This is a genomic window from Amycolatopsis mongoliensis (assembly GCF_030285665.1).
Classification (GTDB): domain Bacteria; phylum Actinomycetota; class Actinomycetes; order Mycobacteriales; family Pseudonocardiaceae; genus Amycolatopsis; species Amycolatopsis mongoliensis.
The window spans coordinates 959790-1015826 of the sequence record NZ_CP127295.1; the positions used below are offsets into that span (position 1 = coordinate 959790).

55 protein-coding genes and 1 pseudogene (2 of these 56 running past the window's edge) are annotated in these 56037 nt (G+C 71.1%); 32 read left to right on the forward strand and 24 right to left on the reverse strand.

Annotated elements, in window-relative coordinates; all coding sequences use genetic code 11:
* Positions 1-338 carry the start of a 3-oxosteroid 1-dehydrogenase gene (gene kstD, locus QRX60_RS04390; protein ID WP_285999514.1) on the reverse strand. It extends 1396 nt beyond the left edge of the window, so only the first 338 of its 1734 coding nucleotides appear in the window; it begins with the start codon at positions 336-338; its stop codon lies beyond the left edge, outside the window.
* A 205-nt stretch (positions 339-543) separates the two neighbouring features.
* Between kstD and QRX60_RS04395 the strand changes: the two genes are divergently transcribed.
* Both QRX60_RS04395 and QRX60_RS04400 read left to right on the forward strand, forming a co-directional pair.
* A complete protein-coding gene (locus QRX60_RS04395; protein ID WP_285999515.1) occupies positions 544-1254 on the forward strand; it encodes an SDR family NAD(P)-dependent oxidoreductase in 711 nt (236 codons plus the stop codon).
* 10 nt (positions 1255-1264) lie between these two features.
* Positions 1265-1990, forward strand: a complete 726-nt coding sequence (locus QRX60_RS04400) for a nucleotidyltransferase family protein (protein ID WP_285999516.1) — start codon at positions 1265-1267, stop codon at positions 1988-1990.
* On the opposite strand, the gene QRX60_RS04405 is transcribed toward QRX60_RS04400, so the two are convergent.
* Both QRX60_RS04405 and QRX60_RS04410 read right to left on the reverse strand, forming a co-directional pair.
* Positions 1987-3267, reverse strand: coding sequence for a 6-phospho-beta-glucosidase (locus QRX60_RS04405; protein WP_285999517.1), 1281 nt, complete (start codon positions 3265-3267; stop codon positions 1987-1989). The genes QRX60_RS04400 and QRX60_RS04405 overlap by 4 nt on opposite strands.
* Positions 3264-4007, reverse strand: coding sequence for a DeoR/GlpR family DNA-binding transcription regulator (locus tag QRX60_RS04410; protein ID WP_285999518.1), 744 nt, complete (start codon positions 4005-4007; stop codon positions 3264-3266). The genes QRX60_RS04405 and QRX60_RS04410 overlap by 4 nt, the downstream gene beginning before the upstream one ends.
* Before the next feature lie 113 nt (positions 4008-4120).
* Between QRX60_RS04410 and QRX60_RS04415 the strand changes: the two genes are divergently transcribed.
* From QRX60_RS04415 to QRX60_RS04435, 5 genes are all read left to right on the forward strand, one after another.
* Positions 4121-5149 (forward strand): carbohydrate kinase family protein, encoded by a 1029-nt coding sequence (locus tag QRX60_RS04415; RefSeq protein ID WP_285999519.1) that lies wholly within the window; start codon positions 4121-4123, stop codon positions 5147-5149.
* Positions 5149-5871 carry a heavy metal-binding domain-containing protein gene (locus tag QRX60_RS04420; protein WP_285999520.1) on the forward strand — a complete coding sequence of 241 codons (723 nt, stop codon included), beginning with the start codon at positions 5149-5151 and terminating at the stop codon, positions 5869-5871. Before QRX60_RS04415 ends, QRX60_RS04420 begins: the two co-directional genes overlap by 1 nt.
* Positions 5872-6121: 250 nt before the next feature.
* Positions 6122-6919, forward strand: a complete 798-nt coding sequence (locus QRX60_RS04425; protein WP_285999521.1) for a heavy metal-binding domain-containing protein — start codon at positions 6122-6124, stop codon at positions 6917-6919.
* Between the two features lie 9 nt (positions 6920-6928).
* Entirely contained in the window at positions 6929-7747 is an 819-nt protein-coding gene (locus tag QRX60_RS04430) for a heavy metal-binding domain-containing protein (RefSeq protein WP_285999522.1), read from the forward strand.
* The gene (locus QRX60_RS04435) at positions 7747-8145 is read left to right on the forward strand and encodes a hypothetical protein (protein ID WP_285999523.1); all 399 of its coding nucleotides are present in this window, start codon (positions 7747-7749) and stop codon (positions 8143-8145) included. Before QRX60_RS04430 ends, QRX60_RS04435 begins: the two co-directional genes overlap by 1 nt.
* On the opposite strand, the pseudogene QRX60_RS04440 reads toward QRX60_RS04435, so the two are convergent.
* Together QRX60_RS04440 and QRX60_RS04445 are read right to left on the reverse strand one after the other, a co-directional pair.
* Positions 8142-8834, reverse strand: a pseudogene (locus QRX60_RS04440) (PQQ-dependent sugar dehydrogenase); the annotation flags it as partial. The gene QRX60_RS04435 and the pseudogene QRX60_RS04440 sit on opposite strands and share 4 nt — an antisense overlap.
* Positions 8835-8842: 8 nt before the next feature.
* Positions 8843-9694 carry an alpha/beta fold hydrolase gene (locus tag QRX60_RS04445; protein WP_285999524.1) on the reverse strand — a complete coding sequence of 284 codons (852 nt, stop codon included), beginning with the start codon at positions 9692-9694 and terminating at the stop codon, positions 8843-8845.
* 75 nt (positions 9695-9769) lie between these two features.
* Here QRX60_RS04445 and QRX60_RS04450 point away from each other — a divergent pair, with 75 nt between their 5' ends.
* Positions 9770-10372 carry a CGNR zinc finger domain-containing protein gene (locus QRX60_RS04450; RefSeq protein WP_285999525.1) on the forward strand — a complete coding sequence of 201 codons (603 nt, stop codon included), beginning with the start codon at positions 9770-9772 and terminating at the stop codon, positions 10370-10372.
* A gap of 127 nt (positions 10373-10499) precedes the next feature.
* On the opposite strand, the gene QRX60_RS04455 is transcribed toward QRX60_RS04450, so the two are convergent.
* Positions 10500-11336: an oxidoreductase gene (locus tag QRX60_RS04455; protein WP_285999526.1), complete on the reverse strand. Its 837-nt coding sequence runs from the start codon at positions 11334-11336 to the stop codon at positions 10500-10502.
* 111 nt (positions 11337-11447) lie between these two features.
* Here QRX60_RS04455 and QRX60_RS04460 point away from each other — a divergent pair, with 111 nt between their 5' ends.
* Together QRX60_RS04460 and QRX60_RS04465 are read left to right on the forward strand one after the other, a co-directional pair.
* On the forward strand, positions 11448-12008 hold the full coding sequence (locus tag QRX60_RS04460) for a TetR/AcrR family transcriptional regulator (RefSeq protein WP_285999527.1): 561 nt from the start codon (positions 11448-11450) through the stop codon (positions 12006-12008).
* A 72-nt stretch (positions 12009-12080) separates the two neighbouring features.
* Positions 12081-12488, forward strand: coding sequence for a VOC family protein (locus tag QRX60_RS04465; protein WP_285999528.1), 408 nt, complete (start codon positions 12081-12083; stop codon positions 12486-12488).
* A gap of 351 nt (positions 12489-12839) precedes the next feature.
* Here the strand turns inward: QRX60_RS04465 and QRX60_RS04470 are convergent, their stop codons facing one another.
* The 4 genes from QRX60_RS04470 to QRX60_RS04485 all read right to left on the reverse strand — a co-directional run bounded on the left by QRX60_RS04470 (position 12840) and on the right by QRX60_RS04485 (position 16547).
* Positions 12840-13595, reverse strand: coding sequence for an SDR family NAD(P)-dependent oxidoreductase (locus QRX60_RS04470; RefSeq protein WP_285999529.1), 756 nt, complete (start codon positions 13593-13595; stop codon positions 12840-12842).
* Positions 13596-13659: 64 nt separating this feature from the next.
* Positions 13660-14505: an SCO6745 family protein gene (locus QRX60_RS04475; RefSeq protein WP_285999530.1), complete on the reverse strand. Its 846-nt coding sequence runs from the start codon at positions 14503-14505 to the stop codon at positions 13660-13662.
* Positions 14506-14515: 10 nt separating this feature from the next.
* Positions 14516-15721 carry a cytochrome P450 gene (locus QRX60_RS04480; RefSeq protein ID WP_285999531.1) on the reverse strand — a complete coding sequence of 402 codons (1206 nt, stop codon included), beginning with the start codon at positions 15719-15721 and terminating at the stop codon, positions 14516-14518.
* Positions 15722-15818: 97 nt separating this feature from the next.
* The gene (locus QRX60_RS04485; protein WP_285999532.1) at positions 15819-16547 is read right to left on the reverse strand and encodes an SDR family oxidoreductase; all 729 of its coding nucleotides are present in this window, start codon (positions 16545-16547) and stop codon (positions 15819-15821) included.
* A gap of 173 nt (positions 16548-16720) precedes the next feature.
* Between QRX60_RS04485 and QRX60_RS04490 the strand changes: the two genes are divergently transcribed.
* Positions 16721-18304 carry a discoidin domain-containing protein gene (locus QRX60_RS04490; RefSeq protein WP_285999533.1) on the forward strand — a complete coding sequence of 528 codons (1584 nt, stop codon included), beginning with the start codon at positions 16721-16723 and terminating at the stop codon, positions 18302-18304.
* Positions 18305-18379: 75 nt separating this feature from the next.
* Positions 18380-19000: an SAM-dependent methyltransferase gene (locus tag QRX60_RS04495; protein WP_285999534.1), complete on the forward strand. Its 621-nt coding sequence runs from the start codon at positions 18380-18382 to the stop codon at positions 18998-19000.
* 65 nt (positions 19001-19065) lie between these two features.
* Here QRX60_RS04495 and QRX60_RS04500 read toward each other — a convergent pair whose 3' ends face one another.
* Entirely contained in the window at positions 19066-20082 is a 1017-nt protein-coding gene (locus QRX60_RS04500) for a S1 family peptidase (RefSeq protein ID WP_285999535.1), read from the reverse strand.
* 162 nt (positions 20083-20244) lie between these two features.
* Positions 20245-20541, reverse strand: a complete 297-nt coding sequence (locus tag QRX60_RS04505) for a GNAT family N-acetyltransferase (protein WP_285999536.1) — start codon at positions 20539-20541, stop codon at positions 20245-20247.
* Between the two features lie 141 nt (positions 20542-20682).
* Here QRX60_RS04505 and QRX60_RS04510 point away from each other — a divergent pair, with 141 nt between their 5' ends.
* The 7 genes from QRX60_RS04510 to QRX60_RS04540 all read left to right on the forward strand — a co-directional run bounded on the left by QRX60_RS04510 (position 20683) and on the right by QRX60_RS04540 (position 27792).
* Positions 20683-22845 carry a terpene synthase family protein gene (locus QRX60_RS04510; RefSeq protein ID WP_286003500.1) on the forward strand — a complete coding sequence of 721 codons (2163 nt, stop codon included), beginning with the start codon at positions 20683-20685 and terminating at the stop codon, positions 22843-22845.
* A gap of 246 nt (positions 22846-23091) precedes the next feature.
* Entirely contained in the window at positions 23092-23883 is a 792-nt protein-coding gene (locus QRX60_RS04515) for an MBL fold metallo-hydrolase (protein ID WP_285999537.1), read from the forward strand.
* Positions 23880-24473 (forward strand): DedA family protein, encoded by a 594-nt coding sequence (locus tag QRX60_RS04520; protein ID WP_285999538.1) that lies wholly within the window; start codon positions 23880-23882, stop codon positions 24471-24473. Before QRX60_RS04515 ends, QRX60_RS04520 begins: the two co-directional genes overlap by 4 nt.
* Positions 24470-26587 (forward strand): phage holin family protein, encoded by a 2118-nt coding sequence (locus tag QRX60_RS04525; protein WP_285999539.1) that lies wholly within the window; start codon positions 24470-24472, stop codon positions 26585-26587. Before QRX60_RS04520 ends, QRX60_RS04525 begins: the two co-directional genes overlap by 4 nt.
* Positions 26584-26814 (forward strand): glutaredoxin family protein, encoded by a 231-nt coding sequence (locus QRX60_RS04530; RefSeq protein ID WP_285999540.1) that lies wholly within the window; start codon positions 26584-26586, stop codon positions 26812-26814. Before QRX60_RS04525 ends, QRX60_RS04530 begins: the two co-directional genes overlap by 4 nt.
* Positions 26811-27041: a putative acetyltransferase gene (locus tag QRX60_RS04535; RefSeq protein ID WP_285999541.1), complete on the forward strand. Its 231-nt coding sequence runs from the start codon at positions 26811-26813 to the stop codon at positions 27039-27041. The genes QRX60_RS04530 and QRX60_RS04535 overlap by 4 nt, the downstream gene beginning before the upstream one ends.
* Before the next feature lie 10 nt (positions 27042-27051).
* On the forward strand, positions 27052-27792 hold the full coding sequence (locus tag QRX60_RS04540; RefSeq protein ID WP_285999542.1) for a methyltransferase domain-containing protein: 741 nt from the start codon (positions 27052-27054) through the stop codon (positions 27790-27792).
* On the opposite strand, the gene QRX60_RS04545 is transcribed toward QRX60_RS04540, so the two are convergent.
* Entirely contained in the window at positions 27770-28564 is a 795-nt protein-coding gene (locus QRX60_RS04545) for a TetR/AcrR family transcriptional regulator C-terminal domain-containing protein (protein WP_285999543.1), read from the reverse strand. The two genes, QRX60_RS04540 and QRX60_RS04545, sit on opposite strands and share 23 nt — an antisense overlap.
* A gap of 76 nt (positions 28565-28640) precedes the next feature.
* On the opposite strand from QRX60_RS04545, the gene QRX60_RS04550 reads away from it, so the two are divergent.
* From QRX60_RS04550 to QRX60_RS04565, 4 genes are all read left to right on the forward strand, one after another.
* On the forward strand, positions 28641-30914 hold the full coding sequence (locus QRX60_RS04550) for an excinuclease ABC subunit UvrA (RefSeq protein ID WP_285999544.1): 2274 nt from the start codon (positions 28641-28643) through the stop codon (positions 30912-30914).
* Entirely contained in the window at positions 30911-31705 is a 795-nt protein-coding gene (locus QRX60_RS04555) for a siderophore-interacting protein (protein ID WP_285999545.1), read from the forward strand. The genes QRX60_RS04550 and QRX60_RS04555 overlap by 4 nt, the downstream gene beginning before the upstream one ends.
* Before the next feature lie 208 nt (positions 31706-31913).
* Positions 31914-32804, forward strand: coding sequence for a phosphotransferase family protein (locus QRX60_RS04560; RefSeq protein ID WP_285999546.1), 891 nt, complete (start codon positions 31914-31916; stop codon positions 32802-32804).
* A gap of 55 nt (positions 32805-32859) precedes the next feature.
* Entirely contained in the window at positions 32860-33279 is a 420-nt protein-coding gene (locus QRX60_RS04565) for a nuclear transport factor 2 family protein (RefSeq protein ID WP_285999547.1), read from the forward strand.
* On the opposite strand, the gene QRX60_RS04570 is transcribed toward QRX60_RS04565, so the two are convergent.
* From QRX60_RS04570 to QRX60_RS04580, 3 genes are all read right to left on the reverse strand, one after another.
* On the reverse strand, positions 33269-34432 hold the full coding sequence (locus QRX60_RS04570; protein WP_286003501.1) for a cytochrome P450: 1164 nt from the start codon (positions 34430-34432) through the stop codon (positions 33269-33271). The two genes, QRX60_RS04565 and QRX60_RS04570, sit on opposite strands and share 11 nt — an antisense overlap.
* Before the next feature lie 99 nt (positions 34433-34531).
* Positions 34532-35095, reverse strand: coding sequence for a TetR/AcrR family transcriptional regulator (locus tag QRX60_RS04575; protein ID WP_332845847.1), 564 nt, complete (start codon positions 35093-35095; stop codon positions 34532-34534).
* Positions 35096-35246: 151 nt separating this feature from the next.
* Positions 35247-35948, reverse strand: a complete 702-nt coding sequence (locus tag QRX60_RS04580) for an SDR family oxidoreductase (RefSeq protein WP_285999549.1) — start codon at positions 35946-35948, stop codon at positions 35247-35249.
* A 102-nt stretch (positions 35949-36050) separates the two neighbouring features.
* Between QRX60_RS04580 and QRX60_RS04585 the strand changes: the two genes are divergently transcribed.
* Together QRX60_RS04585 and QRX60_RS04590 are read left to right on the forward strand one after the other, a co-directional pair.
* Positions 36051-36542 carry a winged helix-turn-helix transcriptional regulator gene (locus QRX60_RS04585; protein ID WP_285999550.1) on the forward strand — a complete coding sequence of 164 codons (492 nt, stop codon included), beginning with the start codon at positions 36051-36053 and terminating at the stop codon, positions 36540-36542.
* Between the two features lie 175 nt (positions 36543-36717).
* Positions 36718-37281, forward strand: a complete 564-nt coding sequence (locus QRX60_RS04590; RefSeq protein WP_285999551.1) for a snapalysin family zinc-dependent metalloprotease — start codon at positions 36718-36720, stop codon at positions 37279-37281.
* A 129-nt stretch (positions 37282-37410) separates the two neighbouring features.
* On the opposite strand, the gene QRX60_RS04595 is transcribed toward QRX60_RS04590, so the two are convergent.
* The 7 genes from QRX60_RS04595 to QRX60_RS04625 form a co-directional block, all read right to left on the reverse strand.
* A complete protein-coding gene (locus QRX60_RS04595) occupies positions 37411-38082 on the reverse strand; it encodes a GntR family transcriptional regulator (protein WP_285999552.1) in 672 nt (223 codons plus the stop codon).
* A 28-nt stretch (positions 38083-38110) separates the two neighbouring features.
* Complete coding sequence (locus QRX60_RS04600; protein WP_285999553.1) at positions 38111-39463, reverse strand: ABC transporter substrate-binding protein; 1353 nt, start codon at positions 39461-39463, stop codon at positions 38111-38113.
* A 1-nt stretch (position 39464) separates the two neighbouring features.
* Entirely contained in the window at positions 39465-40424 is a 960-nt protein-coding gene (locus tag QRX60_RS04605) for an acetylxylan esterase (protein ID WP_285999554.1), read from the reverse strand.
* Positions 40424-42709: a glycosyl hydrolase family 95 catalytic domain-containing protein gene (locus tag QRX60_RS04610; RefSeq protein ID WP_285999555.1), complete on the reverse strand. Its 2286-nt coding sequence runs from the start codon at positions 42707-42709 to the stop codon at positions 40424-40426. The genes QRX60_RS04605 and QRX60_RS04610 overlap by 1 nt, the downstream gene beginning before the upstream one ends.
* Complete coding sequence (locus QRX60_RS04615) at positions 42706-43584, reverse strand: carbohydrate ABC transporter permease (RefSeq protein WP_285999556.1); 879 nt, start codon at positions 43582-43584, stop codon at positions 42706-42708. The genes QRX60_RS04610 and QRX60_RS04615 overlap by 4 nt, the downstream gene beginning before the upstream one ends.
* A gap of 8 nt (positions 43585-43592) precedes the next feature.
* Complete coding sequence (locus tag QRX60_RS04620) at positions 43593-44474, reverse strand: carbohydrate ABC transporter permease (RefSeq protein ID WP_285999557.1); 882 nt, start codon at positions 44472-44474, stop codon at positions 43593-43595.
* Positions 44475-44549: 75 nt separating this feature from the next.
* Entirely contained in the window at positions 44550-46550 is a 2001-nt protein-coding gene (locus tag QRX60_RS04625) for a fibronectin type III domain-containing protein (protein ID WP_285999558.1), read from the reverse strand.
* Positions 46551-46741: 191 nt separating this feature from the next.
* On the opposite strand from QRX60_RS04625, the gene QRX60_RS04630 reads away from it, so the two are divergent.
* Positions 46742-47899, forward strand: a complete 1158-nt coding sequence (locus tag QRX60_RS04630; RefSeq protein WP_285999559.1) for an AAA family ATPase — start codon at positions 46742-46744, stop codon at positions 47897-47899.
* Positions 47900-47997: 98 nt separating this feature from the next.
* Positions 47998-48360, forward strand: coding sequence for a hypothetical protein (locus tag QRX60_RS04635; RefSeq protein WP_285999560.1), 363 nt, complete (start codon positions 47998-48000; stop codon positions 48358-48360).
* A 4-nt stretch (positions 48361-48364) separates the two neighbouring features.
* Here the strand turns inward: QRX60_RS04635 and QRX60_RS04640 are convergent, their stop codons facing one another.
* Positions 48365-49366 (reverse strand): LacI family DNA-binding transcriptional regulator, encoded by a 1002-nt coding sequence (locus QRX60_RS04640; RefSeq protein ID WP_285999561.1) that lies wholly within the window; start codon positions 49364-49366, stop codon positions 48365-48367.
* Positions 49367-49521: 155 nt separating this feature from the next.
* On the opposite strand from QRX60_RS04640, the gene QRX60_RS04645 reads away from it, so the two are divergent.
* The 5 genes in view from QRX60_RS04645 to QRX60_RS04665 are tightly spaced (at most 29 nt apart) and all read left to right on the forward strand, a layout consistent with a single transcriptional unit that may run on beyond the window.
* Positions 49522-50598, forward strand: a complete 1077-nt coding sequence (locus QRX60_RS04645) for an ABC transporter substrate-binding protein (RefSeq protein ID WP_285999562.1) — start codon at positions 49522-49524, stop codon at positions 50596-50598.
* Positions 50598-52154: a sugar ABC transporter ATP-binding protein gene (locus tag QRX60_RS04650; protein ID WP_285999563.1), complete on the forward strand. Its 1557-nt coding sequence runs from the start codon at positions 50598-50600 to the stop codon at positions 52152-52154. Before QRX60_RS04645 ends, QRX60_RS04650 begins: the two co-directional genes overlap by 1 nt.
* A complete protein-coding gene (locus QRX60_RS04655; protein ID WP_285999564.1) occupies positions 52147-53109 on the forward strand; it encodes an ABC transporter permease in 963 nt (320 codons plus the stop codon). The genes QRX60_RS04650 and QRX60_RS04655 overlap by 8 nt, the downstream gene beginning before the upstream one ends.
* On the forward strand, positions 53106-54086 hold the full coding sequence (locus tag QRX60_RS04660; protein WP_285999565.1) for an ABC transporter permease: 981 nt from the start codon (positions 53106-53108) through the stop codon (positions 54084-54086). The genes QRX60_RS04655 and QRX60_RS04660 overlap by 4 nt, the downstream gene beginning before the upstream one ends.
* Before the next feature lie 29 nt (positions 54087-54115).
* Positions 54116-56037: the 5' portion of a LamG-like jellyroll fold domain-containing protein gene (locus tag QRX60_RS04665; protein ID WP_285999566.1), read on the forward strand. Its footprint extends 574 nt past the window's final position; only the first 1922 of its 2496 coding nucleotides appear in the window; its start codon is at positions 54116-54118; its stop codon lies off the right edge, out of view.

A 56037-nucleotide genomic window follows, 5' to 3' on the forward strand; every position in this document is an offset into this window, starting at 1 on the left:
ACGGCGGCGAGGTACTGCACGGCCTTCGCGGGCGTGTCCGGGACGCCGGCGGCGAGCAGCACCGGGTTGTTCGGGATCCAGATGCCCGCGCCGGAGCGCGCCGCGGACCCGCCGAACGTCGGCGCCTTCTCGAGGACGACGACGCTGAGCCCGCGCTTGGCCGCCGTCAGCGCCGCGGTCATCCCGGCCGCGCCGGAGCCGACCACGACGACGTCGTACTCCCCCACGAGGGGCGCGGCGGACGCGCCCGGTGCCGTCGCGAGGCCGGACGTCACGGCGAGGCCCACGCCCACCGCGGTGCCGCGCAGGATCTGGCGGCGGGTCAGGTCGGCATCCATGGCGCACTCCTCGCTCGCGGAACGGCGAAGGTCATGGTGTCGGTCCACACCGGAAACTGGAACATGTTCTACCCGCTTGGAGCAGCACCGTAGGCCACTGGCCCGAACCCATGACGACATTCGCCGCACACGACATGGAAGTTGACGGCATCCTCACCTTATGGATAACTTGAGAGCAGTCTCACTTTCTCTCGAGGAGGTTCCCTTGCCGAAAGTCATCGCCGTCCTGGGTGCGGGGCCCGGGCTCGGCCTGTCGATCGCCCGTCGCTTCGGCCGCGAAGGCTTCACGACGGCGCTGGTTTCGCGCACCGAAACCCGGCACGCGAGCTACCGGGAGTCCCTGGCCGGGATTCCCACGCACACCTACGCGGCGGACGTGACCGACCCTGATCGACTGGAAGCGGTTCTGGCGCGCATCACGGCCGAAGCCGGCGAGCTCGACACGGTGTACTTCGGCCCGGCGGACATCGCCGGACCCGGTCCCGTCCCCCTCACGACGGCCGGCGCGGACACCGTGCGCGCCGCGTTCGACGCGATCGTTTCCCCGGCGGTCCGGCTGGTCGAGACGGTGCTGCCGGGCATGCTGGAGCGCGGCTCGGGTTCGCTGCTGTTCGCCGGCGGCCTGAGCGGCAAGTACCCGATGCCGATGCTCGGCAGCCTGGCGCCGGCGTCGGCGGCGTTGCGCATGTTCGTCCTGACGCTGAACGCGGCCCTGCGCGAAACCGGTGTCTACGCGGGCACGCTGACGATCGGCGGTCTCATCGAGCGCGGCGACATCCACCGCGAGTTCACCGAGCAGGACCACGGCTTCGCGGTGGGCACCCTCGATCCCGACGACATCGCCGGCAAGGCGTGGTCGCTGTACGCCGAGCGCGGCGACGCGGAAGCGGAGTTCACCGCGATGGCCACGGTCTGACCTGGAGATCATGTTCACCCCGGGGGATCGGAACCTGCTCCGCGAAGCCCTGATCGAAGCCGCCCGGTCGGACGAGCGCGTCACCGGCGCCGCGCTCACCGGCTCGGCCGCGCTCGACGCCGAAGACGCGTGGTCGGACATCGACCTCGCCTTCGCCGTCGCCGGCGAGCCCGAGCCGGTGCTCGCGGACTTCACCGCGCGGATTTACCGCGAGCACGGAGCGGTGCACCACATGGACGTCGTGTTCGAGCGGACCGTGTTCCGCGTTTTCCTGCTGGCGAACACCTTGCAGGTCGACCTGGCGTTCTGGCCGGAAGCGGACTTCGGCGCGACGACGCCGAAGTTCCGGCTGCTGTTCGGCACGCCGCAGGACCGCCCGCAGTCGCCGCCACCGGACGCCCGGCGGCTGGTCGACCTGGCCTGGCTGCACGCCCTGCACGCGCGGTCGAGCATCGAACGCGGCCGCGGCTGGCAGGCCGAGTACATGATCGGCCGCGTCCGAGAGTACGCGCTGGCGCTCACCTGCCTGCGCCACGGCGTGCCCGCGGGCGAGGGCCGCGGCCTGGACCAACTGCCCGCCGACGTCACCAGGCCGTTCGAGGCAACGCTGGTCGGCGGGCTCGGGAACCTCGCCGGGCCGTTCCACGCCGTCACCGAGTTGCTGATCGGCGAGATCGAGGCCGTCGACGCGGACCTGGCGGCCCGGCTGGCCCCGCTCCTGCGCGAGATTTCCTAAGCCAGGTAAGCGAGTTCCGGGTGCGCGGCGGCGTAGGCGTCGAGCAGCCGCCGCGCCACGGAGACCGAGTCGACCAGCGGGTGCAGCGCGAACGCCCGTAGTGCCGCCTCGCGCGAACCCGTCGTCGCCGCTTCGATCGTTGCCCGCTCGACAGCCTTGACCGCCGTCACCAGGCCCAGCGCGTGGTCGGGCAACGGCCCGGTGGCCAGCGGCCGGGCGCCATTCGCGTCGACGACGCACGGGACCTCTACGACCGCGTCCGCGGGCACGCCGGGGAGCACGGATCCGTTGCGGACGTTGAGGATCAGCGTCGTGCGTTCGCCGTACGCGATGGCGCGCATCAACGCCAGCGCGACCTTCTCGTAGCCGCCGCCTTCGAGATCGTCACGCTCGCCTTCGCGCGTCTCGGCCATGTACGTCGCTTCGCGCTCCAAGCGCGTGCGTTCCCACGCGGCCAGTGAAGGTTCCGCGTAGAAGCCGCGTTGCTGCTCCAGCAGCTGGGCCCCGCGCGACTGCGGGCTCGTGGCCTCGCGCGCGAAGTAGTAATAGTGCAGGTACTCGTTGGGCAGGGCACCGAGGGCACGCAGCCAGTCCGCGCCGAAGAGTTTCCCCTCCTCGAACGACTCCAGCGCGCCGGTGTCGGCGAGCAGCTTCGGCAGGACGTCCTCGCCGCCGACGCGGACCGCGCGGAGCCAGCCGAGGTGGTTGAGGCCGGCGTAGTCGAACCACGCCGTCGCCGGGTCGATGCCGAGGGCCCGCGCGACGCGGCGGCACAGCCCCACCGGCGAGTCGCAGATGCCGAGCACCCGGCCGCCGAGGTGCGCGGCCATCGCCTCGGTGACCATCCCGGCGGGGTTGGTGAAGTTGATGACCCACGCTTCCGGGGCCAGCTCGGCGATCTTCCGCGCGAGGTCGACGGCGACCGGGACGGTCCGCAACCCGTAGGCGATCCCCCCGGCGCCGACGGTCTCCTGGCCCAGCACGCCTTCCGCGTGCGCGATCTGCTCATCGAGCCGACGGCCGCGCAGCCCGCCGACGCGGATGGCGGAGAACACGAAGTCCACATCGGACAGTGCGTCGGCCAGCCCGGTGGTGGTCCGCACCCGCGGCGCGTCCGGGACGCCCGCGGCCTGCTCGGCGAGAACTCGTTCCACCGCCGCGAGCCGCCCCGGCTCGACGTCGTGCAGGACCAGCTCGGTGACCCCGCCGTCCGCCAGCAGCGCACCGTGCACCAGCGGCACGCGGAAGCCGCCACCGCCCAGGATCGCCAGCCTCATCGCAGCACCTCGACGCCCGCCTCGCGCAGGGCCGAGCAGGTCGGCTCGTCGGCTCCGGGGCTCGTGACGACGACGTCGAGCGCGTCCGGCCCGCAGACCCGGGCCAGCCCGGTGCCGGGGAACTTGCCGGCGTCGGCGAGCAGCACCACCCGGTCGCCCGCGGCGACCATCGCGCGCTTGACCGGCACCTCGACGACCGTCGAGTCCATGACGTGGCCGTCGCCGCGGACGCCGCTGGTGCCGAGGAAGACGGTGTCGGCGTGCACCTGGCGCAGCGCGTCCTCGGTCAGGAATCCCACCATCGAGTGATAGCTGCGCCGGACCACGCCGCCGAGGAGGACGAGCTGCACGTCGTCGGCGTCCTTCAGCTCGGCGTAGACGGCGAGGCTGCTGGTGATCACGGTCAGCGCGCGGTCGCGCAGGTGCCGCGCCAGCCGGTGCGCGGTGGTGCCGATGTCGAGGAGCACGGTGTCGCCGTCGGCGACCAGTCCGGCCGCGCGCCGGGCGACGGCGTCCTTGTCGTCGGCCCGCTCGGCGGCCACGCGCGCGAACGGCTCGTCGTCGGCGGCCATCGCCCCGCCGTAGACGCGGGTCAGCCGGCCTTCGCGGTCGAGCTGCACCAGGTCGCGGCGCACGGTGGCCTGGCTGACGCCGAGCCGCTCGGCCAGCACGCCGACCGGCGCCGGGCCCTCCGCACGGAGAGCCCGCAGGATCAGCTCGTGGCGACGCTGGGGCAGCATGCGGGGACAATAGCAGTCAAACTCGCTCACCAGACGAACGAGTTTGCGCGTCTCTTGCGCATTCTGCGCACCTGAAGCACGCTCGTGCGCATCCTCGATTCCGGGAGGCGCCCGTGCCGGCCGAGTCCGCACCCGACATCGATGTCTTCCTGTCCGGTCTGCTGTTCTTCGACCTGGTGTTCACCGGGCTCGAACGACCGCCGGAGCCCGGCACGGAAGTGTGGACGGGCGGCATGGGCTCGGGGCCGGGCGGCATCGCGAACTTCGCGGTGGCGCTGAGCCGCCTCGGCCTGCGGACGTCGCTGGCGGCCGCGTTCGGCACCGACGTCTACGGGCGCTACTGCTGGGATGTGCTGTCTCGGCAGGAGCACATCGACCTGTCGCGCTCGCGGCGGTTCCCGGAGTGGCACTCCCCCGTCACCGTCTCGCTGGCCTACGCCGGCGACCGGGCGATGGTCACCCACGGCCACCCGCCGCCCGTCCCGGTCGCCGAGCTGGCCGGCTCCCCGCCGCCGAGCCGCGCGACCGTCGCGCACATCGGCCTCGACACGGCCGACTGGGTCCACACCGCGCACCAGGCGGGCAGTCTCGTCTTCGCCGACGTCGGCTGGGACCCGTCGGAAGCGTGGTCGGCGGCGCTGCTCGACCAGCTGGCGTGCTGCCACGCGTTCCTGCCCAACGACGTCGAAGCGATGCGCTACACCCGCACCGACACCCCGGAAGCGGCGCTGGCCAAGCTCGCCGACCTGGTCCCGGTCGCGGTCATCACCCGCGGCGCCGCGGGCGTGCTCGCCGTCGACGGCACCACGGGCGAGACGGCGGACATCCCGGCGCTGCCGGTGAACGTGCTCGACGCGACCGGCGCGGGCGACGTCTTCGGCGCCGGGTTCGTCGCGGCGACCCTGACGGGCTGGCCGCTGGCGGACCGGCTCCGGTTCGCGGGCCTCACGGCCGGCCTGTCGGTCCAGCACTTCGGCGGCGCGCTCGCCGCACCGGGCTGGCACGAAATCGCCGAGTGGCACGTGCGGAACCGGCGCCCGGACTACGAGTTCCTCGAGGACGTCCTGCCCGCCGAAACGATCGCCGAGACGTCCCGCCGCGGCCCGGTGACGCTCGGCTTCGGCGACGACGGCTGGCGCTAGTGCACCCGCGCGCCGGCCGCTACACGGCGTCGGGGCTGCGGACGTCGCTGCTGTCGGTGCCGGGCGTGGTCGGCGCCGAAGCGGTGGGGCTGCGGCCGATCGGCGAGGTGATGGGCTGCGTGGTCGAGCACGCCGACGACCTGGCCGCGAGCATGCGGCGCGGTTACGCGACGGCGCTGGACCGGCTGCGCGCGGAGGCGTCGGCGCTGGGCGCGGACGGCGTGCTGGCGATCGGCTGCACGGTGACCCGGGTGAGCGCGACGGTCCGCGAGTTCGTCGTCCTGGGCACGGCGGTGCGTGCTTCCCGCGGGAAGCGGCCGCCGCAGCCGTTCACGACCGGGCTGCCGGGTCCGGACGTGGCGAAGCTGATGCTGGCGGGCTGGGTCCCGGTGACGCTGGCGATCGGCATCGACGACGGGACGGCGTACGACCTCGCCATGACGGGCCGGCCGGGCGAGGAAGCCACGGTGCCGACGGAGCTGGTGACGCGGGTCCGGGCGGCGGCGCGAGCGGAGTTCCTGGCGTCGGTGCACCGGTCGGGCGCGGACGGCGGCCTGGTGACGTCGACGACGTTGCGGGCGTGGGCACTGGGCCACACGGGAGCCGCGGCGGTGGCGAGCGTGTTCGGCACGGCGGTGGCCCGGTTCGGTGCGGGTCCCGTGCCGACGGCGTCGCTCCCGGTCCTGCCGCTGGACGGGAACCCACCGGGGGTGGGGCGCTGACGGCCGCGCCCCGAGGCTTCGCACGCCATCGCGGCGACCCGCGCCAGTGCACGGCCGGCCACCGCCCTCCCGGCCCACCGCCGGCACCCTGCATCTCCCGCCCGCGCCACTGCGCCGCGTCCCTTTCCGCGGTCTCGCGCCACCTGCGACCGGACCTTCCGGACATACCCGTTGATCGCTCCGCGCGCGCCGTCCGCCCGCGCGGATCCGTGCCACGATGGAAGCGAGACCGGTCGAAGGAGGTCAGCCAGTGCCCGAGTGGGACGGTCGTGGCCTGCCGCCCGTCGCGCGGGCCCGCGTCGAGCGCTACGCCGCGTCCGGGCTGAAGACGTCCTTGCTCAGCGTGCCCGGCGCCGTCGGCGCCGAAGTGGCCGGCTTCACCCCCATCGGCGAGGTCATGGGCTGCGTCGTGCAGCAGGTCGGCTGGACCGGGCCGGGCTCGTGGGCCGCCGACCAGGTCAAGCTGCTCTCCGGGATGCTGCGCCAGGGCTACGCGACCGCGCTCGACCGGCTCGGGCAGGAGGCGACCGCGCTCGGCGCCGACGGTGTCCTCGGCATCACGGTCACGATCACCGCGCTCGACGACGTGATGCAGGAGTTCACCGCCCTCGGCACGGCGGTCCGCGCCGAAACCGGCCGGCGGCCGCGGCGGCTGTTCACCACCGACCTGCCGGGCCAGGACGTCGGCAAGCTGATGCAGGCCGGCTGGGTGCCGGCGCGGATGGCGGTCGGCGTCGCCGGCCGTGCCCTGTTCGACTACACCATGCAGTACCAGATCAACCCGCTGGCCGGGAACACCGAAGTCGACGCGCCGACGAAGGTCGTCACCGAAGTCCGTGCCGCGGCGCGGGCGGAGTTCGCCCGCGCGATCCGCGACTGCGGCGCCGACGGCGGCATCGTCTCGGGCATGACGCTGCGGATGTGGCCGGTGCAGCAGATCGCGGCGGCCGGCATCGCGACCGTCACCGGCACCGCGATCGCCCGGTTCCACGAAGGCCCCGCCGCGCCGACCAGCGCGCTCAAGATCCTGCCCTTGAACCGTTCCTGAGGAGGCTTCGTGACCACCGCGGATCCCGCCGCGCAGCACATCCCCGAGGATGCGATGCGCCGGCTCGCCGAGATGCGACCTGGCCAGAAGACCAGCCTGTTCACGTCCGACCTGAGCGTCAACGAGTTCCTCCTCGTGCGCGAAGCCGGGTTCCGGCCGCTCGGGCTCGTGCTCGGCTCGAGCATCTACCACGTCGGGTTCCAGATGGGACGGTGGAGCAAGAACCAGGAGATGGACCGGCTTTCGCAGGCGATGTACCACGCCCGCGAGCTCGCGATGTCCCGGATGGAGGCGGAGGCGGACGTCCTCGGCGCCGACGGCATCGTCGCGGTCCGCCTGGAGATCGAGTTCAAGGAGTTCGGCAGCGACCTCGCCGAGTTCATCGCCATCGGCACCGCGGTCAAGGCCGACGAACCCGGCGAATGGCGCAACAACACCGGGAAGCCGTTCACCTCGGACCTGTCCGGGCAGGACTTCTGGACGCTGGTGCAGGCCGGTTACGCGCCGCTGGGCATGGTGATGGGCACCTGCGTCTACCACATCGCGCACCAGCGGTTCCGGCAGATGATGGGCAACATCGGCCAGAACGTGGAGATCCCGCAGTACACGGAGGCGTTGTACGACGCGCGCGAGCTCGCGATGTCGCGGATGCAGACGGAAGCCGAGCAGCTGGAGGCGGAGGGCATCGTCGGGGTGCAGCTGCTGTCGCTGCCGCACCGGTGGGGCGGTCACACGACCGAGTTCTTCGCGATCGGCACGGCGGTGAAGCCGTTGCGCGCCGACCACCACATCGCCAAGCCGCAGCTCGTGCTGCCCCTGACCGACTGATGGGCGAGCTGGACTTCCACCTGCTGGTGGCGGCACTGCGCACGGACCGCGCCGATGTCGAGTCCTACCACCGGGTCCTGTCCGAAACGCTGGGCGACGCGTTGCCGGCGGGCATGGTCGAGGTGTCCCGGCGGCGCACGTTCGCCGACCGCGTCGCGGGCCGCGACGGCCAGGCGATCGCGGTGCGGGTGACCACCCCGGACCGGGTACTGGTGCTGAGCGCGGGCGAGCACGGCGGGGTCGCCGCGGAGATCCACCAGGTCGTTCGCGGGGTGGTGATCAGCCGCAAGCAGGCCGCCGTCGACGACTGGCTCACGGCGCTGGCCCGGGAGTTGACGACGCTGGCCGAGAAGGACGCGAGAGCGCGGGATGCGCTCTCGCGTCTCCTCGGCGGCTAGCCCACCGTCACCCGCAGGATCTTGTTGTGGCTGTTGTGCGGCGTGCTGTCCTTGTCGCCGTCCACACTGGTCGCCAGCCACATCCGGCCGTCCGGCGCCGGCTCGACCGTGCGGAGCCTGCCGTACGTCCCGTCGAAGAACGTCCGGAAGTTCGTCAGCGAGCTGCTGCTGATCACCGCGCGGTAGAGCCGCGTGCCGCGCTGGCAAGCCACGTGCAGCGCGTCGTGGATGATCGTGATCCCGCTGCACGAACCCTGTGCCACCGGATACGTCTTCTTCGGTGCGATGAACCCGGCGGTGCCGCACGAACCCGACGTCCCCTCGCACGACGGCCAGCCGCAGTTGCCGCCCTTCACGATCAGGTTCGTCTCGTCCATGATGCTGTTGCCGAACTCCTGCTCCCACAGCCGGCCCCGGCCATCGAACGCCAGGCCCTGGACGTTCCGGTGCCCGTAGCTCCACACCGCGTTGTGGAACGGGTTGTCCGCGGGGATCGAGCCGTCCGCGTTGATGCGCAGCACCTTTCCGTTGGGGCTGCCGGTGTTCGACGCGTTGTCGCCGTTCTGCGCGTCACCCGTGCCGGCGAACAGGTACCGGCCGTCCGGGCTGAACCGCAGCCGGCCGCCGTTGTGGAACTTGTTGCGCGCGATGCCCGTCAGCAGGATCTGCTCGGTGCTCGTGGTCAGCGACAACGACTTCAGCCCACCACCCGGCCCAGGAACCCGCGGACGCGGCCGGCGATGACGGCCAAGTGCGTTTCGAGCGCGAAGTGGCCCGAGTCGAGCAGGTGGATCTCGGCGTCGGGCAGGTCGCGGGCGTAGGCGCGGGCGCCGTCGGCGACGAAGATTTCGTCGTTGCCTCCCCAGACGGCCAGCAGCGGTACCCGGCTGGTCCGGAAGTACTCGTGGAACTTCGGGTACAGGTCGATGTTGTGGTGGTAGTCCGCGAGCAGCGCCATCTGGATTTCGGCGCCGCCGGGCCGGTCGAGCAGGGCCTGGTCGTGGACCCAGACGTCCGGGCTGACCAGCTCCGGGTCGGGCGCGCCGTCGAGGTACTGCGCCTGGGTGGCTTCGAGGCTGACCATGCCGCGCAGGTCCTCCTCGGTCAGCGTGCCGGCCGCTAGCTTCTGCGGCAGCCCGGCGCCCAAGCCGTCGACGTAGGCGTTGCCGTTCTGCGTGACGATCGCGGTGACCCGCTCCGGGTTCCCGGCCGCGATGCGCAGGCCGACCGGGGCACCGAAGTCCTGGATGTAGAGCGCGAAGCGGTCCAGGCCGATCTGGTCGAGCAGGCCGAGGGTGAGCTCGGCGAGGGCGTCGAAGGTGTAGGTGAACTCGTCGACCGACGGCGCGTCGGACGCGCCCGCACCCAGGTAGTCGGGCGCGACGACGTGGTAGCGGTCGGCCAGCGCCGGGATGAGGTGCCGGTACATGTGCGAGCTCGTCGGAAACCCGTGCAGCAGCACGATCGTGGGCGCGTCGGCGGGCCCGGCCTCCCGGTAGAACAGCCGGCGCCCGGCGACGGTGGCAAAGCGGTGGTACACGGCGACCATCGGTCTCTCCTCACGTCTCATGGATACTTGCTCATTTATCCATGAGAGAATGGAGGCTGTCAACGAGCCGGGAGAATGAAGGACGAGTTTCGGGAGGCGAACGTGGTCACTGCGGCACCCGGCGAGGAACGCTCGCCCGCACTGGCGCTGGTCAACACCCGCCGGCTCGGCGCGGGCGGCGAGATCGACGACCTGGCCGAGCCACCCGCCACCGCCGAGTGGCTGCGCCGGCACGAGCTCCCGGCCGCCTCGTTCGGCGCGGACGACCTGCGCCGCGTCACGGACCTCCGCGCGGCCGTCCGCGAACTGCTGGCCGCACTGGCGGAGAACCGCGCCCCGGACCCGGCCGCGGTGGAGACGGTGAACGCGGCCGCCCGCTCCGACGCTGCCGCACCCCAGCTCACGTGGCCGTCGGGGCCACGCCGCGAGTGGCGCAGCACCAGCCCGGGCAGCGTGGAGGAGGCCTTGGCAGCACTGGCCCGCGACGCGATCGACGTGGTCACCGGCGACCTCGCCCACCTGGTGCGCCCTTGCGAGGCCCACGGCTGCGTGCGGTTCTTCTTCCGCGAGCACGCCCGCCGCCGCTGGTGCTCGACAACCTGCGGCGACCGAGTGCGCGCGGCCCGGCACCAGCGGCTGGTGGTCGAGCAACGGGAATCGTCCCGGGGCGCGGGCTGAGGTCGGTTCGCCTGGCGCACCCGGCTTCGGCCGGGCCGGGTTCAGCCAGGCCGGGCAGGCCTGACCGAGCTGGGCCGCCCGAACCGGCCTGGCGCCGGACTGGTCCCTTACCAGCGCCTCGGTCGGCTCACTCCGTGGCGAACACCGCCGATCGGCTCACCTCGGCCCACTCCTCCACCTCGGCTCCACGCGCACGATCCGACCGCCGGACCGCCTCGACCGCGTCCGCGCCGAGCAGCAGGCGCAGTGGCGGCGCGTCCAACCGGACCACGTCGGCGAGGATGCGGGCTCCCCGGGCCGGGTCGCCCGCCTGCTTGCCGTCGGTCGCGTCGCGGAGGCGGTGCATCTCCCCCACCGAGGCGTCGTACTCCGGGCGGACCGGTGCGCGCTCCATCGAGACGCCCTGCCAGTCCGTGCGGAACGCGCCCGGCTCGACGATCGTGACCTTGACGCCGAACGGCTTCACCTCCGCGTTGAGCACCTCGGAAAACCCCTCCACCGCGAACTTCGCCGCCTGGTAGGCACCCAGGCCCGGCGACCCGCCGACCCGGCCGCCGACCGACGAGAACTGCAGGAAGTGGCCCGAGCCCTGCTCGCGGAACACCGGCAGCGCCGCGCGCGTGACGTTGACGACGCCGAAGAAGTTGGCCTCCACCTGCGCCCGGAAGTCGTCCTCCGCCATGTCCTCGATCGGTGCGCTGTTCGCGTAACCGGCGTTGTTGGCCACGACGTCGAGCCCGCCGAACTCGCGCACCGCGAAGGCCACGGCCTCCCGCGCGGCCGCGGGGTCGGTCACATCCAGCGCGAACACGCGGACCTGGTCACCGTGCTCGGCCACCAGATCCTTCAGCTGTTCCGGCCGGCGCGCGGTGGCGACCACCCGGTCGCCGTCCTCGAGCGCGACCCTGGCCAGCTCCCGCCCGAAGCCACGGGAGCTGCCGGTGATCAGCCAAGTCCTGCTCATGATGCCCTCTCCTCGCTCCTCCGCACCGGCTAACCAACCGGTTGGTTGCTTCCAGGAAACACCGGCGGGCCGAGTTTGTCAACCAACCAGTTAGTTGCTAAAGTGGCCGACATGAGAGATGCCGCGGAGACGAAGCGGCGACTGCTCGCCGCCGCCACGGAGGAGTTCGCGGAACGGGGCATCGCAGGCGCCCGCGTGGACCGGATCGCGGACACCGCCGGATGCAACAAGGCGATGCTCTACAAGTACTTCGGCAACAAGGACAGGCTGTTCGACACGGTGTTCGGCGAGTCGGTCGGCAACTTCGTCATCGACGTCCCGGTCGACGCCGACGACCTGCCGGGCTACGCCGGGAAACTCTTCGACCGGTACGAAGAGCGACCGGAGACGCTGCGGCTGGCGGTCTGGCACCGGCTGGAGCGGCCCGAAGGCAAGTGGGTCACCGAAATCGTGCTGGCCAACGAAATCCGGCTCGCCACCCTGCAGCGAGCACAAGACGAAGGGAGACTGTCCAAGCACTACACACCCTTGGAACTGCTGGTGCTGATCCAGTCGATTTCGACGGCGTGGGCGACGACCAATTCGGAGCTCGGCGTGCGCACCACCATCCCCAGCGCGCAACGGCGGCGGCTCGTGGTCGACGCGGTCCGGCGGCTGATCGCGGAACACTGACGAGCGGTACGCGAACACCCCGGGCACGGGTAGCGTGTGCTCCGCCGAGCCGGGCCGACGGAAGGACGCGCGATGGAGTGGACGCTCGAAGTGGTCGTGGTGCCGGTGTCCGATGTGGACCGCGCGAAGGCCTTCTACGCCGACCAGCTGGGGTTCACGCTCGACCACGACATCGCGGTCGGCGAGAACGGCCGGATCGTCCAGCTGACCCCGCCGGGCTCGGGTTGCTCGGTCGTGATCGGCAAGGAGGCCGTGGCGGACATGCCACCGGGCTCGCTCAAGGGGCTGCAGCTCGTGGTCAAGGACCTGCCGAAGGCGCACGCGATGCTGCTCGAGCGAGGCGTCGACGCGGGCGACATCGAGGTCTACGGCATGGGCGCCTGGGACGGGAAGGCCGACCTGGACAACGTCGGCTTCGTGCACTTCGCCGATCCGGACGGCAACGGCTGGACGGTGCAGCAGATCTCGTCGCGCCGGTGAGCCGCCGCGCGCGCCGAGCCGAGTACCGCCGGCCGGCGTGGCGGGCTGGGGCGCGCCAGCCGCGACGCGGATAGCCGGGTTGGTCAGCCGATACGTGGCGAACTGAAGTGCCTCCGCCGCGGGCCGGCAAGCCGAGCAACCTCAGCCGAGATGCGGCGAGCCGAGGTACCTCGGCCGAGCCGCGGCTAGCCGGGTTGGTCAGCCGGAGCGCGGCGGGCTGGGGTGCGCCAGCCGAGCGCGGCGAGCCGAGGTACCTCAGCCGAAACGCGGGAAGCCCCGACGCGGCGGCAAGCCGGGCGCAGTGAACCCGAGCTGGGTGACCACTCCCCCGGCTCGCCGCCGAGGCCGCCGCTAGTCGACCAAAGCCCCACAGCTGACGTTGACCGTCGAGGCCGTCATCGTCCGGGCTCGGTCCGAGGCCACGAACGCCGCCACCGCGCCCACGTCGGCGAGGGTTGCCGCTCGGCCGAGCATCGTCTTGCCCGCGATGTTCTCCTCCAGCTCCTCGCGGCCCGGGAAGCCGGCCGGGAGGGTCTCCGGGATTCCGCCCGTCCGGAGCGTCACCGCCCGCACCCCGTGCGGGCCCAGCTCCGCGGCGAGCTGGCGGCGCATCGCCTCGAGCGCGTGGAACGCGACCTGCAGCCCGCCCACCGAGAACTCGCGCACGGGCTCGCCCGCGCCGCCGAAGAAGAGGAGCACGCCGGACCGCTGCTTCACCATGTGGCGGGCCGCCGCGCGGGCCGTCAGGAACTGGGTCCGCACCGCCGTCAGGACCGGGCGCTCGTAGTCGGCGAGCTCCATGTCGATCAACGGCGTTCCCTGGACGTCGCCGTGGGTTATCAGATTGAACGAAATGTCCAGGCCGCCCTCGGCCGCGACCGCGTCGGCGTGGTCGTCCACCGACCGCGCGTCGAGGGCGTCCACCTCCGCCACCTCGGCCGATCCGCCCGCGGCGCGGATGCGCGAGGCGACCTCCTCCAACCGGGCGCGGGTGCGGCCCGCGAGGAAGACCCTCGCGCCCTCCTCCGCGAATGCGCTGGCCACAGCCGTGCCGATGCGGCCTCCGCCGCCGTAGACGATCGCGTTCTTGCCGGCGAGCAACGTCATGGGTCCCTCCGATGTCCGGGTGCCTTTCACCGGTGCGTCGAACGGGACCGCCCGGAATCGACACTCACGGACGCGGGACGCCCATCGGGTTCGGGACCGGGATCACGCCGGCGTCGATCACCGCCCGGCTCAGCGGGACCGCCAGCGCCAAGAGCCGCGACAGTCCCGCCGGGCCGAGCGCCTCCACCGGAGCCGCCGCCAGCCGGTCCGTGTCCTCTTCGATCCGGCGCCGCAACGCCGTGCCGGCCGGGGTCGAACGGCCGGAAGCGTCCAGCAGGCCGCGGGTCCGCAACGCCGAGACCGACGACGTCCAGTCCGCGTCGGACCAGCCTCGGTGGGGCTGCACGTCGCCGCGAGCGATCACGCCCTCGCCGATGTGGGTCACCGTCGTCTCCAGGCCCGTCAACCCCGCGTGGACCGCCGCCAGGACGTGGCCGTCGCCGCGGTGCTCGCGCAGCACCGTCGCCGCCAGCCACAGGCGGCCGAGCACGCCCGCCGGCCGCGGCACCGCGGACCAGGCCGCCGCCAACGGCCGCCCATCGAAGTGGCACGCGGAAGCTGCCCGCTCCAGCAGCGACGCCAGTTCATCGTGCCCCGAAGGCCCCAGCACACGGGAAAGCGCGGCCTCGACGGCGGAAAGCCGGGAACCGAGCACGTCCGCGGGCGCGGCGAACGACCACGCGTCCGGCAACGCCCGGGCGACCATGGCCGGAGCGAAGCCGAACAGCATCGACGTCGCCGCCGCGGGACCGACCGGGCCCAGCGGCGCGAGACGCCCCGCGAAGTACCCCATCCAGTACCCGCGCAGGCCGACCTCTTTCGCCGCCGCGGCCGTCTCCGGCGCGAAGTACACGACCGCGTGCAGCGGCTCCACGGCCGCCCACAGCCGCCGGACCGGTGATGTGCTCATGCCGCCATTCTCACCCCCAGGCGACCGGCAGCTCCCGCACCCCGTACACCAGCGTGTTGTGCTTGTACGCCAACGACTCCCGCGGCACCGCCAGCCGCAGGTCCGGGACGCGGCGGAACAGTCGCGTCAACGCCTCCTGCAGCTCGACGCGGGCCAGCTGCTGGCCGATGCACTGGTGCGCCCCGAAACCGAACGCGACGTGCGTGCGCGGGGACTCCCGGTGGAAGTCGAGCTTGCCGCCGCCGGGGAAGAGCTCTTCGTCGCGGTTGGCCGAGTTCAGCGCCGCCACCAGCCACTCCCCCGCCTTCACCGACCGGGTGCCGACCCGCACGTCCGCGGTCGCGTAGCGCAGCACGCCGAACTGCACGACCGACAGGTACCGCAGCAGCTCCTCGACCGCCCGCTCCGGCGCGGAAAGCACGACGTCGCGCTGGTCCGGGTGCTCCAGCAGCACCAGCGTGCCGAGCGCGATCATGTTGGCCGTCGTCTCGTGGCCGGCCACCAGGAGGCTCAACCCGAGGACGACCAGCTCCTCCATCGTGAGCGGGTCCCCGGACGAGACACCGCGGTAAATCAGCCTGCTGAACAGGTCGTCCCGCGGATTCCGCTGCTTGTCGGTGAAGAGTCCCGCCAGAAAGCCGGACAGCTCGTCGTAGGCCTGCTGCCGTTCTTCGCGCGTGGTGTCGGTGCTGACCAGCATTCCGCTCTGCCGCTGGAAACGCGAACGGTCCGCGTAGGGAACACCGAGCAGTTCGCAGATCACCAGCGACGGGATCGGCAACGCGAAGTCCCGCACCAGATCGGCTTCACCGGGCCGGGCGAGCATCGCGTCCAGGTGGCTCTCCACCAGTTCCCGGACGTAGCCGCGCATCGCCTCCACGCGCCGCACGGTGAACTCCGCGATCACCCTCTTCCGGATGCGCGAGTGGTCGGCGCCGTCGAGCTGGATGATGGAACCGGGACTGACCTCTTCGTCGAGGTCGGCGTTCGGGTTGACGTGCACCGAGGACGCACCGCGCGAGCTCATCGTGCGGTCGGCGAGCACCGCGCGGACGTCGCGGTAGCGCGTCACCAGCCAGGCGTCCATGCCCGCCGGGCAGCGCACGTGCGACGTCGGCGCGGTTTCCCGCAGCGTGGCGTAGTTCCCGGGCGGGTCGAACGGGCATCCGGCCGGTCGTGCCGCGGGGAGGGCCGGGGTTTCGGATGCTGCCGTCACGGCGGATCACACCTCTCTTCCGGTGGTTCGGACACTTCCACCATGGAGAGAACCGGCGCCGTCGTGGGACGTTCGACCCACTTCCGACCCGGATGGCCTAGCGGGCCCCGTATGCGCCGCCGTTCACGTGCACGACCTGCCCGGTGACGTGCCCGGCGTCCGGCGCGGCCAGGAACAGCACCGTCCCCGCGACCTCGTCCGGCGTGCCGGCCCGCTTGTTCAGCGCCACGGAGATCCGGGAGCTGAGCCATTCTTCGGTGAGCGTGCCGTGGAAGAACTCCGTGTCGAGGATGACGCCGGGCGCCACGACGTTGGCCGAGCCCGACGCACCGAGCTGCCGCGCGAGGTCGGTGTTCCACGCCTCGATCGCCGCCTTCGCCGCGCCGTAGGAGCCGGAGCCCTGCTTCGCCGCGACAGAGCCGAGAGTCACGACGCGCACGTTGTCGGCGAAGCGCGGCTTCAACGCGGCAGTGACCAGTACGGCGGAAAGGACGTTCGCGTCGAAGTTCGCGCGCCACGCGTCCGCCAGTCCCGCCAGGTCGCCCGCCGCCGGTGCCTCCCGGACCCGGTCGGTGTTGCCACCGGCGTTGTTGACCAGAACATCCACCCGGTCCGGCAGTTCCGCCAGCGCGGCCCGCACCGCCACCGGGTCGCTCGCGTCGAACGCGACCGCCCGCGCGCCGATCCGTTCGGCGGCCGCCTCCAGCACGTCCTTGCGGCGCCCGGTGACGGTGACCCGCTCGCCCGCCGCCGCGAACCGGGCGGCGATCGCCAGCCCGATGCCCGTGCCGCCCCCGGTGACCACGACTTCCCGCTGTTCGCTCATGGCGCCATCTTCGCCGACGGAAGCACCCGCGCGGGCGGCTTTCCCGCCGACCGGAACACGAAACCGGATTCGTTAGGAAACTTTACGAACAAGTCTTGACGGTGGGCCGCCGCCCGGCGAACCTGAACTCACGCCGCACGTCATCGTCCGCCCCACCCCCTTCCGGAGGCAGCATGACCCGGCGCGCGCTCGTGCTCGTCGTGACCCTGTTCCTCGCTCTGGCCGCCGCCCTCGCGGGCGGAAGCACGGCGAGCGCGGCCACCACGCAGCCGACCTTCCTCACCTTCTACGGCTGGTGGGACAACACCCCGCCCGGCGGCGACATCTCCTACCCGCAGATCCACGACACCGCGGGCGGCAAGGGCACCTACGCCGACCCGATCACCTTCGCCACCAGCAGCGACGAACTGAAGCCCGGCACCAAGGTCTGGGTCCCGCGGGTGAAGAAGTACTTCATCATGGAGGACGGCTGCGACGAGTGTTCCGACGACTGGAACAGCCAGGGCCCGAACGGCGGCCCCGGCCTGCGCCACATCGACCTCTGGCTCGGCGGCAAGGGTGGCAGCGCCTTCGACGCGATCGACTGCGAAGACGCCCTCACGCACTACAACCCCGACAACACGCCGGTGATGGAACCGGTGGTCGTCGACCCGCCGTCGAACGAGCCCTACGACGCGACGCCGATCTTCGACACCGGCACCGGTGAGTGCTGGGGTGGCGCGCAGCCGAACACCACGGTCGGCCAGTACCGCAACGACTCGACCGGCACCTGCCTCGAAGCCCCGAGCTCCGGCACCACGCTGAAAGTGGCCGCCTGCACCGGAAGTGACGCCCAGCGCTTCACCTTCCACGGCGCGTTCCTCGTGATCGACGACAAGTGCGCGGGCATCTCCGGCAGCTCGATCGTGCTGCAGACCTGCACCGGCGGGCCGGCCCAGCAGTGGTCGATCAACCCCGACGGCACCATTTCCGACATCCAGACGAGCACGAAGTGCTTCCGCGCCTCGGGCACGACCCTCACCGCGGGCAGCTGCTCCGGCACCCAGGCCCGCTGGACGTTCACCGCGGCGGGCGGCACTTCGAGCCTCAGCGTGACGCCGTCGGCGGTTTCGGTGGCACCGGGCGCTTCGGTGACAGCCACCGTCACCAGCACGGACGCCGTCACGCTGTCCGCGAGCGGCGCTCCCGCGGGCGTCACCGTGTCCTTCTCCCCGGCGTCGGTGCCGGCCGGCGGCACCTCGACCGCCACGGTCGCCGCCGCCGCGACCGCGAACCCGGGTTCGGCGACGATCACCATCACCGGCGGGACGAAGACCGCTTCGCTGGGCGTCACGGTCACCGGCGGAGGCGGCGGCACCGAAACGCTGCTTTCCCAAGGCAAAACCGCGACGGCGTCGTCGACGGAGTCGTCGTCCTACCCGGCGAACGCGGCCTTCGACGGCAACCTGACCGGCACGCGCTGGGCGTCCGAGGAGGGCAGCAATGCCGAGTGGCTGCGCGTCGACCTCGGCGCCACGAAGACGGTCTCGCACGTCAAGCTGAGCTGGGAAGCCGCGTACGGGAAGGCGTACAGCATCCAGACGTCAGCCGACGGCACGACCTGGACGACGATCTACAGCACCACCACCGGCAACGGCGCCACCGACGACCTCACCGGCCTGGCCGGCAGCGGCCGCTACGTGCGGATGAACGGCGGCACGCGCGGAACGTCGTACGGCTACTCGCTGTACGAGATGCAGGTTTACGGCACGGCCTGAGTTGCCGGATCGGCAACACGATTTGCCTCTTCGGTGACGTCTTCCGCATGCTGGGGACGTCACCGAGGAGGAGCCATGCCCCACGCACACGACCGGCCGATGACCACCGAGAACCTGCTCAAACGCGAGTTCTGGGAGGCGATGTACCAGCGCGACGACCAGATCTGGAGCGGGAACGTCAACGTCAACCTCAGCACCGAGGTCGACGGGCTGAAACCGGGGCGCGCCCTCGACCTCGGCTGCGGCGAGGGCGGCGACGCGATCTGGCTCGCGAAGCAGGGCTGGACGGTCGACGGCGCCGACATCTCGACCACCGCGCTGGCCCGCGCCGAGGCCGCGGGGAAGGAGGCCGGCGTGACCGTCCGCTGGCTGCACCGCGACATCCTGAAGTGGCAGCCGGAGGAGCAGTACGACCTGATCTCCTCGCAGTACATGCACCTGCCGCCGGACCTGCGCCGCGACGTCTTCACGGCGTGCGCCGCGGCGATCCGGCCGGGCGGCTCGCTGCTGGTCGTCGGGCACTCGCCGAAGGCCATGCGGGAGTTCGACGGCCAGAAGCCGCCGGAGGAGCTGTACTTCGAGCCGGAGGAGATCACCACCTACCTCGGCGATCCGTGGCAGTGGCTGGTCGAGACGTGCGAAACGCGCGGCGAGGGCCACCACACCGACGCCGTTTACCGCGCGAAGCGGCTGTAAATGGAAGCAGGGGCCCCTTCACGCGCCCTCGACGCGTGTGAAGAGGCCCCTGCGGGTCTTGATCGTCAGGCGAGCGAAAGGCCGTAAGCCTGCAGCTCCAGGGTGAGCGGGTAGAAGTAGCTGGTCACGGTGTCGCCGCCGGACAGCGTGCCGAGGCCCTTCGAACCGTCGTAGGCCGGGCCACCCGAGTCACCGTGGTCGGTGTGCGCGGTGGTGCCGAACTCGTGGTTGAGGACACCGACGTCGAAGTTGACCGACTCGTCGACCGAGGTGACCTCGCCGCTGCCGCCCCCGGTGGTCGAGCCCTGCTTCTGGATCTGCTCACCGACGGTCGGCTCCGCGGCGCTGGTGATCGCCTGGCCGGTGTTGATCTCGCCGGGGCCGGTGCCGTTCGGGCGGGTCAGCAGGCCGGAGTCGGCGCCGGGGCAGTCGCTCTCGACGACCTGCGCGCCGGAGACGTCGCCGCCGGACCAGGTGCCGCCGAGGTTGGTGCAGTGGCCCGCGGTGAGCAGGAACGGCTCGCCGCCGCGCGTCACGTTGAAGCCGAGCGAGCAGCGGCCCTGGCTGTTCTGGATCGCGTCGCCGTCCTGGATGTGCAGCTCGAGCTTGCCGGTGCGGTGCTCGACGCGGACGCTGTCGCCGTACTTCGCGGCGGCCGCGCTGACCTTGTCGGCGGTCTCCTTGCTGGCCGCGTCGTAGACCTTCACGACGACCTGGTTGGTCTTGGTGTCGATGCCCCACGCGGTCTGCGGGACGTTCTTCACCGCGTCCAGCTGGTTCTTGACGCCGGTGAGCGCGGCGAAGGTGTGCTTGACCTTCTTCGCGGTCAGGCCGGCGGCCTGCACCTGCTGCGCGGCGGCGTCGTCGACGACGTTCACGACGGCTTTGCCGTTCTCGAGGTAGACACCGCCGGAAGCGGCGCCGAGCGCACCGGCCACCTGGGTGGCGTGGGTGATGGCCTGGGCCTGCATTTCCGCGAAGGCCAGTGGGGACGCAGTGGCCGCCGACGAGCACACGCCCGCCGTCAGCGCGGCAGCCGACAAGACGGTGACGGTCCTGAGGGCGGTCTTCCGGGGAGTCATCAACTTCCTCCAGTTAGCCGGTTCGAAGCCTGCGCCGGTCACTTTCGTTGCCGGGCAACCAACGCACCACCGACGAAGGTTGGTTAATAACCAATCGATCCGGACATACCTCTCATCTCAGGCCCGGACAGCCCAGTGACGCTCCCTCGTTCGGCGTAACACTCACCCTTTCGGCCAGCGAACGTGGTCCTCGTACCCCGGGTTCTTCCGCAGGTATCCGGCGATGAACGGGCAGACCGGCACGATCGTCCGGCCCTGCGCGACGACGTCGTCGAGCGCGCCGGCGGCCAGGACCTTGCCCAGCCCCTGCCCCGCGAACGCGTCGTCGATCTCGGTGTGGGTGAACACTGTGAGGTCGCCGCGGAGGTCGTAGTACGCGAAGCCCGCCAGCTTGTCTCCCGCCCACACCTCGTAACGGCCCTCGTCGGGGTTGTCGACCACGCGGGTCTCGTCGGTCATGGGTTCTCCCTCGGTTGGGCCGGCCGGGGGACGCGCCCGGCCCGTTCGTGTGCATCCGGACTGCTTCCCTTGGCGGGCACCGGTCCCGTTTGGTTGCCTCACGGGGTGCCTCAGCAGCCGTTCGTCCTCCCCGAGTTCTACATGCCCTACCCGGCTCGGGTGAACCCGCATCTCGAGCAGGCCCGCACGCACAGCAAGGCATGGGCGTACGAGATGGACATGATCGACGTCCCGCAGCACGGCACCGTGATCTGGGACGAGCACGACCTCGACTCCCACGACTACGCGCTGCTCTGCGCCTACACCCACCCCGACGCCGGCGCGGACGAGCTCGACCTGATCACCGACTGGTACGTCTGGGTCTTCTACTTCGACGACCACTTCCTCGAGCTGTACAAGCGCACCGGCGACATCGACAGCGCGCGCACCTACCTCGACCGGCTCGACCTGTTCATGCCCGCCGAAGGCGAGATCACCGCGACGCCGGAGAACCCGGTCGAGCGCGGCCTGACCGACCTGTGGAACCGGACGATCCCGCACCGCTCGGCCGGCTGGCGCCGCCGGTTCGTCGAGAGCACCAAGGCGCTGCTGGAAGAATCGCTGTGGGAGCTGGCCAACATCAACGAAGGCCGGCTCGCCAACCCCATCGAGTACGTCGAGATGCGGCGGAAGGTCGGCGGTGCGCCGTGGTCGGCGAACCTCGTCGAGCACTCGGTGCACGCCGAGGTGCCGGACGAGATCGCCGCCTCGCGGCCGATGGAGGTCCTGCGCGACTGCTTCGCCGACAGCGTCCACCTCCGCAACGACCTCTTCTCCTACCAGCGGGAGGTCCAGGACGAGGGCGAGCTGTCCAACGGCGTGCTCGTGGTCGAGAAGTTCCTCGGCCTCACCACGCAGGAGGCGGCCGACGCCGTCAACGACCTCATCACCTCCCGGCTGCACCAGTTCGAGCACACCGCGCTCACCGAGGTGCCCGGGCTGTTCGACGAGCACGGCGTCGACCCGGCGGCCCGCGCGGCGACGTTCGCCTACGTCAAGGGCCTGCAGGACTGGCAGTCCGGCGGGCACGAATGGCACCTGCGGTCCAGCCGGTACATGAACGAGGGGGCGCTGGCCGACCGCGGCGGCCCGGAACTGGGCGGCGCGACCGGCCTGGGGACGTCCGCCGCGCGCATCTTCGGCTCGGTGCTCGCGACGGCGCCGCAGCGGCTGCGGGCTTTTTCGGCCACGCCGTTCCGGACCGTTTCCCCGCCACGGCCGTCCATCGAACCGCCGTTCCCGCTGCGGCTGAGCCCGCACCTGGACTCGTGCCGCCGCCGCAACGTCGACTGGGCGCGGCGGACGGGCCTGCTCGACGGCGTGGTGTGGGACGAGCGGCGCCTGCGCGCGGCCGACCTGCCGCTGTGCGCGGCGGGCATCGACCCGGACGCGACGGCGGACGGCCTCGACGTCACCAGCGACTGGCTGACCTGGGGCACCTACGCCGACGACTACTACCCGATGGTCTTCGGCGCGACGCGCGACCTCGCGGGGGCGAAGGCGTGCAACCTGCGGTTGTCGGCGGTGATGGCCGGTGCGGCGCCGTCGACACCGCTGGAAGCGGCGCTGGCCGACGTCTGGGCCCGGACGACGGCGGGCATGCCCCCGGAGAACCGGCTCGCGGTGCGGCGGGCGGTCGACACGATGACGTCGAGCTGGCTGTGGGAGCTGGCGAACCAGGCCCAGAACCGCATCCCGGACCCGATCGACTACGTCGAGATGCGGCGCCGGACGTTCGGCTCGGACCTCACGATGAGCCTCTCGCGGTTCGCGCACGGGCGTGCGGTGCCGCCGGAGCTGTACCGGACGCGGCCGGTCCAGGCGATCGAGCACTCGGCGACCGACTACGCGTGCTTCGTGAACGACCTCTACTCGTACCGCAAGGAGATCCAGTACGAGGGCGAGCTGCACAACGCGGTGCTCGTGGTGCGGAACTTCCTCGACTGCCCCGAGGAGCGCGCGTTCGAGGTGGTGAACGACCTGATGGCCGCCCGCCTGGCGGAGTTCACGCACGCGGCGACCGTCGAGCTGCCCGCGCTGTTCCGCGACTACGCCGTGGCCCCGGACGTGCGGGAGATGCTGCTGGAGTACGTCGAGGAGTTCCGGAATTGGCTGGCGGGGATCGTGAACTGGCACGAGAACGTCGGCCGGTACACGGAGGCGGAGCTGCGGTACCACCCGATGCCGCCGAGCGCGTTCGGCGGGCCGACGGGGATCGGGACGTCGTCGCTGCGGATCTCGTCCCTGCTGCCCGCCGGTCACTGAGGGGCGTGGTCCGCGTGATCAGCACGCCGACACGCGTGATTGCCGGGTCGACACGTGTGATTGCGCAGCCGACACGGCGGGCGGGCCACCTCGCCGCCGTGTCGACCCTCCGATCACGCGTGTCGACCTCCTGATCACGCGTGTCGACCCCTGGATCACCGGGGGAACGGGCCGCTGGTCGCTGAGGGGCGTTGTTCGCGCCACTCCGCCGGGCGTTCGCCGCGGGAGGGGGCGATACTCGACAGCGTGAGCGGCTTCAACCTGCGTTTCCTCGGCCATTCGACGGTCCGGCTCGAACTCGGTGGCCGGGTGGTGCTGACCGATCCCGTGCTCACCGCGCGCGTCGGCGGCCTCAGCCGGGTCGTGCCGACGCCGGACCGCGAGGCCTATGCGGACGTCGACCTCGTCCTCCTCTCGCACCTGCACGGCGACCACCTGCACCTGCCCTCCCTCAAGCTGCTCGGCAGGCGCACCCGCATCGTCGTCCCGCGCGGGGCCGGAGCCTGGCTCACCAGGAAGGGCTTCGAGCACGTCGAAGAGATCTCGCCCGGGGAAACCCTGGACGAAGGCGGGCTCACCGTCACCGCCACGCAAGCCGTCCACTCCGGGCACCGCTGGGGCCCGCGGCTCACCCACGGCCCCCAGAGCCCCGCGATCGGCCACCTGATCGAGAATGACAGCAAGAAGATCTACAACGCCGGCGACACCGACCTCTTCGCCGGGATGGCGGGCTTCGGCCCGGTCGACGTCGCCCTCCTGCCCGTCTGGGGCTGGGGGCCGAACCTCGGGCCGGGTCACCTGGACCCGGCCCGCGCCGCGAAAGCCGCCGGAATCACCCAGGCCCGCGCGGCCGTGCCCGTCCACTGGGGCACCCTCGCCGTCCCCGGGCTGAAACGGACCGCCCGGATGCGCCGGCTGCTCGCCGACCCGCCGCGGGTGTTCGCCGCCGAGGTCGAGGCCGCGGGCATCGCCACCGAAGTGCTGTTCACCGAGCCCGGCGCCGACGTCGCGCTCCCCGCGCCGACGGACCGGGCGTGAACTGGACCGACCCGGCCGTCATCGGGTACCCGGCTCTGTTCGGCGGTGTGCTGCTCGGCTCGATCATCCCGATCGTGCCCACCGGCGCGGTGGTCGGCGCCGCGGCCGCCGTCGCGACCACCACCGACCACATGTCCCTGCCGCTGGTCATCGTCCTCGCCACGCTCAGCGCGTACGTCGGCGACGTCGTGACGTTCGGGATCCCGCGCCTCGGCAGCGAAGCCGCGTTCCGCTGGATCAGCCGCCGCCAGCCCGCCGAGCGGCTCGAGAAGGCCCGGAACCAGTTCGCCCGCCGCGGCTGGCAGCTCGTCGTGATCGGCAGGCTCGTCCCGGCCGGCCGGATCCCGGTGCTGCTCGCGGCCGCCGCGCTGAGCTACCCGTGGCGGCGCCTGCTGCCCGCGGCGCTCCTCGCGTGCGTGCTCTGGGCGAGCGCGTACAGCTTGCTCGGCATCGTCAGCGGGGGCATCTTCGACTCGCCGCTCGTCGCGACGCTCTTGGCGACGGTGCTGGTCCTGCTGGTCACCGTGCTGATGAACCTGATCGCCCGGTGGCGGCGGAAGGCCAAGGAGAAGACGGGAGACCGAGTGTGACGACGTCCGCGCCGAAGGGCCGTCTGCTGCGCAGCGGCCGGGCCGTCGCCCGTGTCCTGCTGGTGTGGGCCGCGGTGATCGGCGCGCTGCGCCTGCTCGACGTCCTCCTGCCCGGCTTCCGGATGACGCACTGGTGGCAGCCGACGGTGTGCGCGCTGCTGCTCGGCCTCCTCGCCGGGGTCGTCTGGCCGCTGGTCATGCGCTTCGCCTACCCGCTGGCGTTCTTCACGTTCGGCCTCTTCGGGTTCCTGCTCCTCGGCGCGGGCACCCTGGCCGTGTTCCGCACCGTGCCCGGCGTCGAGATCGCCGACTTCCGGACGGCGGTGATCGTCGCGGTCGCGATGGCCGGCGTCGGCGCCTTGATCTCCAGCCTGCTCGCGATCGACGAGGACGAGATCTTCTTCCGCCGCGCCAACCGCCGCCGCCGGCGGCACGGCGCCGCGCCCGGCCCCGCCGACCAGCCGCCCGGCGTCCTGTTCCTGCAGATCGACGGCCTCGGGTTCGACACCGTCCGCCGCGCGGTCCGCGACGGCGACATGCCGACGTTCGCCGCCTGGCTCGCCGAAGGCAGCCACACGCTGACGCCGTGGCACACCGACTGGAGCTCGCAGACCGGGTCGAGCGTCTGCGGCATCCTGCACGGCTCCAACCACGACATCCTCGGCTTCCGCTGGTACGAAAAGGACCGCGACCACGTGATGGCGTGCGCCCACCCGACCGACGCGGCCGAGATCGAACGGCGCCACTCCGACGGGCGCGGCCTGCTGTCGGGCGACGGCGCGAGCCGCGGCAACCTCTTCTCCGGCGACGCCGACCACGTCAGCCTCACCATGAGCGCGATCCCGGTGCTGGTGCCGAAGAACCTGCGCCACCGCCGCCGCGACCGGCTCGGCGCCGGCTACTACGCCTACTTCGCGAACCCCGTCAACGCGCTGCGGACGTTCGTCGTCGCGCTCGTCGACGTCTTCCGCGAGATCAACGCCTCGGTGCGCCAGCGCCGCGCGGGCGTCGTACCGCGGGTCCCGCGCGGTGGCTGGTACCCGCTCGCGCGGCCGGGCACGACGGTGATCGCGCGCGACGTCGTCGTGTCGGCCGTGCTCGGCGACATGCTGGCCGGGCGGCCGGTGGTGTACGCGGACTTCCTCGGCTACGACGAGGTCGCGCACCACTCCGGCATCGAGCGGTTCGACACGTTGTCGGTGCTGCGCTCGATCGACCAGCAGATCGCGCGGCTGCACCGGGCGAGCCGGCTGGCGTCGCGCCACTACCACCTCGTCGTGCTGTCGGACCACGGCCAGACCCAGGGCCAGGCGTTCTCCGAGCGGTTCGGCGAGACGATCGAGGCGTACATCGGGCGGCTGTGCGGCGGTGTGCCGGCGGCGGCCGCGGCCAAGCGGCGGCAGGCCGAGAGCTGGCAGATCAACGCCGCGCTGGCGGAGGCGACCAAGAGCGGGGGCCTGATCGCGCGCCGGCTGCGGGCCCGGGTGGAGGACGCGGAGTGCGCCGACGACCGGCCGCGCACGACGTCCGGCTCCCCCGGCGCGGTCACCCGCGTGGCGCCGGGCGTGGTGGCCGTCGTGTCCGGGCACATCGCGATGGTGTCGTTCACCGAGCACGAGGGCCGCGTCGAGCTGGAGACGATCGAGCGGGAGTTCCCCGACCTGCTGCCGTCGCTGGTCGACCACCCCGGCGTCGGGTTCCTGCTGGTGCGCAGCCGCGAGTTCGGGCCGGTGGTCCTGGGCCGCGACGGGCTGCGCCGGCTGGCGACGGGGGTCGTCATCGGCGAGGACCCGCTGCTGCCGTACGGCCCGCACGCGGCGGACCTGGTCCGCCGGGTCGACACGTTCCCGCACTGCGCGGACGTGATGATCAACAGCCGCTACGACCCGGACTCGGACCAGGCGTCGCCGTTCGAGACGCACGTCGGCTCGCACGGCGGGCTCGGCGGCCCGCAGCAGCGCGGTTTCGTGGTGCACCCGCGGGTGCTCCCGCCACTCGGCGAGGTCGTCGGGGCGGAGGCGCTGCACCAGGTGTTCCGCGGGTGGCTGACGGAACTGGGGCACCCCGAGCCCGCGTCCGCGGAAACCCCTGTCGCTTCGGAGGTCGTTTCGTGAAACTGACGGTGTACGGCGCGTCCTGGTGCCCGGACGTGAAGCGCAGCCGCGCGCTGCTCGACCGCGAGGGCGTCGAGTATTCCTATGTGGACGTCGAGGCCGACGCGGACACCGAGCGCCGCGTCCGCGAGCTGCAGGACGGCGCGCGCCGGATTCCCACGATCGTGTGGGACGACGGCACGTTCCTGGTCGAGCCGTCCGACGACGAGTTGAGCGCGCGGCTGTGAAGCTGCTGCGGGAACTGCCGCTCGGCACGCGGGTCGTGGTGCGGTACCGGATCGAGGGCGGGTTCACCGACGCGCTCGGGAACCTGGTGGCGCGCGACGAAACCACGTGCACGGTGGACACGCGGCGGGGCCCGGTCGTCGTCGGCTTCGAGGCCGTCGCGCTGGCCAAGCCGGTGCCACCGCCGCCGGTGCGGAAATCGGGTGGCGGGCCACCGGCCGCTTTGTGACCATCGGGGCATGTTCGACGAACTGGTGGCCGAAGCCGACGCGGTGTCCGTCGACGGCTGGGACTTCTCCTGGCTCGACGGCCGCGCCACCGAAGCCCGTCCCTCCTGGGGTTACCAGCGCTTGCTGGGCGAGCGGCTCGCGCGGGTCGAGGCGGCGCTCGACCTCGAAACCGGCGGTGGCGAAGTCCTCGACGGCTGCCCGTCCCTCCCGCCGCTGATGGCCGCGACCGAGTCGTGGCCGCCGAACGTGGCCAAGGCGTCGGCGCGACTGCGCCCGCGGGGAGTCGTCGTGGTGGCCACCGAGGACATCCCGTTCGGCGACGACGTGTTCGACCTGGTTTCGAGCCGCCACCCCGTGACGACGTGGTGGGCCGAGATCGCCCGCGTCCTGCGTCCGGGTGGTGCCTACTTCTCCCAGCAGGTCGGCCCGGCGAGCGTGTTCGAGCTGGTCGAATTCTTCCTGGGGCAGCAGCCCGAGGACGTCCGCAACGGCCGCCACCCCGACCAGGCCGTGAAGGACGCTTCGGCGGCGGGCCTGGACGTCGTCGACCTGCGCTTCGAGTCGCTGCGCACCGAGTTCGCCGACATCGGCGCGGTGGTCTACTTCCTGCGCAAGGTGATCTGGATGGTCCCGGGCTTCACGGTCGAGCAGTACCGCGACAAGCTCCGGGAACTGCACGAGAAGATCGAGCGCGAAGGGCCGTTCGTGGCCCACACGACCCGGTTCCTCATCGAGGCCCGGAAGCCTTGACGATCGCCGACTCGACGCCGTCCAGCAGCAGCTCCAGCCCCGCTTCGAACGACAGCCGCGCCTCGCGCTCCAGGTAGGGCTCGTCGGACGACGCCGCTTCGACCGACTCGCCGAGACGGGCCACCGTCGGGAAGCGGGCCGTCAGGTCGGGGACCAGCTCGCCGAGCAGCGCCGACCGCGCGTACCACCAGTCCTCTTCGGACAGTCCCGTCTCGCGCGCCGCCTGCCGGGACTCCGCCGCCGCCTGGACCGAGCCGCGGACGACGTTGAACAGCGCCGACACCACCCACCGGACCCGCGCCAGGGGCAGGCCCGTCTCGGAGAGGACCCGCAGCAGCGTCTCCTGCACGTGGAACTCCCCCGGCCCGAGCACCGGGCGCGCCGGCGAGACCTGCAGCAGCCACGGGTGGCGCAGGTGCAGGTTCCACAGCTCGCCGGCCAAGGCGAGCGCCGCCGGGCGCCACCCCGAAGACAGCGGGTACGACGACGGCAGCTCCCCCAGCGTCCGGTCGTACATGAGGTCGACCAGCTCGGTCTTGCCCGGCACGTACGTGTAGAGCGCCATCGCCGTGCGGCCGAGGCGCTCCCCCACCGAGCGCATCGACAGCGACGCCATGCCGTCGGCGTCCGCGATGTCGATCGCCGCGGCGACGATCGCCTCGACCGACAGCCCCGGTTTGGGCCCCGGACCCGTGCGCGGCGCGACCACGCGCGGCCCCCACAGCAGCTCCATGGACCGCCGGGCGTCGCCCTGACCCGCGAAGACGACCACCTTGCCGACTCCTTACACCCTAAAGTATTGTACGATCGAGAATCAGTTTACAGCCTAAAGTATCAAGAAGGACGGTATGACCTCACCCAGGCGGGCCGCCGACACCCACGACGTGATCGAGGTCCGGGGGGCCCGGGAGAACAACCTCACCGGGATCGACCTGGACATCCCGAAGCGCCGGCTCACGGTGTTCACGGGCGTGTCCGGCTCCGGCAAGTCGTCCCTGGTCTTCGGCACCATCGCGGCCGAGTCCCAGCGGCTGATCAACGAGACCTACAGCGCCTTCCTCCAGTCGTTCATGCCGAGCCTGTCGCGCCCGGACGTCGACCTGCTGGAGAACCTCAGCGCGGCCATCGTCGTCGACCAGGAGCGGATGGGCGCCAACTCGCGCTCCACGGTCGGCACCGCGACCGACGCCTACGCGATGCTGCGGATCGCCTTCTCGCGGCTCGGCGAACCGTACGTCGGCACGTCCGGTGCGTTCAGCTTCAACCTGCCCGAGGGCATGTGCCCGACGTGCGAGGGCCTCGGCCGGGTGTCGGACCTCGACGTCACGGCGTTGCTCGACTTCGACAAGTCCCTGAACGAGGGCGCGATCCTCGTGCCCGGGTTCACGCCGGACAACTGGTACGTTCAGACCTACCTCGTGTCCGGCTTCTACGACCCGGACGCCAAGATCCGCGACTACACGCCGCAGCAGCTCGAGGACCTGCTGCACAAGGACTCCTGCAAGGTGAAGCTCGGCAAGACCAACGTCACCTACGAGGGCCTCGCGGTGAAGGTCAAGCGGCTCTACCTGCAGAAGGACCGGGAGTCGCTGCAGCCGCGGCTGCGCGCGTTCGTCGACAGGGCCGCGACTTTCCGCACCTGCGCCGCGTGTGGCGGCGCCCGGCTGAACCAGGCCGCGCTCTCGGCGAAGATCGACGGCAAGAACATCGCCGACTGCGCCGCCCTGCAGATCAGCGACCTCGCCGAGTTCGTCCGGAACCTCGACGCGCCGTCGATCCGGCCGCTGCTGGGCAACCTGCGCGACACGCTCGACTCGCTGGTCGAGATCGGCCTCGGCTACCTCTCCCTCGACCGCGAATCCGCGACGCTCTCGGGCGGCGAGGCCCAGCGCGTGAAGATGGTGCGGCACCTGGGATCCAGCCTCACCGACGTCACCTACGTCTTCGACGAGCCGACCGTCGGGCTGCACCCGCACGACATCGAGCGGATGAACAACCTCTTGTTGTGCTTGCGGGACAAGGGGAACACGATCCTGGTCGTCGAGCACAAGCCGGAGACCATCCGGATCGCCGACCACGTCGTCGACCTCGGCCCCGGCGCGGGCACCGACGGCGGCCGGCTCTGCTACACCGGCAGCGTCGACGGCCTGCGCGCGTCCGGCACGCTCACCGGCCGCCACTTCGACCACCGGGTGACGCTGCGCGACGAGATCCGCACGCCGACCGGGCACGTCGCCATCACCGGCGCCAAGCTGCACAACCTGCGTGACGTCAGCGTGGACGTCCCGCTCGGTGTCCTGACCGTGGTCACCGGCGTGGCCGGTTCCGGGAAGTCGTCCCTGATCCACGGATCGCTCGCCCACCGCGACGGCGTCGTCGTGGTCGACCAGTCGGCGATCCGCGGCTCCCGGCGGTCCAACCCGGCGACCTACACCGGGCTGCTCGACCCGATCCGCACGGCGTTCGCCAAGGCCAACGGCGTCAAGGCGAGCCTGTTCAGCGCCAACTCCGAAGGCGCCTGCCCGCACTGCAAGGGCCTCGGTGTCATCTACACCGACCTCGCGATGATGGCCGGGGTCGCGTCGGTCTGCGAAGAGTGCGAGGGCAAGCGGTTCACGCCCAAGGTGCTGACGCACCTGCTGCGGGGCAAGAACATCAGCGAGGTGCTGGCGATGTCCGTCGCCGAGGCGCGCGAGTTCTTCCCGTCGGGCTCCGCGCGGACGGTGCTCGACCGGCTCGGCGACGTCGGCCTCGGCTACCTGACGCTCGGGCAGCCGCTCACCACGCTCTCCGGTGGCGAGCGGCAGCGGCTGAAGCTGGCGATCCGGATGGCCGAGAAGGGCTCGACCTACATCCTCGACGAGCCGACGACCGGGCTGCACCTCGCCGACGTCGACCAGCTGCTGGCGCTGCTGGACCGGATCGTCGACGCGGGCAACACGGTGATCGTCATCGAGCACCACCAGGCCGTGATGGCCCACGCCGACTGGCTGATCGACCTCGGTCCCGGCGCCGGGCACGACGGCGGCCGCGTGGTGTTCGAGGGGACGCCGGCCGCGCTCGTCGAGAACGCCTCCACGCTCACCGCCCGCCACCTGCGCGAATACCTGGGGAAGCCGTGAACCCGGCCGGGCTGCTCGAAGTGACCGCGGTGCGGCGGCCGACGCCGCGCACCGTGCGCGTCACGTTCACCGGCGCCGGCGGGTGGGAGTCGTGGCCCGACCAGCAGCTCAAGCTCCTGTTCCCGCCGCCGGGCCACCCGGTGCGGCTGCCCGCGGGGGACGACGACGTCATGCGCTGGTACCAGGCGTACCTGGCGATCCCGGAGGACGAACGGCCGGTGATGCGCAGCTACACCGTGCGGAGCCGGGACGGCGGGACGATCGACGTCGACTTCGTGCTGCACTCCGGGGGCACCGACGGCCCGGCGACGGCCTGGGCCCGCACGGCGGCGCCGGGTGACGTTCTCGGCCACTACGGCCCGGACGCCGCCTACCGCCGTCCGGTGCCGAAAGCGGACACGGTGCTGCTGGCCGGGGACGAGACCGCCGTGCCCGCCATCGCCACCCTACTGTCCGAAGTGGACAACGCGGTGGTGTTCGTGGAGGTGCCGGACGCGGCGGAGGAGCAGCCGCTGCCTGCCGAAGTCCACTGGCTGCACCGGGACGGCGCCGCGCACGGCGGCCTGCTGCTGGACGCCGTGCGCGGGGCTTCGCTCGGACCGGGATCGGTGGCCGCGTGGCTCGCGGGCGAAGCGGGGATGGTGCGGTCGCTGCGCCGGCACCTCGTGAACGAGCGCGGGCTCGACAAGCACGCGATCGAGTTCACCGGCTACTGGCGCCGCGCCCTGACCCAGGACGACGCGCCGACCCCCGAGGACCTCGCCGACGCACGCGAAAAGCTCGGCGGCTAGTGCCGCACGTCTGAGGCTCGTTGACAGTGGGTCGTGAGTGAGAAACCGTGTTCTAACCCTGTTTCTCACTCACGACAAGCCGCGGCAGACCCGCGAACCGGCGCGCTCCCCCGGGCAAGGCTGCGCGGGCCCGACCTCTCCCGACGGCGACAGCCACCCCGAGCGTCAGCAACTTGCAGCGCGCGACACCAGTGGCAGACTCGCTCGTGTGCGCACGGAGGAAGTTCTGGCGACCGCGGGTATCGACCCGGCTTCGGTGGTGGCGAGCGAGGACATCGGCGGGGGTACCTACAACACGGCGATCCGGCTGAAGCTCGCCGACGGGCGGCGGCTGGTGCTCAAGATCGCGCCGTCCGCGCCGGGGTTGTCCTACGAGCACGACCTCCTGGACACCGAGGCCGAGTACTACCGCCGGGTCTCGGGCCCGCTGCCGTCCGTCGTCGGTGCGGGGCCGGGGTTCCTGCTGATGACGGAGCTGCCGGGCGTGCCCTGGTCCCAGGTGCCCGACGCCGGCCCGCGGCTGCGGACCGAGCTGGGCGGGATCGTCGCCGGGCTGCACAAGACGACCGGCGACGGGTTCGGCTACCCGCAGGACCCGCCGCACCCGACGTGGCCGGCGGCGTTCACGGCGATGGCGGACGCGGTCCTCGCGGACGCCGTCGCGCACGGGGTGCAGCTGCCGCGGCCGGCCGCCGAGATCGCGCACCTGGTGCGCCGCCACGAGCCGCTGCTGGAGCTGGTCACGACACCGGTGCTGGTGCACTTCGACCTGTGGCGCGGCAACATCCTCCTCGACGGCGACCGCGTGTCCGGCATCATCGACGCCGAGCGGGCGTTCTGGGGCGACCCGGTGGCGGAGTTCGTCTCGCTGACGCTGTTCCGCGAACCGGACCGCGAACTGCTGGACGGCTACCGCGCGGCGGGCGGCCCGGCGGAGTTCGGCATGCCGGCGTGGGCGCGGCTCGGGCTGTACCGGGTCTACCTCGACCTGATCATGCTGGTCGAGATGGTTCCGCGGAAGGACACCGACGCGGACCGGGCCCGGTTCCTCCGCGCCCGGCTGACCGAGGACCTCGACGCCCTGCGCCGGGCCGTGTGACCACGTCGCGAACCTGCCAGCCCGGAACCCCTTGTCCCACCTAGGGTTCGCAGACATGGGCCGTGAAATCGTCCAGCACGCCTGGCAGGAGTTCGCCAGCCACGACGCCGCCCGGATCGCCGCCGTCTTCACCGAGGACGCCGAATGGCCGGCCCCGCCCGGGAACGCCACCGCCGTCGCCCTCGGCGGGCCGTCGCACCTGGTCGGCCGGGACGCGATCGTGCGGTTCCTCGCCGAGGACTTCCCGCGTTTCTTCGTCAGCGACGTCTCCGTCACCTTCCACGGCATCCACGCCGACGGCGAGCGCGTCGTCGTGGAGGAGACCATGACGGCGACGCTGGCCAACGGCAACCACTACGCCAACGACTACTGCTTCGTCTTCGAGCTCCGGGACGGGCTCCTCCACCGCGTCCGCGAGTACATGGACACCGCGCGCGGCCACCGGATGGTCTTCGGCGAGCGCGTCACCACGTGACCGGCAGGCAGTGCACCCCGTACACCAGCATGTCGTCCTTGAAGGCCAGCTCCTCCACCGGCACCGCGAGCCGCAGGCCGGGGATGCGCCGGTACAGCGTCCCGTAGACCACCTGCAGCTCCACCCGCGCCAGCGTCTGCCCGAGGCACTGGTGCACGCCGTAGCCGAACGCGACGTGGTGGCGGGCCTCGCGCGTCACGTCCAGGCGGTCCGGCTCGGCGAACACCGCGCCGTCGCGGTTGGCCACGTCGCCCGCCGCGATGACGCCCTCGCCCGCGTGGATCACCTCGCCGCCGATCTCGATGTCCTCGACCGCCACCCGGCGGCGTCCGGTGTGCGTGATGTTCAGGTACCGCAACAACTCTTCGACGGCGCGGCGCAGCAGGTCCGCGTCACCGGAGCGCACCAGCTCGAGCTGCGCGGGGTTCTCCAGCAACGCGACCGTGCCGAGGGCGATCATGTTGGCCGTCGTCTCGTGGCCGGCCACCAGGAGCAGCTGGCCCATCGACGCGACGTCTTCGGCGGTCATCTTCCCGGTCGCGAACTGCGTGGTCGCCAGCTTGCTCAGGACGTCGTCCCCCGGCGCGGACGCCTTCCGCTCCACCAGCCCGCCGAGGTACGCCAGCAGCGCTTCGGTGGCCTTCACCGCCTCCTCGGGAGTGGCCGTCCTCGACACCATCACCTTCGTGATGTCCTGGAACAGCTCCCGGTCCTCGTACGGAACGCCGAGCAGCTCGCAGATCACGAGCGACGGCACCGGCAGCGCGAACGCCGTCACCAGGTCGACCGGTTTCGGGCCGGCCAGCAGCCCGTCGACGAGGTCGTCCACGATGCGCTGGATCGCCGGGCGCAGCGCCTCCATCTTCTTGACGAGGAAGTCGCCGGTCAGCAGGCGCCGCTGGGCCGCGTGCTCGGCGCCGTCCATGGTGATGAACGACTTTGCGCGCTTGCGCCGGGCCGCCGAAGCCGCGCTCTGGTGCGGGTAGCCGGGGCGGTCGGAGTCGGCGCTGATCCGCGCATCGCGCAGGACCGCGCGGACGTCGTCGTAACGCGTCACCAGCCACGGCGTGCTGCCGTTCCACAGCCGCACGCGCGAAACCGGCGGCAGCTCGCCGAGCTCGGCGGGCGGGTCGAAGGGGCACTGCCGGGTCATCGGAAACGCGGGCACGCCGTCCACCGGATACCTCCCGAAGCTGCCGGAAATTTACATAGCTATGCTAAGCATCTTCCCGGAACTTCACCACACGGCCGATCAGGCGAACACGAGTGAGATCAACTCGTCCACGAACGGCTCGACCAGCTCGGCCCCCGACCGGTTCAGCACGCTGTGGAACAGCGCGACCCTCCCGTGCGCGCCGACGAACACCACCGCCGCCGCGCGCCCCGGGGTCACCCGCAGCGCGTGCCCGGCCTCGACGCAGCGCTCGAAGCCCGCCGCGAGGCGGTCGATCACGTCCAGCAACGGGCCTTCCGCGCGGGCGCCGGGCTCCGGCCGGGACGCACCGTTCGCGAGCATCAGCCGGTAATGGCCGGGGTTCTCCATGGCGAACGTGCAGTAGGCGTGAATCTGCGCCCGGACCCGGCCGACGACGTCGGTTTCCCCGAGCGTCTCCTCCGCCGCACGCATCGATTCCGCCAGCCGCGCGTATTCGTGGTCGAGCAGCCCGCGCACCAATTCCGCACGATCGGAAAAATGCTGGTAGATGCTGGCCGGGGCGATGCCGACCGCGCGCGCCACCCCGCGGATCGTCAGCCCGTCCTCGCCGCCGAGCTCGGCCAGCAACCGGGCGGCGGCCGCCAGGATCTCCCCGCGCAGCCGTTCGCCTTCACCCCAGCGGTTCCTCGTTCGGCCGTTTCCGGCTTCGACTTTCTCCGCCACCCGGACATTCATACGCCGGGGGCCGGGCCACCCGTATTCCGGGGTCCCGGAGAACCCCGGAATTGTCGGGAATTGACAAATATCCGCCTCAGGCGAGCGCCGGGTACAGCCCGGAGAGGTCGCCCGACAGCCCGGCCCGCACGTTCTTGCTGAGGTCGTCGGCGAGCACCTCGGGGCGGCCCTGCTCGACGCCGTCGAGGGCGAGCCCGGCCACCACCGCCGGGTCGATCTTCGGGCCGTCGACGTGCTTGGCCATGTCGGTGTCCATGTAGCCGACGTGCAGCGCGGTGACCTGCGTCTTCTGCGGCGCGAGCTCCAGGCGCAGCGCGTTGGTCAGCGACCAGGCCGCCGCCTTCGCCGCGGAGTACGCCGCGACGTGCGGCGCGGTGAACCAGGAAAGCACCGACAGGACGTTGAGCACCGCGCCGCCGCCGTTGCGCTCGAGGATCGGCGCGAACTCGCGCGTCACGGCGAGGGTGCCGAAGTAGTGCGTGTCCATCTCCAGCTTGATGTCCTCGAGCGAACCGCCGAGCAGCGACGCCCCGGTGGACGAACCGGCGTTGTTGACCAGCAGCGTGACGTCGCCGGCGATCTTCGCGGCTTCCCGGATCGACTCCGGATCGGTCACGTCGAGGCGCAGCGGCACCACGCCCGGCAGATCGATCGACCCGGGGTTGCGCGCGGCGGCGTAGACCTTGGCCGCGCCGCGCTCCAGCAGTTCGGCGGCGAACCGCCGGCCGAGCCCCCGGTTGGCTCCGGTGACCAGCGCCACCGCACCCGTGATCTCCATGACGAGCTCCTCTCGCACCTGGCTTGCTCTTTGCAAGCTAGCTGCGGCCGACTGTACGGCGTAGACTTGCTCGGAGCAAGTCAGGTAGGAGGGATCACACTCATGAGCCGCCGCACCACCTGGGAGGGCACCCCCTGCCCGATCGCGCGAGCCGCCGACGTCCTCGCCGAGCCGTGGACGCTGCTGATCCTGCGCAACGCCACCGCGGGCACGACCCGGTTCGAGGACTTCCGCACCCAGCTCGGCATCGCCGACAACGTGCTGACGACCCGGCTGGCCAAGCTGGTCGACCGGGGCCTGCTGACGAAGCTCCCCTACCGCGACGGCGGCCGGACCCGCCACGAGTACCGCCTGACGAAGGCCGGTTCGGACGCACTGCCGGTGCTGCACGCGCTCGGGGCCTGGGGTGACGCGTACACGTCGGCCGAGGACGCGGCCGGCCCGATGCAGCTCGTGCACGTCGGCTGCGGCGAGCTCACCCGCCCGGGCACGTTCTGCGACAGCTGCGGGAAACCACTGGTCAGGGACGATCTGGCGTGGCGCGCGTCGCGGTTGCGCGAGGGCACGATCCCGCTCGCGGAGCCGGTCGGCTGAGCCGGACGGCGCATCTTCGTATGCGCCTCCACGCATGTCAAGACTTCGAAATGGTTGGTAAATCACCATTCGCCGTGCAGTACGAAAGTCGGGTCACAAGAGCCGGGCGATTCCGTAAGTTCGACACCCAGCGCGCGCAAACCCGGCAAATTCCCCACGGCAAGGAGTCGTCCCGATGTCCCGGAAGTACCTGCTGCCCGGCGCCGCCGTCGCGCTGGCGATGATCGCCACCCCGCTCACCGCGGCTCCGGCCTTCGCGGCCCCGGCGCAGGCCGAAGCGGCCACGATCGTCTACTACGACACCTCGGACGCCCCCACCTTCCGCGACGTGATCAACGCGGGGGCCGCCAACTGGAACGCGGCGGTGTCGAACGTCAAGCTCCAGGAGAGCTCTTCAGGTGCGTCGCTGCACTACACGGAGGGCAACGACCCGCAGGGCTCGTACGCCCAGACGGACGGCCACGGCAGCGGCACGATCTTCATCGACTACACCCAGGCGCAGGAGTACAACCAGACGCGCATCGCGGCCCACGAGACGGGTCACGCGCTGGGCCTGCCGGACCACTACGAGGGCCCGTGCTCGGAGCTGATGTCGGGCGGCGGCCCCGGTCCGTCGTGCACCAACGCGAACCCGAACTCGACGGAGGCTTCGCAGGTGGAATCCCTGTGGGCCAACGGCTTCCGCGCGGCGGCCGCGCAGCAGACCCGCATCTACGAAGTGACGATGCCGGTCAAGTGACCCAGGTTTGACGTCGTCGGGGGAGGCCGCACCGGGTACGCCCGGTGCGGCCTTCGCACGTCCGCCCGGCAAAGTCCGTGAATGGCACATCGAGGGACACTAAGTCCCTCAATGTGCCATTCACGGCTTTCAGAGGCGGGACAGCAGGCGGTCGCGGGCCACTTCCAGGTGGTCCGTCATCGCCTTCCGGGCCGCCGCCGCGTTGCCCGCCACCAGCGCGGCCACGATCACCCGGTGCTCGGAGATCGTCTGCTCGCCGAACGGCTGGTTGTAGTTCAGCCGGAAGAAGTGCAGGTGGCAGTGGGTCCGCGCGAAGGCCTGCTCGACCGCCGCGTTGCCCGCCATGTGCAGGATCAGCTCGTGCAGCCGTGCGTCGTGCGCCGTCAACGCCTTGTAGTCGCTGTACGCGTCGTCCGCCGGGGCCGCCGGGCACGTCGCCAGCTCCGCTTCCAGCGCGGCCACGTTCTCGTCCGACATCGCCGCCGCCGCGAGGGCCGCCGACGGTGGCTCCAGCAGCAGCCGCAGCGCGTACATGTCGTCGACTTCCTTGCGGTCCAGCAGTTCCGTCACCCGGTAACCGCGCAACGGGAGCCGGCTGACCAGCTCCTCGGACTCCAGCCGGGCCAGCGCCTCGCGCACTGGCGTTCCCGACACGCCCAGCTCGCGGGCGATCTCGTCGATGTTGACGCGGGCACCGGGCTCGATGCCGTCGTTCATGATCAGCGCCCGGATCTGCTCGTAGACGCCGTCGGCCAGCACCTGCCTGCTCGGCAGCGCTTCGAGGCGTCGACCCTCCACCATGACTCCCCTCACGTGTCGTGACTACAGGCTACTGCTTGGCGAGGACGTCCCGGCTCTTCGACGCCATCTCCGCGAAGACGTCGCCGTCGCGCTGGTGGGCGAAGTACGCCTCGAACAGCGGCCGCTCCGCGTCCTGCAGGGCCGCGCCGTTGCCGTAGACGACCGCCGGCACCAGCGTGCCGTCCCTCAGCATCGACGTGAACACCGAAAGGTCGACGTTCTGGCCCTTCATGGCCGCAGCCGCCGCGTCCATCGACGCCGGGATCGACGGGAAGAACGTGCCGCTCGCGCCGGCCGCCGACTGGCACTCCGGCGAACCCATGTACGAGAGCCACTTCCAGGTCAGGTCGGGGTTCTTCGTGCCCGCCCAGACGTTGTTGCCGTTCGAGTTGGACAGCACCGCGCGCTTGCCGGACGGACCCAGCACGGTCGGTGCGATGCCGACTTTCAAGGGTAGCTTGGCGAACGTCCCCGCCGTCCACGAACCCGCCGTCTCCATCGCGACCTTGCCCGAGCCGAGCAGGTCGGTGTCGCTGATCGTCGCCTGGCCCCCGGTGGTGAACGTGCCGATCTTCGGCGCGAACCCGCGGTCGGCCAGCGACCGCACCCAGCTCAGGGTCTTGGCGAACACCGGGTCGTCGTAGGTGAACGTCGTCGGCCACGACTGCTTGTCGGCCATCCGCCAGCCGGTGGTCATGGCGAACGAGCTCCACGTCGACTCGCCGATGAAGTCCCGCGAAGCGAGCTGCCCGGTGCCGTAGGTGGCGACGTGGTCCTTGTCGAACCCCGGCTGATCCCCGCGGACGCCGTTCTTGTCCACGGACAGGTGAGCCGCCACCTTCTCGAACGTCCCGCCGTCGTCGGGGTTCCAGGTCAGCTTCGCCAGGTCGGCCGGGGAGTAGCCGGCCTTCGTGATCGCGTCGGTGTTGTAGAACAGCCCGGTCGCGGACCAGTCGAGCGGAAGGCCGTACTGCTTGCCGTCGGTGAACTTCCACGCGTCGACGCCGACGGAGAACCGCTTGAGGTCGTACTTGTCGCGGGTGATCAGGTCGTCCAGCGGCAGCAGCTGGTGCTGCGAGGCATACGCCTGGAAGTACTGGACGCTGTTCTGGAACGCGTCCGGCGCGGTGCCTCCGACGAACCCGGCGGTGAGCTTGGTGAAGTAGTCGTCCACGTTGTACTGCGTGATCTTCACCGTGGTGCCGGGGTTGGCCTTTTCGAACGCCGACGCGCACGTCTGGTACGCCGCGGCCTGCTTGTCGTCCCAGGTCCACCAGTTCACGGTGTTCCCGCCGCCGTTCGCCGCCCCGCCGCCGCAGGCGGCCACCAGCGCTCCGAGCGTCGCCGCCAAACCGGCGGCCGCCACTACGCGAAACTTCATGTCAACTCCATTGTGGACGCAGGATGGGCCGGAATCCTTCGAGTACCGCCTGAACGTCGTCGGGGCCACCGGCTTCGTGACCGTTGTACTCCCAGACGGCGAGCTGTTTCTGTCCCTTGTAGACGTGGTAGGCGCCGAACACCGTGGACGGCGGCACGATCCCGTCCATCAGCCCGGCGCTGAACCAGGCCGGTGCCGTCGCGCGCGCGGCGAACCCGACACCGTCGAAGTAGGACAGCACGTCGAACACCCGCGAGACCGCGTCGCGGTGGTCGGCCAGGTACCGGGACAGTTCGACGTACGGCCGTTCACCCCCGACCAGGCCGGCGCGCCGGAAGTCGCAGAGGAACGGCGCCTGCGCGTGCAGGGCCGCCACGTCCGGGACGAGCCCGGCCGTGGCGAGCGCGATGCCGCCACCCTGGCTGTTGCCGAGCACGGCCACTCGCGCCGGGTCGACACCCGGGAGCGTCCGGACGGCGTCGACCGCGCGGACCGCGTCGGTGAAGATCCGCCGGTAGACGTAGGTCTCGCGGCTCTCGATGCCGCGGGTCAGGTGGCCCGGGTACGCCGGCCCGCTGCCCACCGGGTCGGGCGTCACCCCGCCCTGGCCGCGCACGTCGACCTGCAGGTGCGCGTACCCGGCGGAGGCCCAGGTCAGCTCCTGCAGCGCGCTGCCCCGGCTGCCGCCGTAGCCGTGGAACTGGACGATCGCCGGCAACGGCGCTTCGACGCCACGGGGAAGCCGCAGCCACGCCCGGATCGGGTGCCCGCCGAAGCCGGCGAACGTCACGTCGAACACGTCCAGGGTCCGCAGCGCCGTCTCGACCGGAGTCACGCGCACGTTGATGTCGTGCTCACGCGCTTCGGTGAGCGTCGACGCCCAGAATTCGTCGAAGTCCGGCGGTGCTTCGTAGCCGCTGCGGTACTCCCACAGCGCGTCGAGGCCGAGGTCGGTCAGCATCACAGTCCTTTCAGGACGGTCGATTCGCCGGTCCGCAGCCGCAGCTCGGTCTCGCGGCCGCGGTAGCGCACCCGCACCGGCTCGGCCGGATCGCCCGACAGCCGCCGCAGGACCGCGTACCGCAGCTCGCCGTCGCGCCACTCGACGTCGGCCGCGAGCCCGCCGCGGCACCGCAATCCCCGCGCTTCACCGGAAGACCAGTCCGCGGGCAGCGCCGGCAACAGCGTGATGACGTCGTGCTGGCTCTGCAGCACCAGTTCCGCGAGCCCGGCCGGGAAGCCGTAGTTGCCGTCGATCTGGAACGGCGGGTGCGTGCTGAAGAGGTTGGGCAGCAGCCCGCCCCACTCGGAGCCGTCGACCGGGGCATCGCGGTGACGGTCGCCGGTGAACGGTTGGACCGCTTCGCCGAGCAGTTTCCGCGCGGTCTCGCCGTCGCCGAGGCGGGCGCGCAGCGCGATCTTCCACGCCCACGACCAGCCCATCGCGCCCGGTCCGCGCCGCTCCAGGACCCGGCGGGCCGCTTCGGCCAGGTCCGGCGTCGCGACGGCGTCGATCAGCCCGAGCGGGTAGAGCGCGACCAGCTGCGACATGTGCCGGTGCGTCGGATCCTCTTCGGGCAGGTCGTCGGCCCACTCCCCCAGCCGGCCGTCGGGCAGCACCGGCAGCGGGCGCAGCCGCGGCAGGGCGGCCTCGATCTCGGCGCACACCGGGTCGTGGACGCCCAGCGCGTCCGCCGCGGCGAGGCTGCGCTCGAACACCGCGCGGATCAGCGCGACGTCCATGGTCACCGAGTGGGTCAGCGACTCCTTCGTCCCGGCTTCCGACAGGAAGAGGTTCTCCGGGGACGTCGACGGGCACGTCTCGAGGTAGCCGTCCCCCTCCACCAGCCAGTCGAGACAGAACTCCGCGCAGCCGCGCAGCAACGGCCACGCCGTCTTCTCGAGAAAAGCGCGATCGCGGGTGAAGTCGTAGTGCTCCCAGGCGTGCTGGACCAGCCACGCGCCGCCCATCTGCCAGAGCGCCCACGACGGGTTGCCGTGCCCCATGCCCACCGGCAGCGCCCAGCCCCACGGGTCGGTGTTGTGGTGGGTCACCCAGCCGCGGGCGCCGTACAGTTCGCGCGCGACGTCGGCGCCGGTGACCGCGAGCTTGCCGAGCAGGTCGAACAGCGGGAGGTGGCACTCGCCGAGCCCGGTGGTCTCCGCGGCCCAGTAGTTCATCTGGGTGTTGATGTTGACCGTGTAGTTCGACGACCAGGCCGGGCGGAGGTCGTCGTTCCAGATGCCCTGCAGGTTCGCCGGCGGCGCACCGGGCCGGGACGCGCTCGCCAGCAGGTACCGGCCGTACTGGAAGAGCACGGTCGCGGTCAGCTGTTCGTCCTGGCCGGACAGCAGCCCAGCGACGTCGCAGGTGCCGGCCCGCCGATCGCCGATCCGGAGTGAAGACGCGCTGAGAAGGGGCCGCAGGTCGGCTTCGTGCGCTCGCCGCAGTTCCGCGGCGCCGGCTTCGATCGCCTGCTCGGCCAGCACGGCCGCGCGGCGCCGGTGCTCGTCGCGGGTGTGCCGGCGGTCGCCGATCCAGGCGTCGTACGCGCTGGTGGAACTGGCCAGGACGATCAAGACGCCGGTAGCCGTCCGAGCGACCCGGACGGCAACCGCGGCGAACGGGTCGTACCCCTCGACGGTCCCGTACCGCAGTGGCTCTTCCACCTGCGGTTCGTGCCTGGGTGCGCCGTCGATCGGGATCTCGATGCCGAGGTCGAGGCCGTCGCGCGACACCTCGCGCAGCGATGTCGACAGATCGACATCGACGGTGATCGAGCCGGACAGCGCGACGCACAGGACCTGCGCGGGCCGGCTCACCCACGTCGTCCGCTCGACCTCGTGACCGTCGATGGTCAGCTGCTCGGTCGCGACCCCGTTGTCCAGGTTGAGCGTCCGGCCGCGCGAAGTCCCTTCCGGGAGCGTCAACCAGAGGTCCACGTAAGGCAGGAACTCCTGGCTGTACGGACCTTCGAACGCCATCAGGAGTTCTTCGGCGCGCCGGAAGTCCTTCGCGAACACGGCCTCGCGCACCTCGGCGAGCCGGTCCGGGCCGGCGTCGATGTCCTGCAACGCGGACGCCGGACCGAGAGGGGTGCCGGACCAGACCGTGGCGTCGTTGACCTGGACCCGTGTGCGGCCGGCGCCGCCGAAGACCATCGCGCCGAGCCGGCCGTTGCCGACCGGCATCGCCTCGGTCCAGTCCGTCGCCGGGTGCGGCCAGGAGAGCAGGAGATCCGTCATTTCAACCCCGTGAAGCCGATGGAATTGACCAGCCGGCGGCCGAACACCACGAACAACAGCAGCATCGGCAGCGCGGCGACGAGCGTGGCGGCCATCAGGCCGGCCCAGTCCAGCGCCGCCTGCGGCGAGGACTGCTTGAACACCGCGAGCGCCAGCGTCAGCGGGCGGACGGTGTCGTCGTTGGTGACCAGCAACGGCCACAGGTAGTCGTTCCAGGTGGTGATGAACGTCAGCAGCGCCAGCGTCGCGATCGGGGCGGCGCTCATCGGCAGCACGATCCGGAAGCAGACGCGCAGCGGGCCGGCGCCGTCGATGATCGCGGCCTCCTCGATCTCGGTGCTGAGCCCCTGCATGAACTGCCGCAGGAAGAAGATGTTGAACGCGGAGAAGAACGCCGTCGGCAGGATCATCCCGCCGAAGCTGTTGAGCAGGCCGAGGTCCTTGATCAGCACGAAGTTCGGCAGCAGCGTCAGCACCTGCGGCACCATCAACGCGGTCAGCAGCACCGCGAACACGGCGTTGCGGCCCTTCCACCGCAGCCGCGAAAAGGCGAACGCGGCCAGCGCGGAGAAGAACACCGTGCAGACGGTGAGCAGCACCGCGTAGACGATCGAGTTCCGCAGCGCGGACAGCAGGTCGATCGACGCTGCCGACCCGCCCTGCGCGGCGGCTTCGGCGGGCGACGCCAGGCCGAGCGCGCGTTCGAACGCTCCCAGCGTGAAGCCGACCGGGCCCGGTGAGGACGGGTCCGTCGCCAGCGCGTAGTTGTTCGACAGCGCGGTCCGCACGATCCAGTAGAACGGGAAGATCGTGACGGCCAGGACGAGCACGAGGTACGCCCAGGCGACGACCCGGCCCGGGGAGATCCGGCGCACGGTCCCTCCTAGTTGGTGTCGGACTCGCCGGCGCGAGCCATCCGGAGCTGGGCGAAGGTGACGGTGCCCAGCAGCACGAACAGGGCCAGCGACATGGTCGCGGCGTAGCCGAAGTCGAACTGGCCGAACGCCTTGTCGTAGATGTACATCTGGAGCACCTTCGACGCGTTCGCCGGACCGCCCTTGGTGGTCACCTGGACGATGTCGAAGATCTGGAACGAGCTGATCACCGTGAGCACCACGACCATCACCAGGATCGGCCGCAGCAGCGGCACGGTGATCCGGCGGAACATCTGCAGCTCGCTCGCGCCGTCGATCCGGCCGGCTTCGTACACCGTGGACGGGATCGTCTGCAGCCCGGCGAAGATCAGCACCGCGTTGTAGCCCATGGACTTCCAGATGTTGAGCCCCGCGAGCGTCGGCACCGCCCAGCCACCCGAGCCGAAGAACAGCACCGGCTCGCCGGTGAGCTTCGTGATGAGGATGTTGACGATGCCGAGCTGCGGGTCGAGCATCCACGACCACACCAGCGCGGTGACCACACCGGAGATGAGGAACGGCAGGATCATCAGCCCGCGCACGGTGGCCGACACCGCGAGCCGGTGCAGGATCACCGCCGTCACCAGCGAAACCAGCACGCCGAGGACCACCGACAACACGACGAAGTAGATCGTGACGAGCAGGGAGTGCCAGAACTCGCCGTCCTGCAGGAGTTCGTGGAAGTTGCCCAGGCCGATCCAGCGCGGCTCGGTGAGGACGTGGAACTCGGTGAAGCTGAGGTAGAGCCCGCGCAGGGTCGGGTAGGCGAAGAACACCGCGAACCCGGCGAGCGCGGGGGCGATGAGCAGCCACGCGATCGGCGCGTCGTGCCGATGGGCAGCGGACCCCACGGCTTCCTCCTCGGTGCGGGGGTCGTGAGTGAGAAACAGCGTTAGAACACTGTTTCTCACTCACGACGGGGTGGACTAGACGGTGATCTTGTCGACGTCGTAGACGTAACCGGCCTGGTTGCCGACCTGGACCGTGTTGGCCCCGGCCTGCAGGTACACCGGGACGGTCACGGTCTGCGGCGTGTTCCAGTCGTCGTCGTTGCTCCCGGCGACCGGCAGCGGGAACGACGTCCCGTTGACGGTGACGATGCCGGTGCGGCTGGAGTCGCCGTCCACATAGGACAGCTGCATGAGGTAGGTACCGGCCCGGGCGGTCGTGACCGTCGGGAGCACGACGTAGCCGCTGCCGCCGAGGTAGCCGACCTTCTTGCCGCCCGAGCAGGCGCAGTCGTAGACGGTCGCGCCGCCCTGCGGACTGCCGTTCTCCGCCTCGTACGCCCGGGGGCCGCCGGCCGCGGGCGTCGTCACGCTGATCTTCTTGCTCGCCGCCGACGGCCTGCCGGTCCACTGGTTCGCGACCACCGTGAAGTCGTACGGCGTCGACGGCTTGAGGCCGGTGACCGTGGCACTGGTGCCGCCGGTGGACGTCACCTTGCGGCCGTTCGCGAAGACGTCGTAGTTCTGCGCGCCCTTCGACGCGTCCCAGGCGAGCGAGACGCTGGTGCCGGTGGCGGCAGTGCCGTGCACGACCGCCGGGGCGGCGAGCGCGGTGCGGTCGCGTGGGGTGACCTTGAACAGGCGCGAGCCGTGCACCGGCAGGTCGCCCGAGGCGTCGCCGACGTCCTTGTGCGCCCACAGGTCGCGGATCCGGACCGGGCCGGTGATGCCGAGCTGCGCGAGGTCCGCGGTGACGCGCGCCGGCGTCGCGGCGAGGTTGAACAGCGCGACGGTGTAGCTGCCGTCGGCGTTGCGGTTGTACCAGACCTGCTGGTCGGTCGTCTGGCTCACCGGCTTGGCCGGGACGCCGGCCTGGTTGAGCGCGATGACCTCGTCGTTCGTCAGGAGCTTGACGCCGTAGTCGTCGAGCTGGGTCAGGTCGTCGCCGAGGTAGAGCGGCGCGGCTTCGATGGCCCAGAGCGTCATGTAGCTCTGGCGCTCGGCCTGGGTGAGGCCGTCCATCTTGCCGCTGCCGACGTCGAGCGAGTCGAGGTTGTTCCAGTGGCCGGGGCCGGCGTCGGGGATCCACTGCACGACGTCGTTCCAGCGCTGCTTGACCGAGTTGTTCCAGGTCACGAGCGTGTCGCAGTAGCACTCGACGTCGGTGTCGACGCGCCAGCCGTTGGTGTTGGCCTTCCAGACGTCCGCCTGCCGGTGGCTCAGCGCCCAGGAGATGACGAACTCCATCGGACGGCCGGTCTTGGCGATCGCCCGGTGCCACGCCTCGACGTCGGTGGTGTTGGTGTGGTTCTCGCCGCCCTTGAAGGAGCCGGGGCCGACGCCGTCGAGCTTGAGGAAGTCGACGCCCCAGCCGGCCAGCAGCTGCGCCACCGAGTCCACGTAGGACTGGGCGCACGGGTTCGTGAAGTCGATCTTGTAGGCGGAGTCCCAGCCGTTGGTCTTGCGCAGGTCCGGGTAGACGAGGTCCTTGGTGTGGCAGTTCGTGGTCCCCGCGATGGGGGAATTCCCGTCGTTGTAGGCCTTAAGGTCGAGACCCACCGCCAGGTAGGAGCCGAGCTTCAGGCCCTTCCGGTGGACGTAGTCGGCGACGTACTTCATGCCGTCCGGGAACGTCGTGGGGTTCACGACCGGGCGGGCGTACTGGTCGAAGGAGTTCGACCAGCCGGCGTCGATGTTGACGTAGGTGTAGCCGTGCTGCTTGAACTTCGCCGCGAGGACGTCGGCCTGCTGCAGGACGTGCTGCTCGGTGAGCCAGCTGGCCGGGCCGGTCGGGTTGACCCCGGGGTAGTTCGTCGACTCCAGGCTCCAGCTGCTCCAGCCCATGTAGGGCTTCTGGGCTACCGGCTGCTGCGCTTGCGCCTGGGGGTCCGCGGCTGCCGCGGGCGCGGTGAGCAGACCCGCGAGCACCGTCAAGCCGCCGAGGACACCCAGGGCCCGTCTGACACGGGAGGCTGCCATGACCACTCCTTCGAGGTCGGTGGGGAACTACGCCAGACATCGGAGGACCACGGCCCGAATCAGCAGAACCATGGATCCTATAGGATCGACGACGTCAGATTCTTGCTGCTGGGATCGCGGGATGTCAACGGCTGGAGCGGACAGAGATCAGACGAATCTGAACTGTCGGGGGTGGCGGTTAGGTTCGGGACATGCTGACCACGCTGGCCGTCGAGAACTACCGATCGTTGCGCGACCTGGTGCTGCCGCTGTCCGGGCTGACCGTCGTCACGGGGCCGAACGGCAGCGGCAAGTCGAGCCTGTACCGCGCGCTGCGGCTGCTGGCGGACGCGTCCCGCAACGGCGCGGTGGCGGCCTTGGCTGGCGAGGGCGGCCTGCCGTCGACGCTGTGGGCGGGGCCGGAGAACGGGGTCCGCCCGGGCACGCGGGTCCAGGGCACGGTGCGGACGAAGGCGGTCGGGCTCCGGCTGGGGTTCGCGGGCGACGAGTTCGGCTACGCGCTCGACCTGGGGCTGCCGGTGCCGGTCAAGGAGACGATGTTCAACCTGGACCCGGAGTTCAAGCGGGAGGCGGTGTGGTCGGGGCCTGTTCTCAAGCCGGCGGCACTGCTGGCGGACCGGGCGGGGCCGTCGGTGCGCACGCGGGCCGAGTCCGGCGGGTGGGGCCCGGACACCTACCGGATCCGGCTCCCCGACAGCATGCTGAGCGAGTTCGCGGACCCGCGGGCGTGCCCGGAACTGCTGGTGGTGCGCGAGCGGATCCGCTCGTGGCGGTTCTACGACCAGTTCCGCACGGACGCGTCGGCGCCGGCCCGCCGGTCCCGGATCGGCACGCGCACGGTCGTCCTGTCCCACGACGGCGCGGACCTGGCGGCGGCGTTGCGCACGATCATCGAGATCGGCCGCGCCGCGGACCTGGCCGCGGTGGTCGACCAGGCGTTCCCGGGGTCGCGCGTGGAGGTGCTCGCCCAGGAGGGCGGCGTGCTGTCGGTCCAGTTCCGCCAGCAAGGCCTTCTGCGTCCGCTTTCGGCGGCGGAGCTCTCGGACGGGACCCTTCGGTTCCTCCTCTGGGTGGCGGCGCTGCTTTCCCCACGCCCGCCGGAGCTGCTCGTACTGAACGAGCCGGAGACGAGCCTGCACCCGGACCTCCTCCCGGCCTTGGCGAGCTTGATCGCGACGGCGGCGAAGGAGACCCAGCTGGTGGTGGTCTCCCACGCCCAGCCGCTCATCCGGGCGCTGTCGGAGATCGCGGACGTGGGGGCTTTGGAGCTGGAGAAGGAGAACGGGGAGACGAAGCTGGTGGGCCAAGGCCGGCTGGACCGGCCTTCGTGGCACTGGCCGAAACGCTGACTCACCTGGACGGCCGGCTCGGGTCCATTGGCCCTGGTGACTCCACCCGCTCAGGCGGAAGGTGGGTGGATCGTCCGCCGCGTCCGAAAGTCCCGACCATGCGTCCGTTCGCCATCGCCGGCCTGTTCGCCGCCGCCGTGCTCACCGGCGGCTGCACGGCCGCACCCGCCGCGCAGACTCCGCAGCCGGTGCCGACCACCACCACCGTCACCGCCGAGCCCGTGACCGTCACGGCCACCACGACCGAAACCGTGCCCACGACGGTGACCAGCGTGGTCACCAAGGCGAAGGCCGCGCCCAAGACCACCCGACCCAAGGCCGAGGACTGCCGGACCGGCGGCTGCCTGAACGCCGCCCGGGGGATGAGCCAGGAGGACGTCGACCGCGAGCGGGACGCCTGGCTCGCCACCCATCCCGGCTGGTGCGCCGTCGGAACCACCGGCGCCGTCGCGCCCTGCTGAAAGCTCAGCGGCCCCGGGTGCTTTCCCGGATCTCCAGTGCGAACGGTGTCTGGATGTCCTGTGGCGGCAACGCCTTGTCCCCCGTGATGCGCCGGTGCACGAGGTCGATCGCCGCCTCGGCCAGCGCCGTCTTGTCCGGGGCGATCGTCGTCAGCGCCGGCAACGAAAACGCGCTCTCTTCGTTGTTGTCGAACCCCACGATCGCCACGTCCTCCGGCACCCGCAGCCCCAGCTCGGCCACCGCCCGGAGAGCGCCGATCGCCAGCAGGTCGTTGAAGCAGAACACCGCGTCGGGCGGGGAGTCCAACGCCAGCAACGATCTCATCGCCGCCGCGCCCACCGAGCGGTGCCACTTCTCCGCGGGCGCCACGAGCGAGTCCGAATAGGACAACCCCGCCTCGGCGAGCGCCGCCCGGTACCCCGCCAGGCGCTGGGACGACGTCCCGCGAGCGGGGTTGCGCCCGATCGCCGCGATGCGCGTCCGGCCCAGGGACGCCAGGTGGGACACCGCCGTCTGCGCCGCCAGGACGTTGTCGATCGCCACGTGATCGATCGGCACGTCCACCGCGTGCTCGCCCAGCATCACCAGCGGGATCTCGCCCGGCGACGGGAAGTCCGCGGCCTCCAGCGCCTCCGGGTGCACCAGTGCGCCGTCCACCAGGTGCGGTCCCAGCGACGACAGCGTCTCGCGCTCCCGTGAGCGCGTCCCCTGCGTCTGCTCGATCAGGACGCTCCACCCGCGCTTCTGCGCCGCAGTGATGACCAGGCCCGCCAGCTCGCCGAAGTACGGGATCGACAGCTCCGGCACCATCAGCGCCAGGAACCCGGTGCGGCCGCGACGCAGGTTGCGCGCACCCACGTTGGGCCGGTACCCGGTCGCCGCCAGGGCTTCCTCGACGCGCCGGCGGTTCTCCGGCTTGACGAAGGCGTAGCCGTTGACCACGTTCGACACCGTCTTCACCGACACTCCGGCGAGCGTGGCGACGTCCTTGAGCGTCACGGTCACGGGCGGCTCCTTCTCAGGTGGTGAGCACGAAGCATAGCGACAATTTGCCGGTTTACAACGTTGTTCCAACGATGTAAAAAGTACCTCAAGGCTCCCGCGGTGACTCCGATCACCCCGGTGAGCGGGCCACCACCGTCGCTGCCCGAGGAGTCACCGTGCCTCTGTCCACCCGTCCCTTCCTGGTCGCCGCCACCGCGGCCGCCGCCGCGCTCGCCCTCACCTCCTGCACCAGCCGGGAAGAGACCCCGGCCGCCCCCTCCAGCGGCGGCGGGCCGGCCGCGTCCGCGCAGTCCGTCGCGCCGTCCGCCGACGGCTGCACCCTCGACAAGACCGGTTACCCCAAGGTCGACCTGAAGACCGCGGTGGTCGGTTTCTCACAGTCCGAAAAGGAAGCCAACCCCTTCCGGATCGCCGAGACGCAGTCCATTCGCGACGAAGCCGCCAAGCTCGGCATCGCGAGCGACAAGCTGCTCGTCACCAACGCCCAGAGCGACCTGAACAAGCAGATCAGCGACATCAAGTCGATGCTCGACCGGGGCGCCCAGCTGCTGGTCGTCGCGCCGCTGAACTCCGACGGCCTCCAGCCCGCGCTCGACGCGGCGAAGGCCAAGAAGGTCCCGGTCGTCACCATCGACCGCAAGGTGACGTCGCAGCCCTGCACCGACTACCTGACCTTCATCGGCTCGAACTTCGTCGAACAGGGCAAGCGCGCCGCCCAGGAGATGGCGCGGGTCACCGGCGGCACCGGCAAGGTCGCGATCCTGCTCGGCTCCTCCGGCAACAACGTGACCACCGACCGGACCCAGGGCTTCAAGGACGAGCTCGCCAAGACGGCCGGCCTCTCCGTGGTCGCCGAGCAGACCGGCGAGTTCGACCGCTCCAAGGGCCAGGCCGTGATGGAGCAGCTCATCCAGAGCCACCCCGACATCACCGCCGTCTACGCCGAGAACGACGAGATGGGCGTCGGTGCGGTCAACGCGCTGAAGACCGCCGGCAAGACGCCGGGCAAGGACGTCAAGGTCATCTCCATCGACGGCACCCGCAACGCGGTGCAGCTCATCGCCGACGGCAGCTACAACGCCGTGATCGAGTCCAACCCGCGCTTCGGCCCGCTGGCCTTCCAGACGCTGCAGAAGTTCGAGGGCGGCGAGGCCATCCCGGCGAGCATCGTGATCACCGACGACCAGTACGACGAGACCAACGCCGCGCAGAAGGTCGGGAACGCGTACTGATGACGGCAGCCACCGAAGAGGACGTCGCCATGACGACCGCACCGGTGCTCGAGGTGGCCGGGGTGACCAAGCGGTTCCCCGGCACCCTCGCGCTCGACGACGTGAGCTTCGCGCTGCGACCGAGCGAGGTGCACGCGCTGGTCGGCGAGAACGGCGCGGGCAAGTCCACGCTGATCAAGGTGCTCACCGGCGTCTACCAGCCCGACGAGGGCGAGGTGCGCCACCTCGGCGAGCCGGTGACGTTCAAGCGGCCGATCGACGCGCAGCGGGCCGGGATCTCCACGATCTACCAGGAGGTCAACCTCGTCCCGCTGATGAGCATCGCCGGCAACGTCTTCCTCGGCCGCGAACCGCGCACGAAGGCCGGTCTCGTCGACTGGCCCAGGATGTACGCCGACGCCCGCGAGCTGCTCAAGGGCTACGGCATCGACGACGACGTCAAGCGCCCGCTGCACACGCTCGGCGTCGGCGCGCAGCAGATGGTCGCGCTCGCCCGCGCGGTCTCGACCGACGCCAAGGTCGTCATCATGGACGAACCGACGTCGTCGCTCGAGCCGCGCGAGGTCGAGACGCTCTTCGAGGTGCTGAACCGGCTGCACGCCGAGGGCATCGCGATCGTCTACGTCAGCCACCGGATGGACGAGCTGTACCGGGTCTGCGAAAGCGTCACCGTGCTGCGCGACGGCCGGGTCGTCCACAGTGGACCGCTGGCCTCCCTGCCGCGCATCGAGCTCGTGTCCAAGATGCTCGGCCGCGAGATCAAGCAGATCCGCGAAGAGGGCGTCACCGCATTCGGCGAGGAACACGACGTCGAGCGCGAACCGCTGCTCAAGGCGGAGAACCTGTCCGGCATGCGGAAGCTCCACGACGTCTCGGTGAGCATCCGGCCCGGCGAGGTCGTCGGCCTCGCCGGGCTGCTCGGCTCCGGCCGCAGCGAAACGGCGCGGGCCATCGTCGGCGCGTTCCCCCTCGACGGCGGAAGCGTGCTGCTCGCGGGCAAACCGCTCAAGAAGGGCAAGATCGCCGCGGCCATGCGGGCCGGGATCGCGCTGCTGGCCGAGGACCGCAAGACCGACGGGATCATCCCGAACCTGTCGGTCCGCGAGAACATCGTGCTGGCCGCGCTGCCGACGCTCTCGCCGTTCGGCCTGGTCAGCAAGGCCAAGCAGGACAAGGTCGTCAAGATCTTCATGGACCGCCTGCGGATCAAGGCGGCCAGCCCAGAGCAGAAGGTGTCCGAGCTGTCGGGCGGCAACCAGCAGAAGGTGCTGCTCGCCCGCTGGCTGGCCACCGGCCCGAAGATCCTGCTGCTCGACGAGCCGACCCGCGGCATCGACGTCGGCGCCAAGGCCGAGGTCCAGGCGCTGATCGACGAGCTCGCGCAGGAAGGACTCGGCGTGCTGCTCATCTCGTCCGAGCTGGAAGAGCTGATCGACGGCTCCGACCGCGTGGTCGTGCTGCGCGACGGCTCGGTCGTCGGCGAGCTGACCGGCGACCGCATCACCGAGGAGAACGTCCTGACCGCGATCGCAGCCGAGGGTGACAACGATGTCTAGCGCCACCCTCACGAAGACCCCGGACCGCGCGAAAGTCACGGCGTGGCTGCAGAACTACGGCGTCTACCTGGCCGTGGTCGTGCTGCTGCTGTTCAACATCGTGTTCACCGAGAACTTCCTGTCCGCGGCCAACTTCCGCACCCAGCTGGTGCAGGCGGCGCCGGTCTGCATCGTCGCGCTCGGCATGGCGCTGGTGATCGGCACCGAGGGCATCGACCTGTCGGTCGGCTCGGTGATGTCGATCGCCGCCGCGCTCATCCCGCTCTACCTCGGCGCAGGGCCGCTGATGGCGATCGTCGTCGCGGTCATCGCGGGCGTGGTCTCCGGTTTGTTCAGCGGGTACTTGGTGGCGTACCTGGGGATCCAGCCGATCATCGCGACGCTGGCGCTGCTGGTCGGCGGGCGGGGCCTCGCCCTGGTCATCGCCCACGGCCAGCTCGTCCAGCTGCACAACCAGGACTTCCTGGAGCTGGGCACCGGCGACTTCCTGGGCGTGCCGATCATGGTCATCGTCGCGGGCGTGCTCGCGGTGCTGGCCGGGCTGGTCGTCCAGCGCACGACGTTCGGGCGGCACCTGGTCGCCGTCGGCGGCAACCGGGCCGCGAGCACGCTGGCCGGCCTGCCGGTGAAGCGGGTGCTCATCAGCGTCTACGTCATCTCCGGGGCACTGGCCGCGGTGGCCGGCGTGCTGGCGACGTCGCGGCTGGCGGCCAGCGACCCGAGCGACGTCGGCCTGCTCATGGAGCTGTCCGCGATCACCGCGGTCGTCGTCGGCGGCACCCCGCTGACCGGTGGCCGGGTCCGCGTGCTCGGCACTGTGTTCGGCGCGCTGCTCATGCAGCTCGTCCAGGCGACCCTGATCAAGCACAACCTGCCGGACTCCACCGCGCAGATGGTCCAGGCGGCCATCATCGTCGTCGCGGTCTACGTCGCGCGCGAGCGGAGCAGCCGATGAGCGCCACCACCACCGAACCCGCCGCGCGCAACGCCGCGTTCGCGGGCGTCCTGCAGCGCCAGGGCGCGGCCGTCGTGCTCGTGCTCGGCCTCGCCGCGTCGTGGTTCGCGTTCCCGCACTTCGGCACCGCGGACAACCTCCGCAGCCTCGTCCTGCAGGGCTCGTTCCTCGCGGTGATCGCGCTGGGCATGACGTTCGTGATCATCTCCGGCGGCATCGACCTCTCGGTCGGCTCGAACTACGCGCTCGGCGGCGTCCTCGCCGCGTACGGCGCGCAGTACGGGCTCGTCGTCGCGATCCTGTTGCCGCTGGCGGTGTGTTCGCTGATCGGGCTCGTCAACGGCGTGCTCATCGCGCGCACCGGGATGGCCCCGTTCATCGTCACGCTCGCTTCCCTGCTGTTCGCCCGGGGCCTGTTGCTGGCACTGACCTCCGAAGGTGCGACGACGTACAAAGTGGACCCGGGCTCGGCGTTCCTCTGGCTCGGCCAGGGCACGATCTTCGGCATCGGCGTCCCGGTGTACTTGACGCTGGTGCTCTTCGCGCTCGGCGGACTTCTGTTGCGCCGCACGCGGTTCGGCCAGTCGGTGTTCGCCATCGGCGGTGCCGAGCAGTCCGCGCTGCTGATGGGTCTTCCGGTGGCCCGCACCAAGATCAGCCTCTACACGCTCAGCGGCGCGCTCGCCGGGTTCGCCGGCGTCCTCACCGCCGCGTACCTGCAGTCCGGCGTCACGGTGATCGGCGTCGGCACCGAGCTCGACGCGATTTCGGTCGTCGTCATCGGTGGCACGCTGCTCACCGGCGGCGCCGGGACGATCATCGGCACGCTCGTCGGCGTGCTGCTGCGCACGCTGATCCAGAACGTCATCAACCAGATCGGCACCCTCGACTCCAACTACCAGACGGTGGTGAGCGGGGCCTTCCTGCTCGTCGTCGTGGTGATCCAGCGCCTGCTGGCGCGTTCCCGAACCCGCTGAGCCCCGTCCCCCACCAGGAGGTCTCAACGATGTTCCGCCCTGCCCGAAAAACCAGAAGATGGCTGACCGCCGCCGCCGCGTTCGCGGTCGCGGTCGCCGGTCTCGGCACCGCCCCCGCCGCGAGCGCCGCCGACGCACCCCAGTGGCAGCGGCTCACCCCGCCGCTGTCGACGCCCTGGACGAAGGACGTCTCCCCCACCAACGCCCTGCCCGACTACCCCCGGCCGCAGCTGACCCGCGACCAGTGGCAGAACCTCAACGGTGTCTGGGAGTTCGCGAAGGCGACCCCGGGTGAGGCCGCCCCGGTCGGGAAGACGCTCGGCGAGCGCATCCTGGTGCCGTACCCGGTCGAGTCCGCGCTGTCCGGGATCATGCGCCACGAAACGAACATGTGGTACCGCCGCACGTTCGAGGTTCCCAAGAACTGGCAGATCGGCAGGGGACAGCGGCTGCAGCTGCACTTCCAGGCCGTCGACTACGACGCCACGGTCATCGTCAACGGCAAGACCGTCGGCCGCCACACCGGCGGCTACGACGCGTGGTCCGTCGACGTCACCGACGCGCTGACCACGAAGAAGACGCAGGAGATCGTCGTCGGCGTCGCCGACCCGAACGACCAGGGCGGGCAGCCGATCGGCAAGCAGCGCCAGCCCGGCGACGGCATCTTCTACACGCCGACCTCCGGCATCTGGCAGACCGTGTGGATGGAGCCGGTGGCGTCCGCGCACATCGACCGGCTCGACGTCACCCCGGACGTCGCTTCCGGCTCGGTCACGGTGAACGCCGTGGTCGGCGGGCCGGTGAAGCAGCGCGTCGAGGCCGTCGCCTACGACCACGGCCGCCCGGTCGGGCGCGTGTCCGGTGACGCCAACAAGCCGTTGAAACTCAAGGTGGACCGGCCGCACCTGTGGTCGCCGGACGACCCGTTCCTCTACGACCTGCGCGTCAAGCTGTCGGGCGGCGACGAGGTCGGCTCGTACTTCGGCATCCGGTCGATCAGCGTCGGCAAGACCGCCGACGGCAAGCAGCGGATGCTGCTCAACGGCAAGTTCGTCATGCAGGTCGGCCCGCTGGACCAGGGCTTCTGGCCGGACGGCATCTACACCGCGCCGACCGACGCGGCGCTGAAGTTCGACCTGCAGCAGGAGAAGGCGCTCGGCTTCAACATGGTGCGCAAGCACATCAAGGTGGAGCCGGACCGCTGGTACTACTACGCCGACAAGCTGGGCCTGATGGTCTGGCAGGACATGCCGGCGATGAAGGACGACATCGAGCCGTCGCCCGCGTCGCGCGTCAACTACGAGTCCGAGATGCGGCGGATGATCGACCAGCACCGCAGCTTCCCGTCGATCGTCACGTGGGTGCCGTTCAACGAGGGCTGGGGCGACTACGAGGTCGGCCGGATCGCCGACGAGGTCAAGTCCTGGGACCCGTCGCGGCTGGTGAACGCCGAATCGGGCGTCAACTGCTGCCGGTCCGAACCGGACAGCGGCAAGGGTGACATCTACGACGACCACACCTACACCGGCCCCGGAACGCCGATGCAGACCGGGACCCGCGCCGCGGTCGACGGCGAGTACGGCGGCCTCGGCCTCAAGGTCGACGGCCACCAGTTCGACCCGGCGGGCAGCTTCGCCTACGAGATGGAGCCCGACAGCGCGACGCTGACCCGGCGCTACGGCGAGCTGCAGCAGCGCCTGCTGCTGGTCGCCCAGCGGTGCGGCGTCTCGGCCGGCGTCTACACGCAGACCACCGACGTCGAGAAGGAGGTCAACGGCTTCTTCACCTACGACCGGCAGGTGAAGAAGATGGACTTCGCTGCGGTCCGCGCGGCGAACCTCGCGGTCATCAAGGGCGCCACGGGCGCTCCGGTTTCCGGTCCTTCGGTGCCCGCGGGAACGCCGGGGATCGACGGCATCGCGGCGTACCCGTTCGACGAGAACACGGGCAC

What these genes read in the sequence shown, in the direction of transcription:
- QRX60_RS04400 (WP_285999516.1), top strand. Translation starts at nt 1,265, where the DNA reads ATGTTCACCCCGGGGGATCGGAACCTGCTCCGCGAAGCCCTGATCGAA.
- QRX60_RS04405 (WP_285999517.1), bottom strand. Translation starts at nt 3,267, where the DNA reads ATGAGGCTGGCGATCCTGGGCGGTGGCGGCTTCCGCGTGCCGCTGGTG.
- QRX60_RS04410 (WP_285999518.1), bottom strand. Translation starts at nt 4,007, where the DNA reads ATGCTGCCCCAGCGTCGCCACGAGCTGATCCTGCGGGCTCTCCGTGCG.
- QRX60_RS04435 (WP_285999523.1), top strand. Translation starts at nt 7,747, where the DNA reads ATGGGCGAGCTGGACTTCCACCTGCTGGTGGCGGCACTGCGCACGGAC.
- QRX60_RS04445 (WP_285999524.1), bottom strand. Translation starts at nt 9,694, where the DNA reads ATGGTCGCCGTGTACCACCGCTTTGCCACCGTCGCCGGGCGCCGGCTG.
- QRX60_RS04450 (WP_285999525.1), top strand. Translation starts at nt 9,770, where the DNA reads ATGAAGGACGAGTTTCGGGAGGCGAACGTGGTCACTGCGGCACCCGGC.
- QRX60_RS04455 (WP_285999526.1), bottom strand. Translation starts at nt 11,336, where the DNA reads ATGAGCAGGACTTGGCTGATCACCGGCAGCTCCCGTGGCTTCGGGCGG.
- QRX60_RS04460 (WP_285999527.1), top strand. Translation starts at nt 11,448, where the DNA reads ATGAGAGATGCCGCGGAGACGAAGCGGCGACTGCTCGCCGCCGCCACG.
- QRX60_RS04465 (WP_285999528.1), top strand. Translation starts at nt 12,081, where the DNA reads ATGGAGTGGACGCTCGAAGTGGTCGTGGTGCCGGTGTCCGATGTGGAC.
- QRX60_RS04470 (WP_285999529.1), bottom strand. Translation starts at nt 13,595, where the DNA reads ATGACGTTGCTCGCCGGCAAGAACGCGATCGTCTACGGCGGCGGAGGC.
- QRX60_RS04475 (WP_285999530.1), bottom strand. Translation starts at nt 14,505, where the DNA reads ATGAGCACATCACCGGTCCGGCGGCTGTGGGCGGCCGTGGAGCCGCTG.
- QRX60_RS04485 (WP_285999532.1), bottom strand. Translation starts at nt 16,547, where the DNA reads ATGAGCGAACAGCGGGAAGTCGTGGTCACCGGGGGCGGCACGGGCATC.
- QRX60_RS04490 (WP_285999533.1), top strand. Translation starts at nt 16,721, where the DNA reads ATGACCCGGCGCGCGCTCGTGCTCGTCGTGACCCTGTTCCTCGCTCTG.
- QRX60_RS04495 (WP_285999534.1), top strand. Translation starts at nt 18,380, where the DNA reads ATGCCCCACGCACACGACCGGCCGATGACCACCGAGAACCTGCTCAAA.
- QRX60_RS04500 (WP_285999535.1), bottom strand. Translation starts at nt 20,082, where the DNA reads ATGACTCCCCGGAAGACCGCCCTCAGGACCGTCACCGTCTTGTCGGCT.
- QRX60_RS04505 (WP_285999536.1), bottom strand. Translation starts at nt 20,541, where the DNA reads ATGACCGACGAGACCCGCGTGGTCGACAACCCCGACGAGGGCCGTTAC.
- QRX60_RS04510 (WP_286003500.1), top strand. Translation starts at nt 20,683, where the DNA reads ATGCCCTACCCGGCTCGGGTGAACCCGCATCTCGAGCAGGCCCGCACG.
- QRX60_RS04540 (WP_285999542.1), top strand. Translation starts at nt 27,052, where the DNA reads ATGTTCGACGAACTGGTGGCCGAAGCCGACGCGGTGTCCGTCGACGGC.
- QRX60_RS04550 (WP_285999544.1), top strand. Translation starts at nt 28,641, where the DNA reads ATGACCTCACCCAGGCGGGCCGCCGACACCCACGACGTGATCGAGGTC.
- QRX60_RS04565 (WP_285999547.1), top strand. Translation starts at nt 32,860, where the DNA reads ATGGGCCGTGAAATCGTCCAGCACGCCTGGCAGGAGTTCGCCAGCCAC.
- QRX60_RS04570 (WP_286003501.1), bottom strand. Translation starts at nt 34,432, where the DNA reads ATGACCCGGCAGTGCCCCTTCGACCCGCCCGCCGAGCTCGGCGAGCTG.
- QRX60_RS04580 (WP_285999549.1), bottom strand. Translation starts at nt 35,948, where the DNA reads ATGGAGATCACGGGTGCGGTGGCGCTGGTCACCGGAGCCAACCGGGGG.
- QRX60_RS04585 (WP_285999550.1), top strand. Translation starts at nt 36,051, where the DNA reads ATGAGCCGCCGCACCACCTGGGAGGGCACCCCCTGCCCGATCGCGCGA.
- QRX60_RS04590 (WP_285999551.1), top strand. Translation starts at nt 36,718, where the DNA reads ATGTCCCGGAAGTACCTGCTGCCCGGCGCCGCCGTCGCGCTGGCGATG.
- QRX60_RS04595 (WP_285999552.1), bottom strand. Translation starts at nt 38,082, where the DNA reads ATGGTGGAGGGTCGACGCCTCGAAGCGCTGCCGAGCAGGCAGGTGCTG.
- QRX60_RS04600 (WP_285999553.1), bottom strand. Translation starts at nt 39,463, where the DNA reads ATGAAGTTTCGCGTAGTGGCGGCCGCCGGTTTGGCGGCGACGCTCGGA.
- QRX60_RS04605 (WP_285999554.1), bottom strand. Translation starts at nt 40,424, where the DNA reads ATGCTGACCGACCTCGGCCTCGACGCGCTGTGGGAGTACCGCAGCGGC.
- QRX60_RS04610 (WP_285999555.1), bottom strand. Translation starts at nt 42,709, where the DNA reads ATGACGGATCTCCTGCTCTCCTGGCCGCACCCGGCGACGGACTGGACC.
- QRX60_RS04625 (WP_285999558.1), bottom strand. Translation starts at nt 46,550, where the DNA reads ATGGCAGCCTCCCGTGTCAGACGGGCCCTGGGTGTCCTCGGCGGCTTG.
- QRX60_RS04630 (WP_285999559.1), top strand. Translation starts at nt 46,742, where the DNA reads ATGCTGACCACGCTGGCCGTCGAGAACTACCGATCGTTGCGCGACCTG.
- QRX60_RS04635 (WP_285999560.1), top strand. Translation starts at nt 47,998, where the DNA reads ATGCGTCCGTTCGCCATCGCCGGCCTGTTCGCCGCCGCCGTGCTCACC.
- QRX60_RS04650 (WP_285999563.1), top strand. Translation starts at nt 50,598, where the DNA reads ATGACGGCAGCCACCGAAGAGGACGTCGCCATGACGACCGCACCGGTG.
- QRX60_RS04655 (WP_285999564.1), top strand. Translation starts at nt 52,147, where the DNA reads ATGTCTAGCGCCACCCTCACGAAGACCCCGGACCGCGCGAAAGTCACG.
- QRX60_RS04660 (WP_285999565.1), top strand. Translation starts at nt 53,106, where the DNA reads ATGAGCGCCACCACCACCGAACCCGCCGCGCGCAACGCCGCGTTCGCG.